Genomic DNA, 57,671 nt, shown 5'->3' with positions numbered 1-57,671 from the left:
CGAGTACGTCTTCGACGGCACGCTGGAGCGGGCCAAGCCCGCCTTGAGCGGCACGAGGTGGATGTCGGCGGCAGCCAGCACCTCGGGCAACCGCTCGCGCGGCTGCATGTCGACGAAGCGCACGTTCGCCATGCCGGCCGCTCGGCGTTCGAGCTCGGGGCGACCCGAACCACCGCCGTTGATCACGAAGACGACGTCCGGATCGTCGGCGAAGCCGGCGGCCGCGTCGATCACCATGTCGAGCGACTGCGACAGGCCGACGTTCCCCGCGTACATCACCACCGTCTTGGCCTCGAGGCCGTACTCGCGCCGGTAGGAGTTCTCGGCGGGGCCTGGCCGGATCCGCTCGGTGTCGACGAAGTTCGGGATCACCCGGACTTTCGAGGCGTCGCCCCGGCGCCGCCCGGCGAGCTTGGCCACCACGTTGTCGCGGAGATCGTCGGACAAGACGGTGACGGCGTCGGCACCCTGGTACGTGAGCCGTTCGAGCGCGCTGGCTGTGGCGATGACCCGCGGGTTGACGATCGCGCCCAGCTCGACGGCGACGTCGGGAAAGACGTCTTGGATGTTGAACACGAACGGCACGCCGAAGCGCTTCGCCGCGCTCCACCCGGCCGCGCCGAGCGTCAGGGGCGGCGACATCGCCAACACGGCGTCGGGGCGTGCCCGGCTGGCGAGCGCCACCAGCTCGCTCAACGCAGTGAACCCGGCGAACGCCGCGGCCCGCGCCGGGATGTTGCGCTTGTCGGTGGGGAACGGGTGGACCCGGGTGACCCGACCCCACGGGTGGTCGTCGTGGCGGACCCAGCGTCCCTCCCACTCGGGCTCCACCCGGTGGTGCTCGTACCAGGGCAGGGCCGTCACCAAGTGCAGCCGGTGCCCTCGATCGACGAGACCGGCCGCGATCGCCGACATGACCTCGCCGGTGGGGGCCAGGTCAGGGGCGAAATGCGGGCAGAGGATCAGCAGGTTCATCGAGCGGCCACAGCCCGGCGGTACGCAGCAGCGAGCTGCTCCGACGCGATCTCGTCGGAGAACGTGGGCGCGGCGGCCCGCTGCACGCCCGCGGCGCGCAGGTCTTGGCGGAGGGCAGGGTCGTGGAGGAGTCGGCGCATGGCCGTGGTCCAAGGCTCGGCGTCGTCGGTCGGGACGAGGATCCCGGCGCCGGCCACCACTTCGGCAACCGCCCCGACATCGGACGCGATCACCGGGCAGCCGGCGATCATCGCTTCGAGTGCCGGCAGGCCGAAACCCTCGTACTGGGACGGAAACGTTAGTGCGGTCGCTTCGGCCAGCAGGACTCCCAGGTCACGCCGGGGGATGCGCCCGACCCGCCGGACCGATGCGCCGATCCCGAGCCGCTCGACGCGGGCGGCGACCGAGTCCTCCTCCCCCGCCGCGGCACCGGTGAGCACGAGCACCGGCGGGGCGGTGATGGCATCGACCGCGCCGCCCTCCTGGTCGACCAGCGCGGCGAAGGCGTCGAGCAACAGAGCATGGTTCTTGTGGGGATACGTGATCGCCGGATACACGAAGAACGGGCCGGGCAGCCGGTACGTGGCTCGAACCCGGGCGCGCTCCGCGTCGCTCGGCGATTCGAGAACCCCCCGCGGCCAGCTGAACCGACTCAGCCACATCCGCTCGTCGGGCACGCCGAGGCGGTCGGCCACCGTGCGACCCGAGGCCTCGGTCGGCGTGAGGACGAGGTCGGCGGCGCGCACCGACCGGGGCAGCATCCACTGGAGGTACCGGCGCTTCACCGGCGCGAAGTACGCGGGGTGCTCGAGCACTTGCACGTCGTGCACGGTCAGGGCCACGCGGGCACCGCCCATCCAACGGCCGCCGACCGGCACGACACCGCCGGCATGGTGCACGACGTCGATGTGGTCGCGGCGCAATCGCATCGGCAGCCACAGCGTCTCGGCCAGGACTCGCATCGGCCGCTGGGCCCCGTCGAGGTCGACCAGGTGGTGCTCGAACTGGCCGAGGAGGTGAGGGTGCGCGGCGGCCAGCCGGGCGAGGCCGTACAGCACCACCTCGATGTCGTCGTGGAACCCGGCGGCCTGCGCGGCCGCGAACGAGTGCAGGAGCGACACAGTGCCCACTTCGGTGCCACCGACCACCCCGGGCACCATCCACAACGCGTTGACGCCGACGCGGATCTTCCCGCTCACCCGGCGGCCTCCCGGTACGCGCCGACGGTGAGCTCGGCCGTGCGCGCCCAGGTGTACGTCGCAGCCCGGGTCCGGGCCCGCGCGCCAAGCTCCGCCGCGCGCTCGCGGTCCTCGAGGAGCTCCACCAGCGCCGCGCCGATCGCGTCGTGGTCGCGGGGATCGACCACGACCCCAGCGTCTGCGGCCACTTCCTCCGTGGCCGTTCCTCGCGAAGTGACGACCGCGGCGCCCTGGGCCATCGCCTCCAGCACCGGCATGCCGAAACCCTCGCGCAGGCTCGGGTAGCAGAAGGCCGCGCAGGCGGCGTACAGCACCGGCAGGTCGCAGGGTGCGACGAACCCGAGCCGATGAACCCGCACATCGGTTCCGTCGAGGCGCCGCAGCTTGCCGTCGAGGTCCTCGTTCCAGCCATCCGGTCCCACGAGCACCAAGTCGACGCCTCGCCCCGCCACCGTCTGCATGGCGTCGATCACCGCCGCCAGGTTCTTGCGCGGCTCGACCGTGCCGACGAACAACACGAACGGCCGGTCGAGGCCCAACGTGGCGCGGGCCCGGTCGACCTGTTCGGCGCTGACCGGCGCGGCCTCGACGCCCCACGGCACGACCCGCAGGCGGTCCGGCTCGAACCCTGCGGCGACGCACTCGTCGTTGGTGGCACGCGACGGCACCAGCACCAGGTGGGCGTGGCGCCGCGCCAGGTCGGTGCCGCGCCGGAAGAACCGGTTGCCGTGGCGGGTCGCGTGGTCGGGCTCGGCAAGGAAAGCCAGATCGTGGACCGTCATCACCAACGGCGCGGCCGTCGGCGGGACCGCGATGGCGGTGCCGTGCACCACGTCGACCGGTCCGGTGGCGCGCTCGACGTGCGGCCGCCGCACGGCGTGCCACCCCTCGTAGAGCGCGAGGGTTGGCAAGGGGAGCTGGTGCACCGGCACCGTCGCCGGCGGCCGAAAGGCCCGCGACGGCGACGTCGCGTGCCGAGCCGACACGCCGACCAGGTCGACGTCGGGGCGGGCAGCCAGCGCGCCGACCAGCCCGAGGATCGACGTGGCCGTGCCGCCGGGCACGCGCTGCCAGCACTGCTCGAGGGTCACGGCGACCCGCAGCGACCGGCCGGCCGTCACCGTCGACGCTGTCACCGTTGCCGCTGCGGCGTCTCCCGGCGCTGCGTCACCCGCGGCGTCTCCCGCGGCGTCACCCGGCGCGGCGTCACCCGGCGGGCGCGACGAGGTCGGTCCGGCGGTCGACATGACGGCACATTCTCGCACGCGACCCCGGTCGCCTCACGGAGCACCCACCCACCAACCCCCGCTGTGAGCACCCAGCCACCACCCAGGCAGCCAAACGCTCACAGCTCGGAGGGGACGGCCACCACCAACCCCCGCTGTGAGCACCCAGCCACCTCCCAGGTAGCCAAACGCTCACAGCTCGGAGGGGGGGACGGGCGATGGCGGGGGACCGGCGTCGCCCGCGGGGCCCGAGGTTGGCTCCGGTAGCATCGGGCGCCATGGCGTTCACCTGGTCGGAACACCGCGTCCTCGTCACCGGAGGGCACGGCTTCCTCGGTGGGGCGCTGCTCGAGCGCCTGCGTCGCCGGGGCGCCAACGAGGTCGTGGCCCCTCGCAGCGCCGAGTTCGACCTGCGCGACCCCGCCGCGGTCGCCGCCATGTTCGAGACGCACCGGCCCGACCTCGTGATCCACCTCGCGGCGCGGGTCGGCGGCATCGGCGCCAACCAGCAGCACCCCTCCGACCTCTACCTCGACAACTTGCTCATGGGCACGTACGTGATCGAGGAAGCGCGGCGGCGACAGACCCCGAAGACGGTGGTGGTCGGCACGATCTGCTCGTATCCCAAGTTCACGCCGGTGCCGTTCCAGGAGACGTCGCTGTGGCAGGGCTACCCCGAGGAGACGAACGCGCCGTACGGGATCGCCAAGCTCGCGCAGCTGGTGCAGCTGCAGGCCAACCGTGCGCAGTACGGCCAAAACGGCATCTACTTGATGCCCACCAACTTGTACGGCCCTGGCGACAAGTTCCACGCGGCCGTGTCGCACGTGATGCCGGCGCTGATCAAGAAGTGCGTCGAGGCCCGCGAGCGGGGCGCTGACCACATCGAAGTGTGGGGCACCGGGTCGGCCAGCCGCGAGTTCCTCTACGTGGACGACGCCGCGGAAGGCATCGCCCTCGCCGCGGAGCGCTACGACGGCGCCGAGCCCGTGAACTTGGGCGCCAACCAGGAGATGCCGATCAAGGATCTCGTCGAGCGGGTCGTCGCGGCCACCGGGTTCACCGGCGAGATCCGGTGGGACACGACGAAACCCGACGGGCAACCCCGCCGCCGGGTCGACGCCAGCCGGGCGCACGAGCTGTTCGGCTTCACGGCCAGCACGCCCTTCGACGACGGACTGCGCCGCACCGTCGAGTGGTACCTCGCCAACCGGGCAGCCGCCGAGTCGCGCGACCACTGAACCCGCCGACCAGCCAGCACGCCCTTCGACGACGGACTGCGCCGCACCGTCGAGTGGTACCTCGCCAACCGGGCGGCCGCCGAGTCGCGCGACCACTGAACCCGCCGACGGGGCAGCCCGCGGGCTGAGGGTCACGCGTCGAGCACGCCCCGGAAGTACTCGATGGTCTTGGTGAGGCCGGGTTCCAGCTCGACCTCGGGCTGCCAGCCGAGCTGCTCGATCGCCCGAGAGATGTCGGGCTGGCGGCGAACCGGGTCGTCGACCGGCAACGGCTCGAACACGATCTCTGACGACGACTCGGTGAGCTGCACCACCTTCTCGGCCAACTCGAGCACCGTGTACTCACGCGGGTTGCCGATGTTGGTGGGGCCGATCAGCGAAGAATCCAACAGGTCGAGGAACCCGCGGACCTCGTCGTCGACGAAACAGAAGCTCCGGGTCTGGTTCCCGTCCCCGTAGACCGTGAGCGGCTTGCCCTGCAACGCCTGGACGATGAAGTTCGACACCACCCGCCCGTCGTCGAGCCGCATCCGAGGGCCGAACGTGTTGAAGATGCGCACGATGCGGACGTCGAGGCCGTGCGCGCGGTGGTACGCCATCGTCATCGCTTCGGCGAACCGCTTGGCTTCGTCGTACACGCCGCGGGGGCCGATCGGGTTGACGTGACCCCAGTACGACTCGGGCTGCGGGTGCACCTGAGGGTCGCCGTAGACCTCGCTGGTGGACGCCAAGAAGAAGCGGGCGCCCTTCGCCTTGGCGAGACCCAGCGCGTTGTGCGTGCCGAGGCTGCCGACCTTCAGGATCTGGATCGGGATGCGCTCGAAGTCGGCCGGCGAGGCCGGACTGGCGAAATGCATCACCACGTCGACGGGCCCCGGCACCCACACGTACATGCTCACGTCGTGCTCCACGAACGTGAAACCGCGACGGCCGAAGAGCCGGTCGATGTTGGCGAGCGAGCCAGTGATCAAGTTGTCGATGCAGACGACCTGGTCGCCCCGATCGAGGAGTCGGTCGCAGAGGTGCGATCCGAGGAAGCCGGCGCCGCCGGTGACGACGACCCTGGCCATCAGTTGCGGCCGATCGCCGCGTACGCGAAGCCGCGGCGGTGCAAGCCCTGGCGGTCGAGCACGTTGCGGGTGTCGACCACCCGCCGCTCCGCCATCAGCTCCGCGACCTTGTCGAAGTCGAGCCACCGGAACTGATCCCACTCGGTGAGCACGACCAGCACTTGCGCCCCTTCGCACGCCGCGTACGGGTCGTCGGCCACCTCGACCTCGGGCAGCTCGGGCACCGGTCCGTGGATCGCCGGGTCGTACGCCCGGATGCGGGCCCCCCGCGAAGCCAGGCGACGCATGATCGCGACCGCCGGCGAGTCACGGGTGTCGTCGGTGCGAGCTTTGAACGTGATGCCCCAGACCGCTATCGGCAGGCCCTCGACCGACCCGCCCGCCTGCTCGAGCACCTTGTCGACCACCCGCACGAACTGCTCTTCGTTCACCGCGATCACACCGCGCAGCAAGTCGAAGTCGTACCCGCCCTCCTCCGCGATGTGGACCAACGCCCGCGTGTCTTTCGGAAAGCAGTTGTGGACCACCAGCCCGTGGGTGGCGACCACCGTGTGGGTGACGGGCACTTCCAGCGAGTACACCGTGCCCTCAAAGTGTCGGCGCTCCGCAGCGGCGACCCGAACCCACGCCGCGTTCTTCGACAGGCGCCGGTACCCGTTCGGCGCGTTTCGCTCCGTGAACCGCAGCGAGTGCGCACGGATCCTGGCCTGCTCCTCCTGGGGCAGCAACCAGCACGCATCGGCCACTTGGTCGGCGCCGCTGATGGTGAGCCGGTACATGTCGACCGTCGACATCGCGGTCTGCCCGACCGTCAGGCGAGCGACCACGCCCAGGTCGCCGAGGAGACGCACCATGCCGTCGGCGAGCTCGCGCGACACCGTCTCGTATTCGAGGACGGCACTGGCGGATCGGTCGACCCGGGACCAGGAGCCGTCACCGTCCCACAGCGCCCGCAGCACGGCCTGCTTGTGCTCGTCGCCCAACCGCCACACGTCGTCGGGCAGCCGTTTCCCGTACGCGTCGCGCCCGGGTCGCAGCCCATCGTCGGAGAACGCCGCCAAGATCCGCTCCACGTCGGCAGGCCCGGCCTCTGCGGATGGCAGCGGGGCGTGCTGTGCCACGGGGAGCCAGTCGACCTCAGAAAGGTCCGAAGCCACCTTGACGGACACTTCGTCAGCGTCGATTCCATCGCCGCAGACGAACGGGTGATCGGCAGTGACCGTGATCCGGCGTCCCATCTCCGTGTGCACATCGACCACGTCACCGACGTACGGACGCGAGGTCAACGCAGCGACCGGCATGAACTCGGGCGTGGGATCGCCCGACTGCCAGGAAAGCGCCTCGAAGCCGGCGAGCCCAACCCGCTCCACTTCGGCAAAGAGCTCGTCGTAACGCATCAACCGGACGTGATCACCGCGGCGGACCAACACGGTCTCGGCACCGACGAAGCAACTTCCGCCCCAGCCGGGGCCGGGGCGCAGGAACTCGTGGCCGATGCGCTTGTCGTAGCCCATGCCGAGCACGACGTCGTTGACGTCGGCGCCGACGCCTTCGCACACGGCCGCGATGGCGTTGACGAACGAGACCTTCGAGGCCAAGAACGCGTTCGACGCGTACTTGATCAGCTCGGCCGAGGCAGGGTCGGTGACCATGATCGGCGCGGTGAGACCCATGTAGAGCGAGGCGACACGGATGGCGGCCCCCTGGTCGTCACAGCCGATGACGACGCGGTCAGGGTGGAGGAAGTCGTTGACGGCCGAGCCTTCGCGGAGGAACTCGGGGTTCGAGACGACGAACACGTCGCCGCGGCCGAGCACCTGTCCGACCACGTTGGTGGACCCGACGGGCACCGTCGACTTGTTGATGACCACGGCTTCGGACCGCAGATGGGGTGAGATCTGGCGCGCGGCGGCTTCGATGTAGCTGAGGTCGGCCGACCCGTCGAGGCCTTGGGGGGTGGGCACGGCCAAGTAGACGAACTCGGCGTCCGCCACCGCAGCGGGAACATCGGTGGTGAAGCGCAGCATCCCCGACTGGAGCCCCTCGGCGACGAGCTCGTCGAGCCCCTGCTCCAGGATCGGCACGTCGCCCTCCGACAACCGGCCCACCCGCTCCGCGTTGATGTCCGCACACACGACCGAGTGCTCCAGATGGGCCAAGCAGGCCGCCGTCGTGAGTCCGACGTAGCCGGCGCCCAGCACCGCGATCTGGCTGCTCATCCGAAAGACCTCTCGACTCGAGTGCGGGCAGACCCTTGCGCCAGCCCGGAATGGTTCGACAACCGCGCAGAGCGCTCCTGTCCGCGCGACAGGGCCAGCCCGCCCGGCTGCACGATCGACCATGGTGCCATCCACGTGGACACCCGTTCACCTGCAGTGAGCATCGGCCGCGCTCAGCTCTCCCGGATGGCGGTCACGAGCGCGGGCAGCCGTTCGATCCACGGTGGGGGCAGCGGCAGTCCCGACGCGCGCAGGGCGGCGGGCTCGAGCACCGAGTTCGCTGGCCGCGGCGCGGGCCGTGGCGGATCCAGCTCGTCGGTGGTGACCGGCCGGACCCGCGCCGGGTCCTCGCCGAGGAGGCGGACGACTTCGGAGGCGAAGCCGTGCCAGGTGGTCGGGCCCTGGTTGGTGACGTGGAACAGACCGGGGCGCCGGTCGATGCCGAGGCCGATCGCCGTCTCCGCGAGATCGCCGGCCATCGTCGGGCAGCCGTGCTGGTCGACCACGAACGAGAGCACCCGCTGCGGATCTTCCGCAAGCGCGGCGGCCATGGCGACCAGTGTGCGCACGATGTTGTGCCCGACCTGTCCGCACACCCAAGACGTGCGGACCACCGTCGCGCCGAGCCCCATCGCCATCGCCTCGACTTCGCCCGCCAGCTTCGACCGGCCGTAGACCGACAACGGGTTCGTGCTGTCCCACTCCACGTACGGCCCGGTCTTGGTGCCGTCGAACACGTAATCGGTGGAGAAGTGCACCAAGTGGGCGCCGGTTTCGTGGCACGCCTCCGCGACGTGTCGGACCCCGAGGGCGTTGACGGCGAAGGCTTGCGCCGCGCTGGTCTCGCAGTCATCCACCTTGGTGTACGCAGCGGCGTTGAAGACCACCGTCGGTCGCACCGTGTGCACCAGGGCGCGGACCTCGTCGCGCGATACGAGGTCGAGGCTGGCGTGGTCGGCGGCCACCGCCTCCCAACCGCGGCCCGCCAGCACCCGTTGGAGCTCGTGGCCGACTTGGCCACCGGCGCCGGTGACCAAGGCGACCTCGCGGCGGTTCGGTGTGGGTGGACGGCTCACTGCTCGGGGCCGGTCGCCGGCTCCCACGCGTCCTCCACCACCGGCGCGCGGCCCAACAACGGCTCCCACCAGGCGCGGTGATCCACGTACCACTGCACGGTGTCGACCAGGCCCTGCTCGAACGAGACGGCCGGCTCCCACCCCAGCTCTCGACGGATCTTGGAGCTGTCGAGCCGGTACCGCCGGTCGTGTCCGGGGCGGTCCGGCACGATCTTCTTGAGGGACTCGGGCTTGCCGAGCGCGTCGAGCACGGCGTCGGCGATCTGGGCGATAGACCGCTCGACCCCGGTGCCGACGTGGTACGTCTCGCCGACCTTGCCCCGGGCGAGCACCGCGTCGATCGCCGTGCAGTGGTCGAGCGCGTGGATCCACTCGCGCCGGTTGGCGGTGGACTCGTACAAGGGCAGGTCGTGATCGTCGATCGCCCGCGTGGTGAACAGCGGGATGACCTTCTCCGGGAACTGGTACGGGCCGTAGTTGTTCGCGCAGTTGGTGATCGAGATCGGCAGGCCGTACGTCTCGAAGTACGCCCGCACCGCGTGGTCACCGGCCGCCTTCGAGGCGTTGTACGGGGTGCGCGGCCGGTACGGCGACTCCTCGGTGAACGCTTCGTCCGCGTCGAGCGCCAAGTCGCCGTACACCTCGCAGGTGGAGATGTGGTGGAAGCGCGCCACGCCCACGCGGCGGGCTGCTTCCAGCGCCGTCTGGGTGCCCAGCGCGTTGGTGCGGAAGAAGCGGCCGGGGTCGAGCACGGCCAAGCTGTTGTGGGACTCGGCGGCGAAGTTCACCACCACGTCGATGCGGTGCTCGCGCAGCGCTTGTTGCATAGCGTCGAGGTCGCCGATGTCGGCGTGCACGAACCCGACGCGGGGCTCGAGATCGGCCAGCGACTCGCGGCATCCGGCGTACGTCAGCGCGTCGAGCGCCACGACGTCGTCGTCAGGGTGGTGCCCGGTCCAGTACCGCACGAAGTTCGAGCCGATGAACCCGGCGCCGCCGGTGACCAGCAGGCGGGTCACGTCCGCAGCCCCTGGTAGGGCCGTCGGCCCTCTGGGAGGTCGACCCGACGCGGGTTGGCCTGGTCACGCTCGGACAGGATCGGTTCGGCCACGCCCCAGTCGGCGCCGATCTCGGGATCGTCCCACGCCACGCCGAGCTCGTCGGCCGGGTTGTAGTAGCCGTCGACCAGGTACGTGATCGTCATGTCGGTGAGGGCAGCGAAGCCGTGGGCCACACCGGGCGGGATGAACACGCCGCGGTGGTCGTGCTCGGCAGCCGCGGTGCCGGGCGGCGAACCGAGGTCGATCACCTGGGTGGCGCCGTCGGTGGGCGACTGATCGCGCAGGTCGTGCAGCACCACTCTCGCGACGCCCGTCGGCACGTTCCAGTAGTCGGCCTGGTGCAGGTGGTAGTGCAACCCGACGACGGTCCCTTGGCAGCGGTCGCCGCGGTTGGCCTGCACCATCTCGCGCCCCGACGGGATCCACTCGCGGCGGTACGTCTCCACGAAGCATCCCCGCGGGTCGGCGAACACCCGGGGGGTCACCACGTACACCCCCGCGATCAGGTCGCTCTCGGTCACAGACGCCATCGACATCAGTCCCTCAACGCGGTAGGTCGACTCGGGAGTGGTCGCCCAGCATCAAGCGCGTGGCCGACGGTCGGCGATCGGACGACGTGATCGTCACTGCACGACCGACGAGCGAGTCGGCGAGGCGGGACACGCCGCTGATCCGGCAGTCGGCCAGCACGATGGAGTGCTCGATCTCGGACCCCACGATCTCACAATCGTGGTCGATCGACGTGAACGGGCCGACGTAGCTGTCGACCACTCTCGTGTTGGCGCCGATCACCGCCGGGCCCCGCACCACCGAGTTCTTGATCTCGGCGCCTTCGCCGATCTGCACCCGGCCTTCCACGGTGGAGGCGTCGTCGACCGAGCCCGCCGACCACGACTCGATGCTCTCCAGCACCAGCCGGTTGCCTTCGAGCAGCGGTTCGAGCTTGCCGGTGTCCTTCCACCAACCCTCGAGTACCTGGTGGGTGACGCGAAGGCCGGCGTCGATCAGCCATTGGATGGCCTCGGTGATCTCGAGCTCACCCCGTGCCGACGGCTTGATCGCCCGCACGGCTTCGTGGATGTGCACATCGAACAGGTAGACGCCGACGAGCGCGAGGTCCGATGGCGGCACCTCAGGCTTTTCGACGAGCCCCACGACCTCACCGCGGTCATCGAGGACGGCGACACCGAACCGCTGCGGATCCGGCACCCGGGCGAGCAGCACCTGCGCCGCCGGCGGCCGCGAGTCGTGGTCGCCGAGGCGCGGGTTGCGGGCCGCCTGACGCTCGGCCTCGAACGCCGTGACGCACGCGGCGACCCCGCCGCGCAGGAGGTTGTCGCCGAGGTACATCACGAAGTCGTCGTCGCCCAGGTAGTCGCGGGCGATCAGCACGCAGTGGGCCAGCCCCCGCGGCGCGTCCTGCGGGAGGTACGTGACGTCGAGGCCGAACGCTGATCCGTCGCCCACGGCCGCCCGGATCTCGTCCGCCGTGTCGCCGACGATGACACCCACCTCGCGGACGCCCGCCGCGGCGAGGTCTTCGAGCCCGTAGAACAGGATCGGCTTGTTCGCGACGGGAACCAGCTGCTTGGCACCCGTGTGGGTGATCGGGCGGAGGCGGGTGCCGGCACCGCCGGCGAGCACCAGGCCCTTCACAGGCGGCACCGGTCGCAGGACATGGCCACCAGTCTGGCCGATCCGCCCGGCGTCAGGCGCACATCGAAGCGCGCACCGACCCGCTCCCCGACCGCGGACCGGTCAGCCGCACGTCACGCCGGGCGGTGGCTGGTTCGGCACGAAACCGATGGTCGACGGCGTCGAGGAAGTGGTGGCGCCCGGCACGGTCGTGGTGGTGGTCGTCGTGGGCGCCGGGACCTGGGGCGCGGAGCCGGGCGATGTCCTCGTTCCCTGCAAGGTCGAGCTCGTGACGACGACGACGGAGTTGTTGCCGACCACGGTGCTCAACTCGTACTGGACGGGTCCGTTCAGGTAGCTGGCCACGAGCTGCGCAGCTGCTTGCCCCCCTGACCCGTAGCGGATCGTCGTCACGGACCCGCCTTGGCCTGCGGCGTCACCCGCCGTGCCGGTGGCGAACCCGACCGATGACAAGCCGCGGGTGATCGTGCCGGCTTGGCCGGACTGCCCGGACCCGTTGAGCACCTGCACTTTGACGTCGGCCGGCGCCAGCGAACCGCTCGACGAGCCCGAGGACTGGTTCTGGAACATGGCGAGGATCGCCGGGGCCCTGGTCGCGTCGACCAGCACGCTCGAGTTGTCGCCTGCACCGACCACGGGCAGCTCGATGGTGCGCAGGCGGTTGGCGTCGAAAGTCCGGAACTTGCGGCCGAGGGCGAAGATGTCGCCGGTCGTCAGCTTGTCGTCGACAGTGACCGCCTTGATGCCGGAGTTGATGAGCGAGTTGAGCTTCAGCGGGTCGTGGACGGCCTGGGTCAGGGCCCGCTTGAGGGCCGTGCGCACGAAGTCCTGCTGGCGGCTGATGCGCCCGAGGTCGCCGTTCTCGTCGGCCTTCCAGCGGCCGTTGACCTTGTACTGGAAGTACCGGGAGCGGGCATATGCCAGCGCTTCGTCGGGGTTGAGCGTGACGCAGCCGGGGTTCTCGACGTCGAGGATCGAGTGGCGGATGGTGCCGTCGGACCCGCACCCCCGCTCGCCGCGGTAACACCACTCGGCGTCCCGCACCGGCACGTTGAAGTAGATCGGCACGCCACCCACCGCGGAGACGAGGTCCTTGAACCCCTGGAAGTTGATCTCGACGTAGTGGTTGATCGGCACGTTCAGCGTCTGCTCGATCGTCTGGATCAGCAGCTTCGGGCCGCCGATCTCGATGGCCGCGTTGATCTTCTGCTTCCCGTTGGTGCCCGGGATCTTGACCCACAAGTCACGCGGCACCGACAGCAGGAGGGCCTGCGACGACTTGGGGTCGATGTGCAGCAACATCATCGTGTCGGAGCGCTGGCCCGTGACGTCGCCGCGGCCTTGCACCGCCGGGTCGGACGAGCTCAGGCCGGCGTCCGAATCGGTGCCGACGAGCAAGTAGTTCTGCGGAGTGCTCGGGCCGCCACCGGGGTCGGTGAGGACGTCGCCCACGGCCACCCGCTGCAACTTGCCGAGCTTCATGTTGAGGTAGCCGAGCCCGGCTGCGCACACGAGCGCGCCGACGATCACCGTGAGGTTGAACGTGATGAGCAGGCGCTGCGGCCAGGAGCGGCGCGCCGAGGCCGGTGCGGTCACCCGTGCCACGCTACTGCCGCCCCGCCCGCCCTTCGGTGCACCCCCACCCTCACCCGCCATCGCCGTCCAACCCTCCCTGCTGTGAGCACGCAACCACCTCCCAGGTGGTCAGGTGCTCACAGCAGCGGTCGGGTTCATGCACCTACAACCGATCTTCTCGATCGTCGAGCTGCGAGGAGCTGCGATACCCGTTGCGGTTACACGGGAGTCAGGCGACGGGGAGGCCGAGATCGCGGCTGATCACCAAGCGCTGGACTTCGCTCGTGCCCTCGCCGATCTCGAGGATCTTGGCGTCGCGGTACTGGCGGGCGACCAGCGTCTCGTCCATGAACCCGTAGCCGCCGAACACTTGGGTGGCTTCGCGGGTGGCGGTGACGGCAGCTTCGGTCGCGTACAGCTTGGCGACCGCCGCCTCGCGCTTGTACGGCTTGCCCTGATCGCGCAGCCGGGCCGCGTGGTACGTGAGGTGGCGGGCCGCATCGACCATGACTTGGAGGTCGGCGCACTTGAACGCCACCGCTTGGTTGCGGCCGATCGGCTGACCGAACGCGTTGCGTTGCTTGGCGTACGCCACCGACTCGTCGAGACAGCACTGGATCACGCCGACCGCGAGGGCGGCGATGGCGACGCGGCCTTCGTCGAGGATGGCGAGGAACTGGGCGAACCCGCGACCCCGATCGCCCAGCAAGTTCGCCTCTGGCACCCGGCAGTCATCGAAATGCAGGCCGTGGGTGTCCGACGCGTGCCAGCCCATCTTCCGGTACGGCGGAGCGACCGTGAACCCCGCTGCGCCGGCCGGGACGATGATCGCCGAGATCTCCGGTTTCGATGACGGGTTGTCCGGCGGGTCCGTCCGAGCGGTGACGGTGACCAGCGACGTCATCGCCGTGCCCGAGTTGGTGATGAACGCCTTCTCGCCGTTGACGACCCACTCCCCCGCCGCGGCGTCGAACACGGCTCGGGTGCGCGTGCCCCCGGCATCGCTGCCCGCCTCCGGTTCGGTGAGGCCGAAGCCGCCGATCGCACGCCCCGCGCACAGATCGGGCAACCACTCCTGGCGTTGCGCTTCGCTCCCGAACCGGAAGATCGGGTTGGCGCCGAGCCCGACGCCGGCCTCCAGCGTGATGGCCATCGACTGGTCGACCCGGCCGAGCTCCTCGATGGCGATGCACAACGTGGTGAGGTCCGCGCCACCGCCTCCGTACTCCTCGGGGAACGGCAACCCGAACAAGCCCAGCTCGCCCATCGCACGGACCGTGTCGACGGGGAAGAAATGGTCGCGGTCCCACTGCTCGGCGTGCGGTGCCATCTCGGCTGCGGCGAAGTCGCGCACGACGTTGCGGAGCGCGTCCTGCTCCTCGGTGAACTCCAACGACATCGCGCCGATCGTACGCGGGCGCACACCGGGGGGCGTCCGCCACGCCACCCGCACCCGGCCACCCTGACGAGATCGACGCCTACGCTGCGCGGATGGCTGGATCCCCCTGCCCGGCGTTCGCGATCTTCGGCGCCCGACCGGCTGGCGGCCAGCGGCCCACCGGCGACCACACCGACCGCGCGGCGGCGCCCACGGCGCCGCTCGTCGCGACGGGCCTGGTGGACGTGACCGACGATCTCGCCGCGCTGGACCACCACGGGCGATGGGTCGTGGTCATCGATTTCGAGGGCCGCGCCGTGTGCGCACGCTTCGAGACCTGGACGCCGCTCACCCCGGCCACGTGGTCGGCAACGTGGGCCAGGCTCGCTCCCGACCCCTGGCGGGGGATCGACCCCCACTCGTGGACCTCGAGCCTCGACCGCCAGTCATTCGGTGACGGGGTTCGGGCGATCCGCGACGCCATCGCGGCCGGCGACGTCTACCAGGTCAACCTCACCCGTCGGCTGTCCGCGCCGCTCGAGCATCCATGGGCGAGCGCGGTCGCGTCGCTCGGACGCGAGCTCGCCGACCGGCACCCCGCGCCTCACGCCGCGACGGTCGTGCTCCCCGAACACGGCGTGGCGGTGGCGTCGGCGTCGCCCGAGCGGTTCCTCACCCGCGACGGCGACCGGATCTGGTCATCGCCGATCAAGGGCACGGCCGTCGACCCGTCCGGGCTCACTGCGAAGGACCGCGCCGAGAACGTGATGATCGTCGACCTGGTCCGCAACGACCTGGGCCGGGTGTGCGAGTACGGCTCGGTGCGCGTCCCGTCGCTGCTGGCGGTGGAGTCGCACCCGGGTCTCGTACACCTCGTGAGCACCGTCGAAGGCAAGCTGCGCGGGGCCATGACGTGGCCCCAGGTGCTCGCCGCCACGTTCGCGCCGGGGTCGGTGACCGGCGCCCCCAAGTTGGCGGCGATCGACCGCATCGACACGCTCGAGCCGCTGCCGAGAGGCACGTATTGCGGCACCGTCGGCTGGGTCGACGCCGACCGCCGGCAGGCAGACCTCAACGTGGCCATCCGCACGTTCTGGGCCGAGGGCGGCATGCTGCACCTGGGCACCGGCGGCGCCATCACGTACGACTCGACTCCGGAGGACGAATGGAACGAGACCGAGCTGAAAGCCCATCGGCTGCTGGCCGTGGCGGCGACGCCGACCACCCCCAACCGGTCCTCGCCGGACAGGTCTGGCTCGACGGCGAGCTGGTCGCCCCCGAAGCGGCCACCGTCGCCATCACCGACCACGGTCTGACCGTCGGTGACGGCGTGTTCGAGACCCTGAAGGTCGTCGACGGGGTCCCGTTCGCCCTCACGCGCCACTTGGCGCGCCTGCGCCGGTCGCTCGAACTGCTCGGCTTGGCGCTCGACGAGCCCGACGCCGACCTCGCGGCGGCAGCCCGCAAAGTGTGCGAGTCCGGCTCCCGCGAGGCGCCGGTCGGGTCGCTCCGCATCACGGTCACGTCCGGGGACGGGCCGATGGGATCCGGCCGGGGCCGCAACCGGCCCACGGTCGCCGTGTTCGGCGGACCCGGGTCGCGGTGGGACCGGACCACCGGCGTGGCGATCGTGCCGTGGCGGCGCAACGAGCACTCCGCCGTGGCCGGCGCCAAGACCACCAGCTACGCGGAGAACGTCCGTGCCCTCGCCGCCGCCAAGGCCGCCGGCGGCACCGAGGCGATCTTCGCCAACACGGCCGGCGCACTGTGCGAAGGCACCGGCTCGAACGTGTTCGTCGCCGTCGACGGCTCGCTGTACACGCCGTCGCTGTCCACGGGTTGCCTCGCCGGCATCACGCGCGCGCTGGTGCTCGAGTCCGGGCACGGCACCGAGCGTGACGATCTCACGCTCGACGACCTCCGCAACGCCGACGAGGCGTTCCTCACCTCGTCGACCCGCGACGTGCAACCCATCGCCACCGTCGACGGCGCTGCGCTCCGCGCCGCGCCGGGACCCCTCACCGCAGCGGCCCGCGACGCGTTCGCTGCTCTGCAGGCGAACGACCTCGATCCCTGACCCGTCTCCGACAGTGGAGGGCGTCATGGCCCCCGAGACGCTCCGAAGTTCGCTCACGCGGGGCGGAGGTGGACGACATCGCCGACGGCGATGGTCCGTCGATCGCCCTCGACCGTCTCGACCACGAGGTGGCCCTCGCCCGTGACGTCGATCGCCGTGCCGACCACGTCGTCGGCGCCGAGCTCGATGCGCACCGTCCGGCCGAGCGTGGCAGCGTGCGCGCGCCACGCCGCCAGCAGCCGCTCGGACCCGGCGGTCACCAGCTCGCGGTAGCGGACGTCGAGCCGGTGCAGCACGGCCACGAGCAGCCCCACGCGGTCGACCACCTCCTCGCCGGTCAGCTGGTTGACCGCAACGGCGGTCTCGGCCAACTCGGCGAGCTCGGGCGGCTCGCCACCGCCGGACGGATCGGGCCAGTTCACGTTGAGCCCCATCCCGACCACCAGGGCCACCCGTTCGCTCGCCGAGGGCGTGCGCCAACCATCCGCCACCCCCGACCCCGCAGGCCAGTCCGCCTCGGCGAGGATCCCCGCGAGCTTGCGTTCGTGCGAGGAGCCGCCGCCGACCACGACCAGGTCATTGGGCCACTTCAGCTGCACGCCGGGAACCCCCCACGCGTCGAGCGCCTCCACCGCGGCGACCCCGACGGCCATGGTCACCAGGCCGGCGACCGCTGCCGGCGGCCGCAACAACACCGAGCACAACAGCGACCCGCCCGGCGGCGCGGTCCACGTGCGCCCGCGCCGGCCCCTACCGGCGCGCTGATGGTCGGCCACGACCACGATGCCTTCGGGTTCGCCCTGGCGCGCGAGCGCCAGCACGTCGGCATTGGTCGAGCCGGTTGACGCAACCCACCTCACGTCGCCGAACTTGGTGCCCCGCAGCGCACCGGCGGCACGGAGGGCGGAAGCTTCCGGCCGCTCACCCGACGATCGACCGGGCCCGCCGGGTGCATTGGCGTCACCCCCCGACATACCGGTAACCATATGACGTGTTTTCCAAGGTCTTGATCGCCAATCGAGGCGAGATCGCTGTCCGGGTCATCCGCGCCTGCCAGGAGATGGGGATCGCCACCGTGGCGGTCTATTCCGAGCTCGACCGCGACGCGCTCCATGCGCGCCTGGCCGACGAGGCGTACGCGCTCGGTGGCACCACGGCCGCGGAGAGCTACCTGAACACGGACGCCATCCTCGACGCCATCGAGCGCTCGGGGGCCGAGGCCGTACACCCGGGCTACGGCTTCTTCTCCGAGAACACCGACTTCGCGCGCGCCATCACCGAGCGGGGCGTGGTGTTCATCGGCCCGCCCCCCGAAGCCATCGAGGTGATGGGCGACAAGGTCTCGAGCCGCAAGGCCGCCGAAGCCGCCGGCGTCGAGGGCGTCCCGGGCATCACCGAGTTCCTCACGTCGGCCGACGAGGTGGTGACGTTCGGCGAGACGCACGGTTGGCCGGTTGCGATCAAGGCCGCGTTCGGCGGTGGTGGCCGCGGCATGCGGGTCGTCAACTCCGCCGACGAGGCCGCCGGCGCGCTCGAGTCGGCTCAATCCGAGGCGCTGAAGGGCTTCGGGCGCGACGAGTGCTACGTGGAGCGCTACCTCACCTGGCCGCGCCACGTCGAGATGCAGATCATCGGCGACCACCACGGGAACTGTGTGTGGGTCGGCGAGCGCGACTGCTCCGCCCAGCGCCGCCACCAGAAGCTGGTGGAGGAATCGCCCGCCCCCGCGTTCCCCGAAGAGGTCCGCCAGGCCATGGGTGCCGCCGCGGTGAAGGTGGCCAAGGCGTGCGGCTACACCAACGCCGGCACCGTCGAGTTCCTGTTCCAGGACGGCGCGTTCTACTTCCTCGAGATGAACACCCGTCTCCAGGTCGAGCACCCGGTCACCGAGCTCGTCACCCAGATCGACCTGGTGCGCGAGCAGCTGCGCGTGGCGGCCGGTGAGCCCCTCAGCTTCGGCCAAGACGACGTGCTGCGCCGCGGCCACGCCATCGAGGTCCGCATCAACGCCGAGAACCCAGCCGGCGGGAAGTTCCTCCCGTCGCCCGGCCCGATCACCGAGCTGGTCCCGCCGCAGGGCTTCGGTGTCCGTTGGGACGGCGGCTACGAATCGGGCGACGAGGTCAGCCAGTACTACGACAACCTCATCGGCAAGCTGATCGTGTGGGGACTCGACCGCGACACCGCGATCGCGCGGATGCGCCGGGCGCTGCACGAGTTCCGCATCGACGGCGTCGCCACGACGATCCCCGCCGATCTGGCCATCCTCGAACACCCCGACTTCGCCGCCGCGAAGCACTCCACCAAGTGGGTCGAAGATGTCCTCGACCTCACCGGGGTCGACGCCACTCCGACAGTGAGCACGGCCGATGACGACACGCCGAAGGTCCGCAAAGACGTTGCCGTCGAGGTCAACGGCAAGCGCTACGCGGTGTCGATGTGGGTGCCCGACCAGCCGGTCGCGGTGGTCGCCGGCGGGGCTGGTGCCACCGCGGCGCCCCGACCGCGTCGCAGCGCGGCGAGCGGTGGCGCAGGTGCGGCGGCCGGTGCCGGCACCGTCACGGTGCCGATGCAGGGCACGATCGTGAAAGTGCTCGTGAAGCCCGGCGACACCGTCGAGATCGGCGCGCCGATCTGCGTGCTGGAGGCCATGAAGATGGAGAACAACATCACGGCCGAGAAGGCGGGCACCGTCACCGAGGTCAAGGTCGAATCCGGCCAAGCGGTCGGTGCGGGCGACGTCGTCGCCCACATCGAGTAGCCGCGCGCTCAGGCAGGAAACAGCCGACGTCGCGGATCGACGCCGAGCCCCGGCGCAGCCGCTCGGTTCGTCTGGGGCAGCGCCCCCAGACGGAGGCCGGACGGTGGCCTTGTCACCCCGGAGGCCATGGGCCGCCGATGGCGGAGCCGTCACCGTCGCCCGGAAAGGTTCCCATTCCGGGCGGAGCTCACCACAATCGTTCCCGCAGCTCGGTCATGGAGACCTTGGCGCAACGGGTTGGTGAGCGCGAGCAGGAACACGATCAGCGTGAGCAGACCCGGCAGGAACGGCACCACCGACGCCACCATCGGCACCAACGCCCGGAGCGCGGCCTGGTGCCAGCCCGGCAGGCTGCCATCGCCGAGCTCGACTTTCGTGCCGGCGACCCACTTGCCGATCGTGCGACCCCATCGCACGTAGCAGCAGCACTCGTAGACCGCTTCGGCCACCACCGGCAGGACCGGAGCCCACTGCGGCAAGTGGGTCAAGTCGACCTTGTCGCCGACCGTGATCCAACCCTGCGCGATCGCGAGGAACAAGAACGGCACGCCGAACAAGACGTTGTCGATGATGCGTCCCGCTGCGCGCTTGCCGATCGACGCGAGCGCACCCTCACCCCACAGCGGCAGGCCGTCGGGCCCGACCGGCGCCGGTCCGACACCCCACACCTGACCTGGGACGGGAGGAGGTGGCGGTGGCGCGCCGACGGGACTCTGCGGCGGCTCGCGATCCCGTCCCCCCGGCTCTTGGCCGGCGGGCTCGTCGCTCACTCAGCGGCCTCGGCCAGCGCTTCGGCCAAGGCAGGGTGGACGAACAGCGAGTCGACGATGTCGGCCACCCGCAAGCCCGCGGTGACGGCGAGCGCCACCACCGAGATCAGTTCAGCTGCGTGGCGCCCGACGATCGACCCGCCGAGCACGACACCAGTGGCCGGGTCCGAGACGATCTTGATGAAGCCACGCGAGTCGTCGTTGATCAGCGCCTTGGCCGATGCGGACCACGGCACCTTGGTGACGCGGATCTTGCGACCCGACGCGAACGCCTCGGCTTCGCCGAGGCCGACGTCGGCGATCTCCGGTTCGGTGAAGATGGCCGACGCCGCCTTCTCGTAGTCGAGGTGCCGGTGCGGTCGCGAGTGCAGGCCCATCGCGTGCTCGGCGATCTTGCGGCCCTGCATCGATGCCACCGACGACAGCGGCAGCTTGCCGGACAGGTCGCCCGCTGCGTAGATGTGCGGGACGCTCGACCGGCAGTTGTGATCGACCACCACATAGCCGTTGTCGTCGACCTCGACGCCCGCGGCTTCGAGCCCGAGCGAGGCGCCGTTGGGGATCGAACCGATGGCGAGCAACGCATGCGAGCCAGCGGCGCGGCGGCCGTCGTCGCACACCACGACCACACCGTCGTCGGTCACCTCGATGGCTTCGGCCCGGGCGCCTTTGAGCAGCTTGACGCCACGTGACAAGAAGTCGGCCTCCAGCGCAGCGGCGACCTCGGGGTCCTTGTTGGGCAGCACTTGTTGGCGGCTGACGATCAACGTGACCTCGGCGCCCAACGAGCGGAACATGTGGACGAACTCGACACCCGTCACGCCGGAGCCGATCACCACGAGGTGGTCGGGGATCTCGGGGGGCGGGTAGGCGTCGCGGGTGATCAGCACGCGGCGGCCGTCGGGCTCGACCCAGTCGGGGATGCGCGGCCGGCTGCCCGTCGACAGCAGCACGAAGTCGGCGTACAGCTCTTCGGCGCCGACCTCGGTGGTCACCCGCACGGTGTTCGGGCCGGTCAGCGTGCCGGTGCCCTGGATGATCTTGACACCTTGGCTCTCCAACAGGTCGAGCGCGTTGCGCTCGAGCCGGTACTCGATGTCCTTGATCCGCTCACGCAGCGCGTCGATGTCGATGCCGGTCTTGACCTCGCTGAGACCCATGCCGTGCGCCCGCTTGAAGAACGCGATCGCGCCGCCGGTGGCGATCATCGCCTTGGACGGGATGCAGTCCCACAAGTTGGCCGCACCGCCGATGACGTCGCGCTCGACGATCGTGACGTCGGCCCCCAGCCGGGCCGCGTGGGTCGCGGCCTGGGTGCCCGCTGGGCCTCCTCCGATGATCACGAACCGCGGCGCCATGACCGCAAGGCTACCGGTGGCCCGCGACCCCTTGGGTCCTCTGGCTGCGTTGGGAGGCTCGGCCGGCCCACCCGTACGATGGCGGCCGTGGCAGCCGACGACGAAACCCACGAGCCGACCATCGATGAGTGGCGTGCAGCCGCCGCAAAGGACCTGAAGGGCGCGGACCCCGACACCCTCATCTGGCACACGCCCGAAGGCATCGACGTCAAGCCGCTGTACACGTCGGCCGACCTCGATGGCCTGCCGGTCGACACGTTGCCCGGCCTCGAGCCGTTCCTGCGCGGCCCGCGCGCCACGATGTACGCCAACCGACCCTGGACCATCCGCCAGTACGCCGGCTTCTCGACCGCTGAGGAGTCCAACGCCTTCTACCGGCGCAACTTGGCCGCCGGCCAGATGGGGCTGTCGGTGGCGTTCGACCTGGCCACCCACCGGGGCTACGACAGCGACCACCCCCGCGTGGTGGGCGACGTCGGCAAAGCCGGTGTGGCCATCGACTCCGTCGAGGACATGAAGATCCTCTTCGACGGCATCCCGCTCGACAAGATGTCCGTGTCGATGACGATGAACGGGGCCGTGCTGCCCACCCTCGCCTGCTACATCGTGGCGGGCGAGGAGCAAGGCGTCGCCCACGCTGACCTGTCCGGCACCATCCAGAACGACATCCTCAAAGAGTTCATGGTGCGCAACACCTACATCTATCCGCCTGAGCCCAGCATGCGGATCGTCGCCGACATCATCGGCTACACGGCCACCGAGATGCCCCGGTTCAACTCGATCTCGATCTCCGGGTACCACATGCAAGAAGCCGGCGCGACGGCCGACTTGGAGCTGGCGTTCACCATCGCCGACGGCCTCGAGTACGTCCGGGCCGCGCTCGCCCAAGGCCTCGACGTCGACAAGTTCGCGCCGCGCCTCAGCTTCTTCTTCGCGATCGGCATGAACTTCTTCATGGAGGTCGCCAAGCTGCGGGCCGCCCGGCTGCTGTGGTCGCGGGTGATGAAGCAGTTCGAGCCGCGAGACGCCCGCTCGCTCACGCTGCGCACGCACTGCCAGACCTCGGGCGTGTCGCTCACCGAGCAGGACCCTTACAACAACGTCGTCCGCACTGCGGTGGAGGCCATGGCCGCCGTGCTCGGTGGCACCCAGAGCCTGCACACCAACAGCTTCGACGAGGCATTGGGGCTGCCCACCGACTTCTCGGCGCGCATCGCCCGCAACACCCAGCTGATCCTCGCCGAGGAGACCGGCATCCCGCACGTGATCGACCCGCTGGCCGGATCGTTCTACGTGGAGAAGCTCACCAACGACCTGGCCGACAAGGCCTGGTCGATCATCGAGGAGGTGGAGTCGCTCGGCGGCATGACCAGAGCCATCGTCGACGGCATGCCGAAGCTCCGGATCGAGGAGGCCGCCGCCCGACGTCAGGCCCGTGTGGACCGCGGCGAGGAAGTGGTCGTCGGCGTCAACAAGTACCGCGTCGACGATCCCGATGTCGTCGACGTGTTGGCCATCGACAACACCGCAGTGCGCGAGTCACAAGTCGAGCGGCTCCACAAAGTGCGGGCCGAGCGCGATGATGCGGCCTGCAAAGCCGCCCTGGAGGCCCTGACCGAAGGCGCCAAAGGCAACGCCAACCTGCTGGAGCTCTCGGTGGCCGCCGCGCGGGCCCGCGCCACCGTCGGCGAGATCAGCGACGCGATGGAAGCCGTGTTCGGCCGCCACCGCGCCGAGGTCCGTACCATCTCCGGTGTGTACGGATCCGCGTACGAAGGCGACGAGGGTTACGCCAAGATCCAGGCCGACGCCGAGGCGTTCGCCGCCGAGGAAGGCCGGCGCCCGCGCATCTTGGTGGTCAAGATGGGCCAAGACGGCCACGACCGCGGCGCCAAGGTCATCGCCACGGCCTTCGCCGACCTCGGCTTCGACGTCGACGTCGGCCCGCTGTTCCAGACGCCAGCCGAAGCGGCCCGCGACGCGCTCGAAAACGACGTGCACGTGGTGGGGGTGTCGAGTCAGGCCGCCGGTCACCGCACCCTCGTGCCGGCCCTGATCGACGAGCTCCGAAAGGCCGGCGCCGACGACGTGGTCGTCGTGTGCGGCGGGGTGATCCCACCTCAGGACTACGAGTTCCTCACCGACGCCGGCGTGGCCGCGATCTTCGGCCCCGGCACCAACATCCCCGAGGCCGCCGCCAAGGTCCTCGCCCTGGTTCGTGCCAACCGCGGCGCCTGACCACCCGGCGCCCCGACAGAACCCCGGACCGGGCGGGGATCTCGTCGCCCTCACCACCACATCGCCACCCGCTACGACCGGGGCCGGCGGTGAGGGCTGACCGCCGCGGCGCATACTTGAGCGATGGCTGACCGACAACCCGCGTCGCGCGCCTCGGTGCGGCGCGAGCAGATCGTCGACGCGGCGATCGACTTGTTCGGCCAGCGGGGCTTCCGGGGCACGAGCGTGGCGGCCGTCGCCCAGCACGTGGGCGTCACCGACGCCGGGGTGCTGTACCACTTCCGTACCAAAGACGACCTGCTCGTGGCGGTGGTCGAACGCCTCTCCCACGCCCACTGGGACGCCATGCAGGCCGGCCTGTCCGCGGGTGGGCTCGGCTCGATCCGGGCGCTCGGCGCCTGGGGTGCGTGGATGGAGGCCAACCGCGAGTACCAGGCGCTGATGGTGGTGCTGTCGGCCGAGCACCTGAACGACGACTCGGTGGTGAACCGCTACTTCACCAAGCGCTACGGCGCCCTGCTCAGCGGCATCACCGAGGCGTTCCGGCGTGCGGTCGCCGACGGTGACCTGCGCGCCGGGACCGACCCGCAACTCGAGGCGTCGCAGTTCGTGGCGCTGCTCGACGGCATACGCCTGCAGTGGTTCCTGCTCGGTGAGGCCGTGTCGATGGCCGAAGCCGTGGAGCGCTACATCGATGCAACCATCACCCGACTCACCGACCCGGAGGCTTGACGCGCGCACCACACTTAGTGAACACTAAGTGCCTCGATGACCGCCTCACCGCGCCACCTGGGGGACGCCATGCGCCGTGCGCCACTGAGCCTCGTCAGCCTGCTCACCGCCGTGCTGCTCGCCACAGTGCTCGCCGCGCCCGCGGGTGCCGACGCGAGCGTCGCCGCCGCCGCGCCGCCCGCCACCAACACCGGCTGGACTGCGGCCCCACAGCTCGGGCCCGACGACCTCACCCTCACCAACACCCAACACCTCAGCGACCGCCTCACCCAGCTCACCTTCACCACACCCGCGCTGTCGAGCGCCACCCGCGTGCGGGTGCTGGTGCCCAAGGGCTACGACACGTCCGGCACCACGCGGTACCCCGTGCTGTACCTCCTGCACGGCGGCGGCGGGTCGTACCTCGACTGGACCGACAAGGGCGCCGCCGCAGCCATCACGGCCGACTACCCCGTGATCGTGGTGATGCCCGACACCGGGCCCGGCAACGGCTACATGAACTGGTACAACAACGGCGCGTTCGGGCCCCCGATGTGGGAGACCTACCACATCGACCAACTGCTCCCCTGGATCGACGGGCACTACCGCACCATCGCCACCCGCGCCGAGCGGGCGATCGCCGGCCTCTCGATGGGCGGCGGCGGCGCCGTGGGCTACGCAGCCCGCCACCCCGACCTGTTCAGCTCCACCGCCGGCTTCTCCGGCGCCGTCGACACCAACGTGCCGCTCGTGTGGCCCCTCGCCGACCAACCCGACGCCAACGGCCACATCAACTACGGCATGGGCCTGCGCCTCACCGACGAGATCCGCTGGCGCGACCACAACCCGTGGGACATCGCCGAGAACCTGCGCGGCACCTCGATCACGTTGAAATCGGGCAACGGGCTGCCCGGCGGCCCCGACGGTGGCCTCGGCGACCCGATCGAGGCCGGCGTGCACATGATGAACGTGAACCTCGACCACAAGCTCACCGCGCTCGGCATCGCACACGTGTGGGACGACTACGGGCCCGGCGGCCACAACTGGTACTACTGGCAGCGCGACCTCCGCCAGCTGCTCCCGCCGCTGATGGAGCTCTTCGCCAACCCGACCCCCGCGCCCAGCGCGTACACGTACCGCACCGCGGATCCCACCTACTCGCTGTGGGGATGGAACGTGCACGTGGCCCGCACCCACCTCGAGTTCAGCGAGCTGCGCGACGCCAACCGCGACGGCTTCACCCTCACCGGCAGCGGCCGAGGCGAGGTGACCACGGCCGGCTACTACCAGCCCGGCCAGCGGCTCACCGTGACCACGATCGACCGCACCGGCACCCACCGCACCACCGCGCAGGCCGACGCGCAGGGCCGTCTCCACACCAGCGTCGATCTCGGCCCCGCGAACCCGTACCAGGAGTACTCGGCGCAAGGCCGCCTGTGGGTGCTGCTGCAGACCGCCGGAGGCCTCCCCGGCACCGTGTTCAGCAACCCCCAGTGGCCCTCGCAGACCGCCACCGTGCGCATCACCCCGGTGGCACCCTGACCACATCGGGCCCGGGAGCGCCTCGGCCTGACTGCTCGCACCCCTGACCCGTCTCGGCGTGGCCTGCTTCGACCCGTGGGAGGAGAACCAGTGACAACAAGGCCGCTGCCGTAGGCGAGTCGTCGCGTACGCCGCTCTCCGTTCCCGGGGTCGCACCGCGGGTGCTCCGCCGCGTCGCCCGCCACGGCTCCTGACCACCTCAGCGGGCTACGTTCGTCCGGATGCGGCGCCTCTAGCCCGAGCAGGTGTCACCGAGGCGCCGACACGCAGCGCTGCTACCTTCGCCGCGTGCCCGGCCCGAACGTGTTGTTCATCACCGTCGACCAGTGGCGCGGCGACTGCCTCTCCGCGCTGGGACATCCGGTCGTCGAGACCCCGAACCTCGACCGGCTCGCGGCACGGGGCGTGCTGTTCGCGAACCACTGGGCATCGACGGCCCCGTGCGGTCCCAGCCGGGCCTCGCTCCACACCGGCATGTACCTGATGAACCACCGGTCGGTGAACAACGGCACCCCGCTCGACGCCCGATTCACCAACGTCGCCCTCGAAGCCGCCAAGGTCGGCTATGACCCCGTGCTGTTCGGCTACACGGATACATCGGTCGACCCGCGCACCGTCACCGACCCGACCGACCCCCGACTGTTCGACTACGAGTCGGTGCTGCCGGGCTTCACCGAGGTGGTCCGCCTCCGGGGCGACACGCGTGACACCTGGGCGGCCTGGCTCGGCGAACACGGCGTCGACGTCTCCGACGACCCGATGGAACTGTACGAGCCGATACCCGACTACCCCGGCGCCAGCGAGCACGCCACCTCATGGGCGCCGGCGCGCTTCCCGGCCGAGCTGAGCGAGTCCGCCTTCCTCACCGACTCGATCATCGAGTGGATCGACCGCCACCGCGCGGATCGGGGCGAGGCGCCGTGGTTCGTGCACGGCGCGTACTTGCGGCCGCACCCGCCCCATCGTGCGGCGGAGGGCTACCACGACCGCTACGACCCCGCCGACGGCCCCGCCTTCCGTCGCCATCCCGACCGCGACGCCGAACTGGCGGCGCACCCGGTGCTCGGCCTCGCCGCCCAGTTGTTCGGCGCGCCCGACGAGCGCGAGCTGCGCCAGCTACGCGCCACGTACTGGGGCACCATGACCGAGGTCGACCACCACCTCGGTCGCCTCTTCGACCACCTCGACGCCATCGGCGCGGCCGACGACACCGTGGTGGTGCTCACGTCGGACCACGGTGACCAGCTCGGCGACCACTGGTTCACCGAGAAGCTCGGCTGGTTCGACGAGAGCTACCACGTGCCGATGCTCGTGGCCGACCCCCGGCCCGCCGCCGACACGGCGCGCGGCACCCGGATCGACGCGTTCACCGAGGCTGTCGACGTGATGCCGACGATCCTGACGGCGATGGGTGCCGACGTCCCGTTGCAGTGCGACGGGCACCCGCTCCAACCGTTCCTGCACGGCGAGTCCCCCCACCTCGCCGGGGGGTGGCGCGACGCAGCCCATGTGCAGTGGGACTTCCGTGAAGGTCTCGCCATGCTGTTGGCCGGCCGCCCGGGGCTCACGCAGGAGGACTGCAACCTCGACGTGCTGCGTACACGCCGCCACAAGTACGTCCACGTCGCCGACGGCACGTCGGTGCTGTACGACCTCGACACCGATCCCGACCAGCTCAACGACGTGTCCGCGGACCCGGCGTACGCGCCCGTCCTGGCCGACCTGCGAGGCCAGTTGCTCGAGTGGCACATGCGCCACGCCGAACGAACCCTCACCGGCGAGGCCATCACCCCCATGGGCGTCGTCACCCGCCGAGAACCCCGCCGCTGACGCCCACTTCGGCCACCCCCGACAGCACCGAACAGGGGGAGAACCGGCTGACCCGGCGACCAGATCCCCACTCAGTTCTGAGGAAGGGACGGGGAAGGGACGGGGCCGACCGGGCCCGGATGGCCGCCCGCATACACTCGCCGTCCATGGCTGCACCTGACGTCGACGCCCTCGCCAAGGGGGTTGTCGCAGGCGACCGGCGGGCGCTGGCACGGGCCATCACCCTGGTCGAGTCACGCCGTCCCGACCACCGCAGGGATGCCAACGATCTCATGAGCCGGGTGATCGCCGGCACCGGCAAGGCCGTGCGCGTGGGCATCTCGGGCGCGCCCGGCGTCGGCAAGTCGACGTTCATCGAGGCCTTCGGCACCCACCTCACCGCGGCGGGACACCAGGTGGCCGTGCTGGCCGTCGACCCGTCGAGCCAGCGCTCGGGCGGTTCGATCCTGGGTGACAAGACCCGCATGGGACGGCTGGCGCGCGACCCGCGGGCTTTCATCCGGCCCTCGCCCGCGGGCCGGACTCTCGGCGGGGTGGCCCGACGCACCCGCGAAGCCATGCTGCTGTGCGAAGCAGCCGGGTTCGACGTCGTGCTGGTCGAGACGGTCGGGGTCGGCCAGAGCGAGCTGGCCGTGGCCGACCTCGTCGACCTGTTCGTGCTGCTGGTCTCGCCCGGCGGCGGCGACGAGCTGCAAGGCATCAAGCGCGGGATCATGGAGCTCGCCGACCTGGTGTTGGTCACCAAAGCCGACGGCGACCTCGCTGCCGCAGCGCGCCACGCATGTGCCGACCACAACAAGGCGCTTCAACTCTTGCGCCCGCACCGCCGCTCGATCTCGCCCACGGCGCTGCTCGTGTCGTCGACCGAGGAGACCGGCATCGACGAGGTGTGGGACACCCTCGCCGCGTCGCACGCCGAACTGCAATCGAGCGGCGAGCTCGACGAGGTGCGGGCCCATCAGGGCCGGGCCTGGCTGTGGAGCGAGGTCACCGAGGCGTTGACCGACCGCTTCCGCGCCGACCCCGATGTCGCGGCGGCGCTGGCCGGCGCGGAGACAGCAGTCGAGACCGGATCCGAGTCGCCCGTCGCCGCGGCGGAGCGACTGCTCGACCTGTTCCATCGCCCGTAGCGAAGCTCCCGCCGCGGCTGGCCGCCGGCAACTGGCGTCGTGCCAGACACACCACTCGCTGTGACGAGCGGGGACGTTGCCCGGCGCGGGATGGAATTGGGTGATCCGCCGGTGAGGTGAGCCTCCGGGTGAGGCTGTGGGTCTTCGACAACTCACCCCCCACCATCAACAAGCTCGGAGCGACCCCGCCGAGCGCAACTAGCCGCTCGATGGGGGTTTCGGCGGTGGCGGTGGCGGGTGGAAGAAGTACGTGGTCGACACGTGCGACTCGTACAGCAACAACCGTTGGGCCGGGCTCGTCCGGTAGATCTTGTAGAGGTCGTCGTGCGGCGAGTACAGCTGCGGCCACAGCAACACGATCGGCAACACGAGCCCGAGCAACCCCGCCCACGCAAGACGGGCTGCGCGGATGCCCGAACCGACGGCCACCGCGATCACGACGGGACTGATCTGGAGGAAGTACCGATTGCCGATGGCCTGCCCGCCGCCGTACGTGTTGCGGGGGAACAGCAACACGTAGAACAACACGTACAAGCCGAGACCGATCAACGCGGTGCGGCTGAACCAGTTCGATCTTCGCAAGTCGAACAGCGCGAGCAGCACGATGAACAGCGCGATCGGCATGTACACCAGCAGGCCGGTGTGCTCCCCGATGACGTAGTAGAGGATCGCCCAGCCCTTGTCCTGCGGGCGTTGCGTCAACGACTTGGTGGAGTAGTGCACCGACACGACCTCGTCGGACTTGGCGCGCAGGTAGACCGATCCGGGCTCGAACGGCATCCGGCCGTTGAGGGCGTAGTACCGCTCGCCGCCGTACGGCGTGAAGCTCTTGCCCTCGCTGTAGTGCCAGTACGGGAAGACGGCGCCGGCGAACACGACCGCACCGAGCACCACCACGGCGGCGCGTGGGCCCCAACCACGGAGGCGTACGAGCACGTACACGAGCGCCGGCACGAGGATCAGCGCGATCGACGCCTTCTCGGACACGAGCACGCTGGCGATCACGACGGCGACCAGCGCCGGCCACAGCGACTGTCGTTCGATCGCGTACCACGCGACCACGAAGAACAGCGCGGTCAGGCACAGGTAGAACAGCTCGGGCCCGACCGGGAACAGGTACAGCATTGCGTTCGTGACCAGCAAGAACGCCCCGGCGACAAGCGGCACCGCGGGCCCGTCGTAGCGGCGCCGCAACAGCCAGATCAGGGCGGCCGCCGTCAAGACGAACAAGGTGAGGTTGGCGATGGCCACACCGCGCGCCGGGCCGAACACCCGCATGAACGGCGCCAACCAGACCGAGTAGCCGTACGGCTTCGCATACGCCCAGCCGTCGTGGAAGCGCTGGAAGTACAGCCCGTTCATGCCGTTGTGGGCCCAATCGAGCTGCACCCAGCGGTTGACGTCGACCTGCGTGATCGACAAGTCGCGGTCGTACGCGATGCTCAGCGCCTGCGCCACGAACGACGCCTGGTCGGCGACGAGGCGCTCCTTGCGGAAGTCGTGACCCAACGACACCCACATGGCGCGCACGAGACCGGCCGCGAACACGACCCACGATCCGAGGGTCAGCCACCCCCGCAAGTCGGCCGGGGGGTGCAGGTCCGGGGCGCCGCGGCGAGCCCGACCGCCCATCCCATCGGCCGCAGCTGCGGGCTCGAGACTCGACGCGGAGGGACGCGCAGTGTCAGGGCTTCCGGGCACCCGACGAGGGTACGCGAGCGCCGGCGCCCGGCAGTGCATCCAGCAGCGGCACGACCACCATGGCGGGCGCGAAGCGGGCCGCGGCGGCGTCTGCGGCCGCGCGGCGTCGTCGGCTCACCTCGCCGCGATCCGCGGCGAGGTCGGCGAGCACCCGACCCAGCTCACGGTGGTCGCCCGCGGGCACGTAGAGCGCCGCGTCGCCGAACGCACGGCGCTGGGGTGCGGTGTCCGACGTGACCACCACACAGCCGGCCGCCGCGCCCTGGTACACCTTGTTCGGCACCACCCGCTGGGCTTTCGGCCCGGTGTCGAACACGCCGAGGCACACGTCGTGGGCGGCGACGACCGCGGGAAGCTCGTCGGCCTCGACCCAGTCGATCCACTCGACCCGCTGGTCGCCGGTGAGCAGCCGCTCGGCCTCCGGCCGGTCCTGGCCCGACCCGACCATCGTGACGCGCAAGTCGGCGCCCGATGCGCGGCGGATGCCCTGTGCGATCACCGGTGCGCCTTGGAGCGGCGTGTACAGCCCAAAGAAGATCACACGCAGCGGGTTGGGGTCGGGAGCTGCCCCCGGGGCCGCCGCGCCGGCGTCGAACCACATCTTCGACGCGCCGACGGGGACGACCACCGCTTTCGAGCGGTGCCGGGCAGGGACGAAATCGCGGTGCTCGGCCGTGTCGACGATCGCGACGTCGGCCGCCGCCAGGGCCGCGCCGTCGAGTCGGGACAACGCCCACAGCTTCACGCCGCCGGTCGCGCCACGGTCGCGGGCCGTGTCGCTCGCGCTGACGAGGTGGTCGAGCACCACCACCGAGCGACGGAAGAGAGCGCGCGCGAGGTGGACGTCGAAGTGCGCGAGATACGGCACGATGACCAGGTCGGGCCGCCCGAGCGCCCGACGGCGGCGCGCCAGGCGCAGCCATGCCCGGGCGATCAGCCAGGCGAGCAGGGGCAACCGCCACGGCTGTTGCAGCATCGCGACCCGCCCGGCGGTGTCGATGCCGAGCGGCTCGTTGCACTCGGTCACGTCGATGCCGTGCGCCCGCAGCCCCTCGGCCAGCACCGCGACCCGGGGATGGGTGGCGGCCTGGTAAGTGCCGAACAGGACGGCTCGCATGGCGGCGGAACCTACTATTGCCGCGTGGCCGACCAGCTCCCGACGGGGGCTTCGCCGCGCCCTGCCGGCGAGCCGGATGTGCGCGTCGACGCCACCGCCACCGAACCGAGCGCGATGACCGAACCCGCCCCGACGTCTGCCCCACCGGCGCCGACCGGTCGGCTCGACCGCGCCAAGGCGAAGCTGTTGCGGCTCGAAGACGCGCTCAATCGGCACACCTCGTCGCCCAGCGCCAGACGCTGGCTGCTCATCGGCGCGCTGGTCCTGTTCGTGGTGATCTCCGCGGTGTCGTTCGAGTCCCTGAAAGGGGGCGTCCACTTCCACCTCTGGGCGTTCCTCGTGCTCGCCTTGGTGGCCACGCCGCTGACCGTCGCCGTCAACGCGGCCGAATACCGCGCTGCCGCCGCGGTCGCCGGGCACCAGGTCGGGTGGCCGGCCGCGCTGCGCCTCACCGTGCTGTCGATAGCGGCGAACTTGCTCCCGCTCCCCGGAGGCGTGGCGATCCGCACCCAGGCGATGCGCCAGCTCGGCAGCACGTACAAGCGCGCGCTGTTCGCCAACGCGGCCGCCGGCCTGGCCTGGGTCGGCGTCGGTTGCCTCGCCATCGGTGCGTTGTTGGCGGCCACCGACGAGCGCCTCGTGGCCGGCATCGTGCTGCTGGTGATCGGGCTCGCCACGCTGCTCGCGCTGTGGCGGAGCCTCCTTCGCAACGACGCCAGGGAAGCGTCTCGCCACCTCGGACGCCTCGTGTGGGTCGAGCTGCTGACGGTGGGCGTCAGCGCCGGCAGCATCGCACTCGGCTTCGCGATGCTGGGCTTCCACGTGAGCGCGGCGCAGGCCGTCGCGTTGGCCGGCTCGGTGATCCTCTCCACCGCCATCGGGATCTTCCCGGCGGGACTCGGCATCCGCGAGCTGCTGGCCGGCGCAATCGGCGCCGTCGTCGATCTCCGTGCGGTCACCGCGGTGGCCGCGGTGGCGGCCGAGCGGGTGGCGATCCTGATCGGTATGGCCATCACTTCCGTGGTCGTGCTGACCGGCCTTCGTGGCGACGACACCGACGGCCCGCTCGGCGAGGCGGTCGACCCCGGCCGCGACGAGCCGGACGACATACCTGCGAGCGAGTGAGCACCCGCGCGGCGCGCCCGCGCACGATCGGCGTCGAGCGACCGGCAGGGGGCGGCGCGGGGCGCCGCGACATCAGCGCCTGCGGGTAGCTCAGTCCAATCTCCGGGCCAGCGCGACGATGCCCGTGCCGCGCGACGGCGCCAACCGTTGCAGGCCGATGAAGGGCCGCACAGCGAGGCCGGTGAGCGTCGCCCGCACGCGGCTGCGCGGTTGATGGAGCCGCCCCGAGCGGGCGGTGCGCGCAGCGGTCTCCTCGGGCTCGGGCTCGGTGCCGCGGAACATGCGGTTCTGCGTCGCTTCGAGCAGGTTGCCGAGCGGCCAGCCGTACAGCGCGCTCGACACCGGCTCCAGGCCGGCGCTGCGCAGGACCTCGGCGAGCCCGTCGGGGCGGTAGCGCCGGAAGTGGCCGACCGCGACATCGGTGGGGCCGAACCGCTCGGGCCAGGCCGGCACCGACACGAGCAGGTGCCCGCCCGGCACGACCAGCTCCACCCACTCGGCGACGGCCGCACGGTCGTCGTCGATGTGCTCGAGGACCTCGAACGCGCACACCAAGTCGTACCGGGACCCGGCGGGCACGAGTTCGGTCGAGCCGTGCAGCACTTGCCCACCAACGGCGCCCAGGCGCGCGGCAGCCACCTCGTGAGACTGCTGGTCCGGCTCGACCGCCAGGTACGAGCGCGTCAAACGAGCGAGACGCGTGCCCATCGCGCCTTGTCCGCAGCCGATCTCCAGGCACGTGGCCGGCGCGCACGTCTCGATGGCGCGGCGGATCAGCGGCCAGCGCAACGAAGCCCGGAGCGAGAGCGGCGCGTCGCCCGAAGGCTCAGCCATTGACGTCGACGACGGCGTCGACCGAGCGCCGCCGGCCGAGGTGCACCATCAGCTCCGCCAAGAGCCCGAACGACAGGAACTGAACCGACACGATCACCAACAGCACCCCGGTGACGAGCGCCGGGCGCGTGCCGATGGCGTGACCCAGCACTTTCTCGACCAGCATCCACACCAGCAGCCCGCTCCCGACGACGCCGAACAGCGCGCCCACGCCGCCGAAGAAGTGGAACGGCCGGGCGTTGTACGTCGTGAGGAACTTCACGGTGATGAGATCGAGGAAGCCCCGCCAGAACCGGGCGCCGCCGAACTTGGTGGTGCCATGGCGCCGCTCGTGATGGGCGACCGGCACCTCCCCCACCCGGAACCCGCCCCAGGCCGCCAGCACGGGGATGTAGCGGTGGAGCTCGCCGTAGAGGTCGAGGGAGCCCATGACCTCACGTCGCATGGCTTTGAGGCCGCTGTTGAAGTCGCGGCCCTCGACGCCGCTGACCTTCGACGTCGTCCAGTTGTAGATCTTCGACGTGTTGCGCTTGATGAATCGATCCTGGCGGTGACCCGCGCGCGAACCGGTGACCAGATCGAGGCCGCCATCGAGCGCTTCGAGCAGCCTCGGGATCTCATGGGGGTCGTCCTGGCCGTCGGCGTCCATCAAGATCACGAAGTCGCCGTCGGCGCGCTCGAACCCCACGCTCAGGGCGGCCGACTTCCCGGCGTTGGCCCGCAGCCGCACGTATCCCACCTGGCTGCTGCGGAGGCCGGCCATGATCTCTCGCGTGCCGTCGGTGCTGCCGTCGTCGACCACCAGCACCTGGTAGGGCTTGCCCATCTGGTCGAGCACGTCGGTGATCTCCGGGATCACCTCGACGAGGTTCTCGGCCTCGTTGTACGCGGGCAAGACCACCGAGATGTGGGTGGGCATCGGTGCTGGATCCTGGGGTCGTGGGCGGTGCCGAGACGCTCGGGACGGCGAGGCCGTGACCACAGCGGAGCTGCCGAGCAATCGGTCGCCGAGCCTACTGCCCCCGCGATCGGACCACGGCGACCAGGGCGACCAGGGCGACCGACGTCAGCGGCGCGGGGCGACCACGGCGACCAGGACGACCGCGGCGACCGACGTCAGTGGGGCGGGGTCAGTCGCTCGGATGCGCGGCCAAGCCCCGTCTCGCGGTTGGCCTTCCCGTGACGGCTGGCAAGCGGCAGCCAGGCGTGGCCGCGGTCAACCCGCCGGCGGCGGCGAGAGGGGCAGCGGGGAGCACAGCCCTTCGAGATCGGCGACCTGGATGCGGTCGCGGTTCTCGTACGTGATCTCGTTGGCCGGGTCGCGCTGCACCTTGTACTCGCGGAACGTCTGCTCCAGCGCGTCGTACGCGAGCAGGCGGCCAACCAGCGGGTCGCCGATGTCGAGCAGCAGCTTGACGGTCTCGATGGTCTGCAGCGTCCCGACCAGGCCCGGCAGGGCACCGAGGACCCCGGCTTCGGCGCACGAAGGCGCCATCTCCGCCGGCGGCGGCTCGGGCACCATGTCGCGGTACGTCGGGCCACGCTTGGGGTCGAACACCGTGACCATGCCTTCGAAGCGGAAGATCGACCCGTGCACCACCGGGATGCCGAGCTTCACCGAGGCGTCGTTGACGAGGAAGCGCGCCGGGAAGTTGTCGAACCCGTCGACGATCACGTCGTAGTCGCGGATCACGTCGAGCACGTTCGACGCGTCGAGGCGCTGGTCGATCGGCACCACGTTGACGTCGGGGTTCAACGCCACGATGGCGGCCTTGGCGGAGTCGACCTTGCGCTGGCCGACACGGTCGAGGTTGTGGAGGATCTGGCGTTGGAGGTTCGACTCGTCGACCACGTCCATGTCGATGACGCCGATCGTGCCGACGCCCGCTGCCGCCAAGTACAGGGCCGCCGGCGAGCCGAGGCCGCCTGCACCGAGCAGGAGGACCTTCGAGTCGAGCAGCTTCAGCTGGCCCTCGAGGCCGATCTCGTTGACCAGCAGGTGGCGCTGGTAACGATTGCGCTGCTCAGCCGTGAGGGTCCGCGGCGTGCTCCAGTCGCGGCCCTCGTCCTTCCACTGGTTGAAGCCGCCGGCCATCGACGCGACGTCGGTGTAGCCGAGGGTGGCGAGGGTGCTCGCCGCGAACGCGGACCGGATGCCCGACGCGCAGTGGATGATGATCGGCGTGGCCTTGTCGGTCACGCGGTTCTCGATGTTGCTCTCGAGGGTGCCGCGCGGGATGTGGATCGCACCAGGGATGGCGCCCTGCTCGAACTCGTCGGGCTCGCGCACGTCGAGGATGACCGCGCCGGAGCGACGGGCGGCGTCGGTCTCCTCGGTGGTCACCTCGCGGATCTGTCCCTTGGTGGCTGCCAAGAGCTCTCGGAAGTTCGCCATGACCAAAAGCCTACCGGCTCGGTCGGGATTTGATCCACCCGCGCAACCACTTACGTACGATTCGTGCACTTGTGGCTGCTATTCCGCCACTTCTGCACGAATCCACTTCTGCACGAATCGCAGGATCTTGGCGGTTTGGCGGGTGGTGGGATGGCGGGGATGCTCCTATGGATGTCAAGGGGCGATTTGGGGGTTGAGGTCGGCTTGGATGGCGGCGTAGACCTCGCGGGTGATGTAGCGCTTGAGGCAGCGGATGATGTGCTGGTTTGACTTGCCCTCCTTGGTGCGCCGGGCGACGTAGACGCGGGTGCGTTCGTCGTAGCGGAGCCGACTCATGACGATCCGGTAGATCGCGGCGTTCGCGGCTCGATCTCCGCCACGGTTGAGCCGGAAGTTGTTCTGGTTCTTGCCTGGGCTCGACGGGATCGGCGCGACGCCGCAGAGGTGCGCGAACGCAGCTTCGCTGCCGACGCGGTCGGGGTTGTCGCCGGCGGTGACGAGGAGCTGACCAGCGACGTCGTAGCCGACACCGAATAGCTCCAGCAGGGTCGGCGCGAGCGGCTTGAGGAGCGCTTCGAGGTCGTCGTCGAGCTCGGCGATCTCGATGTCGAGCTGCTGGACCCGCTGCGCGATCGACGCCAGGGCGCGCTTGGTCGCCGCGGCCGGGTCGACTAGGCGGCCGGGTCGCGGCGGCCGCTTCGCGAACCGCGACGGTGTCGGGGCGTCGCCGCGGGTCGCCCGGAGCCGGGCACAGGTGGTGACGAGCTTGGCCCCGTCGAGCCCGTCGAGCTGGGCCCGCAGGGCATCGGGAGCGGTCACGATCAGCGACTTGAGCTGGGTCAACGCCTTCGCCCGGGCCCGAACGGCGCCGGTGCGGGCCACGCGCAGCACCCGGATGGCTTCGACGTCACCGGTGCGGGCCTTCGGGGTGCCCGATGCCCGACCCGACGCCGCAGCTCGAGCTGCTGCGTAGGCGTCGATCGGGTCGGACTTGCCCTGGTCCCGGCGGGTCTTGCGGTCCGGGCGATCGACCTCGACCACCATGATGTTCTCGGCGCTTAGGAACCGGGCGAGGCCCGCGCCGTAGGCGCCGGTGCCTTCCACCCCGGCGAGAGTGATCCGCCCGATGTTGTTGGCCCACGCCAACGGCCTTGAACCCGACGATGGTGGTGTCGAACGAAGCGTGGCCGAGGTGACGGCCAAGCGGGTCGATCACCGCGGCGACGTGGAAGTCAGCATGGGTGTCGACCCCGAGGGTCACGCCGAGCACGTCGACGCGTGCGGGCAGGCAGGTATCTGCGACGATGGTCATCGCTGTCCTCTCGTTGGCACTGAACGGGCGGGCAGCACGCGCCAGCAACCGGTGGACAAGACAGTGATGGGCGCCTGTGAGCGCAGGCTCCTATGAGGTCACGTCGATCGCGAGCAGGTGCAACGGGGCCAGCGCCCTACCGGCCCACGAATCCCGTTGAAGACACCGAGTCAGTCAGGCGGTGAGTCAGACCGGCGGTGCGCTGGCCCCACTCACCATTCTCACTGTCAGGTGGGGCGCGGGGGAGGGTGGCGACGAGGGCGGGCAGGAGGTCGCTGATCCGGCCGCGCAGGACGGCGTCCGCCTGGGTGTCGAAATCGGTCGGCTCGCCGTTCAACGTGACCACCCTCGCGCCGGCGCGCTGCGCGACCACGGGCAGGGCGGCGATGGGATACACGGTCAGCGTGGTGCCGACGGCGACCAGCAGATCGGATGCGGTGGCGGCGGCCTCGGCCCGCCGGAGGTCGGCCTCGACCAGCGACTGGCCGAACGAGATCGTGGCCGATTTCAAGATCCCTCCGCACCGTCGACACGCCGGGTCTTCCTCGCCGGCCGCAACCCGGTCGAGCACCTCTGCCATGGGGAGCCGATCGGCACACATGAGGCAGACGGCCTCGACCGTGTTGCCGTGGATCTCCACCACGAGGTCGGGCGACGTGCCGGCGCGCTGGTGCAGGCCGTCGATGTTCTGCGTGACGAGCGTGTGCAGCCGGCCCGACGCCTCGAGGTCGACCAAGGCGCGATGGCCCGCGTTCGGCTCGATGTCCCGGTCACGGTTGGCCACCCGGCTCTGCCACGCGGCCCGTCGCACGTCGGGATCGGCCAGGTAGTACCGGATGTCGGACGCCTTCTCGGCGGCCGGGTTCTTGGTCCACAGGCCGTTCGGTCCACGGAAGTCGGGGATCCCCGAATCGGTCGAGATCCCCGCGCCGGTGAGCACCACGACCCGCTCGGCATCGGCGATCCACCTCCGGACCGTGTCGAGGTCGCGAACGGCGCTCAACGGCGGGTGAACGTGAGATGGGTGACCTTGCTCGGCATCGTCACGACATCGACGTCGAACCGCTCGTGCAACGCCTCGAGCCCGTCCCAGACCCGCACACCCCGACCCACGACCACCGGCACGAGCGCGATGTGGAAGTGGTCGACCAAGTCGGCTTCGAGGAACGATCGGACGGTCGACGGCCCACCCCCGATCCGCACGTCGAGACCCCCGGCCGCGGCTCGCGCCTCGGCCAGGGCCTCGGCCGGGCTGGCGTCGATGAAGTGGAACGTCGTACCGCCGTCGAGCTCGATGGGCGGCCGGGGGTGGTGCGTGAGCACGAACACCGGCGTGTGGAACGGGGGGTCGTCGCCCCACCAACCCTTCCAGCCGTCGTCGGGCCAGGTTCCCCGCTGCGGCCCGAACTTGTTGCGCCCCATGATCTCGGCGCCGATCCCCTGGCTCCACGCGGTCGACAGGACCCGCTCCGCGGTGGCGGGTTGCGTCGGTTCCTTGTCGATGCCGTACAGCACCCGGCCGTCGAACCACTCGAGCAGCGTGTGGCCCACGTGGCCGAACGGCGCTTCGAGGCTCTGACCTTCGCCGGTGGCGAAACCGTCGAGTGAGACAGCGAAGTTGTGGACACGAGTGCGGGCCATCACGGGAGCCTATGACCGCTTGACGGCCGTCGCCCTCGGTGTCAAAGTGCGGAAAGTCATGAAACATCATGAAAACCGCTTCCCCGCCTGCTCGTCACCACGGCCACGGAGAAGCCCGATGACCACTCCACTGCTCGACCTGCCCACCGACACCCTTGCGATCCGCCCTTGGTCCGACCCGGTCATCGACCGGGTGGGCCACGACCCGAGGTCGGCGTACGTCGAGAAGTTCTGGCTCGGGATCCTCGGCCCGAGCACCACCTGGCTGCTCCGCCACCTCGCCGGCGAGCTCGACCTGCATCCCGATGGCTTCGTGCTCTCGCTCCCCGAGTGCGCCACCGCGCTGGGGCTCGGATCGAAGAACGGCCGCCACTCGCCGTTCGCCCGGGCGCTGATCCGCTGCGTGCAGTTCGGCATGGCCCGGACCGACCACGAGCACGAGCTGTCGGTCCGTCGCAAGCTGCCGCCGCTGACCCGCCGCCAGGCCGAGTCGCTTCCCGAGCCGCGGCGCACCGCCCACGCACGCTGGCTCGAAGCGGAGCTCGCGGTGCCCCGTGCGCAGCGCGAGCAACGCCGTGTCCGGCAACTCGCGCTCAGCTTGTTGGAGCTCGGCGAGGACATCGAGACCACGCAGCACACCTTGAGCCGCTGGCGCTACCACCCAGCCATGGCCCGCGAGGCCACCGAGTGGGCGGCCAATCGTCACCGCCAAGCGCTCCACGCGGGCGGCCACCCCGCCGGCACGGCGAGCTGAGCGGGGCCCCTGGCACCGCGGCCCCGAGGCCGACCCGAGACCGCTGCCTCCAGGCCAGCGGGCCGCACCCACCTCGCGCACCCACCTGGCCGGGCCGCACCCACCGCTCGCGACGGCCGAGTCAGCCGCCGCGCGCGGTCAACGACCCGGCATCGGGGCCACCCACCGCTTCTTGCCAGCGGGCCAACGTCCAGCACAAGTCGCTGAGCCGGTTCAGGTACCGCACGGCCTCGGAACCGTCGACCGCAGCCGCGAGGGTGGCCCGCTCGGCTCGGCGCACCACGGTACGGGCCACGTCGAGCAAGGCGGCCACCCGGTTCTGGCCTGGCACCACGAACTCCTTGGGCGGCTCGAACTTGGTGTCGACATCGTCGATGCGCCCTTCGAGCGCGTCGACCATCTCGGCCGTGACCAGGTTCTGGCCGGCCGTGAGCTTGTGACGGTTCGACGGGTCGGTGGCCAGCTCGGCCATCAGCACCCACAAGTCACGCTCGAGCCCGATCAGGATCTCGTCGAGCTCGCCGCCCCGCTCCGCCTCCGCCCTCGCGGCACCGAGCGCAGCTTGCGCCTCGTCGACCGTGCCGTAGGCCACCGGCAGCGGCGAGTCCTTGGCGACCCGCCCGCCGTACAGGAGCCCAGTCGTGCCGTCGTCGCCCTTGCGCGTGTAGATCTTCATCTGCCCATCGAACCAGCTTCTGAAGGCGAGGTCCTACACGGTAGAGTTGCGCCGAGGGCTTCGTACGCCAACGAGCGGGGCGAAGCAGGAGGGTGCCACTGCGCCGGAGGTCCAGAAGGACCGCGACGGGAACCAGGCACTCATGGCCGTCGAAGGTTGGCGTTTTGCATGAGTGATTTTCTCGATCTCGTTTCGCGCAAGGTGGTCGTGTACGACGGTGCCACCGGCACCTGGCTCCAGACGCAACACCTGACCGCCGACGACTTCGGCGGGCCCGACCTCGAGGGATGCAACGAGTACCTCGCGATCACCCGGCCCGATGTCGTGGCGGGGCTGCACACGGCGTACTTCGAGGCGGGCGCCGACGTGGTGGAGACCAACACGTTCGGATCGTTCGCCATCCCACTCGGCGAGTACGGGTTGGCCGACCGTGTGCACGAGATCACCCTCGCGAACGCCCGTATCGCCCGCGAGGTGGCCGATCGCTTCTCGACGCCGGATCGCCCTCGCTTCGTGGCCGGCTCGATCGGCCCCGGCACGAAGTTCGCGTCGTTGGGCCAGATCCCGTTCGCCGACCTTCGCGACGCCTACGAGGCAGAAGCCGCCGCGCTGCTCGAAGGCGGCGTCGACCTCTTCATCATCGAGACCCAGTTCGACTTGCTCGGCCTGAAAGCCGCGGTCATCGCGTGCCGCAAGGCCATGGCAGCGGCCGGACGCGACGTGCCGATCCAGGGGCAGGTCACCATCGAGCTCACCGGCCGCATGCTGCCGGGCACCGAGATCGGCGCCGCGCTCGCCGCCATCGAGCCGCTCAAGATCGACATCATCGGCATCAACTGCGCCACCGGCCCGTCCGAGATGAGCGAGCACTTGCGCCACCTCAGCGCGCACAGCCGCATGCCGATCTCGTGCCTGCCCAACGCCGGGCTCCCTTCGGTGGTCGACGGCGAGATGCACTACGACCTCACCGCCGACCAGTTCGTCGAGTACCAGACCCGGTTCGTGACCGAGCTCGGCGTCAACATCGTGGGCGGCTGCTGCGGCACCACCCCCGAGTTCATCTCCAAGCTGGTCGACGCGGTCGGGCACCTGACGCCGCTGCAGCGCGAGCCCGTCTACGAACCTTCGGTCACGTCGATCTACTCGGCCGTCGCGCTGCGCCAAGACACGTCGTTCCTGATGATCGGCGAGCGCACCAACGCCAACGGCTCCAAGAAGTTCCGCGAAGCGATGCTCGCCGGCGACTGGGACAGCTGTTCGAAGATGGCCACCGAGCAGGTCAAGTCGGGCGCGCACGTGCTCGACGTGTGCGTCGACTACGTGGGCCGCGACGGCACGGTCGACATGAACGAGATCGCGTCGCGCTTCGCCACGCAGGCCAACGCGCCGCTGATGATCGACTCCACCGAGGCGCCGGTCGTCGAGACCGCGCTGCAGTGGATCGGCGGCCGGCCGATCCTGAACTCGGTGAACCTCGAGGACGGCGACGAGCCGGGTACCCGCCTCGACCGCTTCCTCACGCTCGCCGCCACGTACGGCGCGGCCGTGGTCTGCACGTGCATCGACACCGAGGGCCAGGCCCGCACGCCCGAGTGGAAGTTGCGAGCCGCCAAGGCGATCCACGACTTGGCCATCGAGCGCTACGGCCTCGAGCCGAGTGACCTGATCTTCGACCCGTTGGCCCTCACGCTCGGCACCGGCATGGAGGAGAGCCGCCGCGACGGCATCGCCACCATCGAAGGCATCCGGCTCATCAAGCAGGAGCTGCCCGGCGTCCACACCACGCTCGGCCTGTCCAACATCAGTTTCGGGCTCAAGCCAGCCGCCCGTCACGCCGTGAACTCCGTGTTCTTGCACGAGTGCGTGCAGGCCGGGCTCGACTCGGCCATCGTGCACGCCAGCAAGATCTTGCCGCTCAACCGGATCCCCGACGAGCAGCGCGACGTGTGCATGGACCTCATCTACGACCGGCGCGGCGCCGAAGGCGCGCTATCGGGCGGCGACCCCCACTACGACCCCCTGACCAAGCTGCTCGAGATCTTCGCCGACGTCGACGTGGTCGTCGCCGAGAAGGAGGACCACTCCGACTGGCCGGTCGAGGACCGTCTCAAGCAACGCATCATCGACGGCGACCGCGACGGGCTCACCGACGAGCTCGACGAAGCCATGGCCGCCGGGCACTCTGCGCTCGACATCATCAACGAGTTCCTGCTCGCCGGCATGAAGGTCGTCGGCGACTTGTTCGGCTCCGGCGAGATGCAGCTTCCGTTCGTGCTGCAGTCCGCCGAGACCATGAAGGCCGCGGTCGCGCACCTCGAACCGCACATGGAAAAGGCCGAAGGCGACGTCGGCAAGGGCCGGATCGTGCTCGCCACGGTGAAGGGCGACGTGCACGACATCGGCAAGAACCTCGTCGACATCATCCTCACCAACAACGGCTACGAGGTGCACAACCTCGGCATCAAGGTCGCGATCAGCGAGATGGTCGACAAGGCCCTCGAGGTCGAGGCCGACGCCATCGGCATGAGCGGGCTGCTCGTGAAGAGCACCCTGATCATGCGCGAGAACCTCGAGGAACTGAACCAGCGCAACTTGGAGCGCATCCCGGTCGTGCTCGGCGGCGCCGCGCTCACCCGCAGCTACGTCGAGCGTGACCTCCGGGAGATCTACAACGGACGGCTGTTCTACGGGCAGGACGCGTTCGAGGGCCTGCGCGTGATGGACCGACTCGGCGAGGTCCGGCGCGACCCGTCGCTCGACGACCCCGACTGGGGACGCGTGCCGTCGGAGTCGAAAGTGCGGTCGCGTCTCGAGGCTCAGCGGGCAGCCGTCGACCCCGCCAGCCTCCCTGCGCGCTCGCCGGAGGTCGACCCCGACAACAAGGTGTTCGTCCCGCCGTTCATCGGCTCGAAGGTCGTCAAAGGCATCCCGCTCGACGACATCGCGGCGTACCTCAACGAGACGGCGCTGTTCCGCAACCAGTGGCAGTTCCGACCCGAAGGCGCCCGCCGCCGCGGCAAGGCCGCCCAAGCGGCCGGCGACGTGCAAGCCCCCACCGAGCGCGACGAGGACTTCAAAGCGCGCATCCGGCCGTTGCTGCGCGAGCAACTCGACCGGGCCCGCGCCGAGCAACTGCTCGTCCCCCAGGTCGTCTACGGCTTCTGGCCGTGCAACAAGGACGGCAACGACGTCGTGGTCTGGTCCGACGAGGAGCGCACCAGCGAGGTCACCCGTTTCGCCTACCCGCGCCAGACCGAGGATCCCTACCTCTGCATCGCCGACTTCTTCCGCCCGCTCACCGACGAGAACGGCGCACGCGGCGAAGTCGACTACGTGGCGTTCATGTTGGTGTCGATGGGTGCCCGCGCCTCGGAGCGCACTGCCGAGCTGTTCGCGAACAACGAGTACCAGGACTACTTGTTCCTCCACGGCCTCAGCGTCGAGATGACCGAAGCGCTTGCCGAGTACTGGCATCGTCGGGTACGTGAGGAGTGGGGCTTCGCCGACGAGGACGGGCCGACGCTCCAGGGCTTGTTCCGCCAGCAGTACCGCTCCGGCCGCTACTCCTGGGGCTACCCCGCATGCCCCGACCTCGCCGACAACGAGCGCGTCGCACATCTGCTCGGCGCCGAGCGGCTCGGCATCGAGGTCAACGAGGAGACCGGTTTCCAGTTCCAGCCGGAGCAGACCACCGCGGCGATCATCTGCCACCACCCGCGCGCGAAGTACTTCGTCGCCCGCTGACTCGTCCGGCTCTCGCCTGCTCACCGTCCCATTGCGACCACTTGGGGCCGCTCCGGGACCTCAAGTGCTCACAGTTCGCCGGTGTCGGACAACACGACGTCGATCTGTGCTCGGTCGTCGGCGGTGAGCGACCAGCCGATGGCGGTCACGTTCGCCTGCACCTGCTCGGGCGTGGTGGCGCCCACCAGCACGGTCGACGCGCCCGGCTGGCCCGCCACCCACGACATGGCCAACTCCAAGAGCGAGTGGCCGCGCTCGCGGGCAAACGCGTCGAGGCGAGCCACCGTCGCCCAGTCGGCTTCTCCGTAGCCCGCCGCCAAGCGCGGCACGGCTGCGAACCGGGTGCCTTCGGGGGGTGCCTCGCCCGCGCGGTACTTGCCGGTGAGCAGCCCCGACGCCAGCGGGAAGTACGGCACCACTCCGATGCCGTAGTGGCGACACGCCGGCACGATCTCTCGCTCGACGTCGCGCCGCAGCAAGCTCCATTGCGCCTGCGTGGCGATGAACCGCCCGGTGCCCGCGCCCCGGGCCGTGTGCTCGGCTTCCGCGATCTGCCACGCCGCCATGTTGGAGCCCGCCACGTAGCGAACCTTGCCCGCGCGCACGAGGTCGTCGAGCGCGCGCAACGTCTCGTCGATCGGCGTGGTGGGGTCGGCGTAGTGCAGGTAGTACAAGTCGATCCAGTCGGTGCCCAAGCGGCGCAGGCTGGCTTCGCACTCGGCGATCAGGTGCCGGCGCGACCCGCCGACGGGGTAGCCGCGCTCCATCGTCCGTGACCCGAACTTGGTGGCCACGATCACGTCGTCGCGCCGGCCCTGCAGCGCGGCGCCCAAGTACTCTTCGGAATGCCCGCCGCCGTAGCTCGCCGAAGTGTCGAACATGGTGATGCCCGCGTCGAGCGCGGCGTCGACCACGACCTTCGCCGCCACGGCGTCGATCTTCATCCCGAAGTTGTTGCATCCCAGGCTCACCGCCGAGATGCGCAGGCCCGAGTCACCAACCCGCCGCAGTTCCATCCGCTGTCGCTCCTCGCTCGCCGGTTCGGCTCGCACCGCTTCGCTGCTCACGGTACGGGCCAGGCGGGCCCGCGCCGAAAAGGGCCACGCCACGCGATCCGTCAGGTGTCCGGCACGTTGGGCAGGTGCTGCTGCACGGTGAGCACATCGGCAAACAGGTCACCCAGCTCGTCGACGCGTGCCAGCACGTCGGCCACGTCGAAACGCAACGGCGCGCCGTCGGCCGCCGCTTCGACTTCGTCCCACGTCACGGGCGTCGACACGGTGGGCTCGGCACGCGCCCGCAGGGAGTACACGCACACCGTCGTCTTGTGCCGGCTGTTCTGACTCCAGTCGATCAGCACTTTGCCCTTGCGCAAGCTCTTGTCCTGGCGCGAGACGACGTCGTCGGGGCGCTGCTGCTCGAAGATGGTGGCGACGGCGTGCGCGAGGCCCGATGCGTGGTCGTGGTCGGTCGGCGTGTTGAGCGGCACGTACAGCTGCAAGCCCTTCGAGCCCGACGTCTTGGCCCAACAGCGCAACGACAGCTGGCCGAGCAACTCGCGGATGGCGACCGCCAGCGCGGCGCACTCGGGGATCGCGGTGCCCGGGCCGGGGTCGAGGTCGAACACGACCATGGTGGGCGTGTCGAGGTCGGAGGCCAGCGACATCGGCGTGTGCAACTCGAGCGCCGCGAGGTTCGCCGCCCAGACGAGCGCCGGCCGGTCCTCGAGCAGGCAGTAGTCGATGTTGTCGCCGCCGTCGCCGGGACCGGGTGCGACGCCCACCCACTCCGGCCGGTGCTTCGGGCAGCGCTTCTCGAAGAACGTCTGGCCGTCGACGCCGTTCGGGAAGCGCCGGAACGTGACGCACCGACCCGCCAGGTGCGGCACCATCACCGGCGCGATGCGGGCGTAGTAGTCGATCACCTCGCCCTTGGTGAACCCGACCGCCGGATACAGGACCTTGTCGAGGTTGGAGACCGACAACGTCCGGTCGTCGATGTGGACGGTGGTCCGCTCCTCGGCCATCACGATCCTGCCGTGCAGGTCACGAGGCCTTGCGGGCCTTCTTGGCTTCCTTGACGCTCTGCTCCAGCGCGGCCATGAGGTCGACGACCTTCTCCGGGCTCGGTCCGCCCGAAACGGCCTCGAGGACTTCGGTGGCGCCGCCGGCCTTGGCCTCGATCAGCTCCAGCACCTTCTCCCGGTACTCGTCGCGGTAGGCCTCGGGTTCGAACGGCGCGTCGAGCGTGGAGATGAGCTGGCGGGCCATGGCCAGCTCGCTGTCGCTCACCTCGACCGAGTCGATCGACTCCAGCTCCTCGACCGTGGCCGGGTCGTTGATCTCGTCGGCGTACACCATCGTCGACAGCACCAGCCGGCCGTCGGCGGGGCGCAGCGCGCCGACGTACTGCTTGGTGCGCATCACGAAGCGGGCGATGGCCACCTTCTGCGCTTCCTCCATGGCGTGCAGCAACAGCGCGTACGGCTTGATGGCCGCGTGATCGGGAGCGATCGTGTACGCGGTGTCGTAGAAGATCGGGTCGATCTCCGACAAGTCGCAGAACTGTTGGATGTCGATGGTGCGCGATGCCGCGGGATCGAGCGCAGCGAGCTCCTCGTCGCTGACGATCACGTAACGGCCGTCGGCCAGCTCGTAGCCGCGGGCGATGGCCTCGGCGGGCACCTCACTGCCGTCGGCGGCTGACGTCTTCTTCAAGCGAACCCGTGACTCGGTGCGGGTGTCGATCTGGTTGAAGTGCACGGTCTTGCGGGACACGGCGGGGAACAGCCGGCTCGGGATGTTGACCAACCCGAAGCTGATGGCACCGGTCCAGATGGCGCGTGGCATCCATCCATTGTTCCTGATGACCAGCCGCGATGCACCCGGCGGGTCGTCGCGTCACACCAGACGACGGTCGTTTGCCCAGGTCGTGAGCTCGTGACGGCTCGACAGCTGGAGCTTGCGAAGCACGGCCGACACGTGGGTCTCGACCGTCTTGGGCGAGATCGTGAGGCGACGGGCGATCTCCTTGTACGTGTAGCCCCGGGCGATCAGCCGCAGGACCTCACGCTCGCGCGCGGTGAGCTGGTCGAGCTCGGGATCGGCCGCGGTGGAGGGGAGCTCGGTGGCGAAGGCATCGAGCACGAAACCCGCCAGCCGGGGTGAAAAGACCGCATCACCCCCGCGCACGCGCTCGATCGCGTCGACCAACGAGTCCGGGCCGATCGTCTTGGTGACGTAACCGCGCGCACCGGCGCGGATCACGCGGATCACGTCGTCGGCGGCGTCGGACACCGACAGCGCCAAGAACGTCGTGGTCACCCCGCGGGCCTTGACCGCCTCGATCACCGCTGCGCCGCCACCTCCGGGGAAGTGGACGTCGAGCAGGACGACATCGGGCTCGGAGCCGGCGATGCCGGAAACCGCGGCCTCGACGTCACCTGCCTCGCCCACCACCTCGACACGGTCGCCAAGCTCGGCTCTGACACCCGCCAGGAACAGGCGGTGGTCGTCGACCAGGAACACGCGGGGCCGGCCGCTCTGCGCGCTCGTCGGCGAGGAACCGTGAGCCTCCGCCGCCGAGGCTGCTTCGGCCGTCGCCAGATCGGGATCGGACGACCCCGCCGCCTCGGGCGTCGACCGCCCGGCCTCGTCGTCGCGGCTCATCGCGGCAGCTCCAACACGATCTCCGTCCCTTCACCTGGGGCCGAGTGGACCTCGGCCGTACCGCCGTGGCGGGCCATGCGGCCCACGATCGACTCACGCACGCCTCGGCGATCCTCGTCGATCGCCGAGGGGTCGAAGCCCTTGCCACGGTCACGAACGAACAAGTCGACGCGGCGGTCCGACGCCTCGGCGTACACGGAGAGGTCGGTCACGCCCGCATGGACCGCCGCGTTGGACGCTGCTTCGCGAGCGGCACGCACCAGGCCGCCGACCCGGCCGTCGACCGTCGTGTCACCCACCATCACCAAGTGCACGCGCACCCCGTACAGATCCTCGACCTCGGCCATGGCCGCGGTGAGGGCCGTGCCGAACGACTCGGGCGGCCGGTCGCGCTCGGGAAACAGCCAAGCGCGCAGATCGCGCTCTTGGCGCCGGGCGAGCGCGGCCACCTCTCGCGGCGTGCCCGGGTTGCGCTGCACCATCGCGAGCGTCTGCAGCACCGAATCGTGGAGGTGTGCGGCCACTTCGGCCCGCTCCTCGGAACGGACACGCGCACGGCGCTCCTCGCTGAGCGCGCGCCACAGCCGCCGGACCCACGGCCCGACGACCACCGCGATGCCAAGCAGCGTGACCACCATGGCGCCCAACATCTGGCTGAACGAGCCGAACCCGCTGGTCCGCGTGAGCAACACGGCGAGCCCGACGACCATCAGCGCCGCGCCGCAACCGATCCGCACCACGACACCCCAACCACCTTGCAGGGTGTCGAGCGGCCGGCCCGGGATCTGGGCGGCGCGCGCCCGCCAGCGGTCGCGGTCGCCTTCCGACGACCCGGACCAGACCACGACCAGCCCGCCGGCCACCACCGCGACGGGCCACAGGAACCCGACGCCGAACCAGTGCAACTGCGCGGCGCTCAACACGATGCCGGCCACGATGCACGCCAGGCCGATGGCCCGTTGCCGGCGGGCCACCGCCGCCAGGCCCCGCTCCAGGGTGGGCGACGCGCCAGCGTCGCCGGGTGCAGGCGGGATGAAGACGATGCCGAGCGCGTACAGCACCACGCCTGCGCCGTTCAGGGCCAACACGATGAACGCGATCCGGACCACGGCCGGCGGGAGCCCGAACGCCTCCGCCACGCCACCGGCCACGCCGAACGCCATCCGGTCCGAGGAGCTGCGGTGCATCCGGCGCAGCCGCGGGCCCAGATCGCGCGAGCGGCGCCAGCGATCACGAGCTGCGGTCGACGCGGACATGCGTCCATGGTCGCACGCAGGGAGGACGGCGGCGATGGGGGATGACCCCGACCGATCCCCGGGATCTCAGGGAAACCGCAGGGGCATCCCCGATACCGTTTCGGCACCGCTCACCGCACCATGAGCTCATGACCCCCGCTGAACAGACCATGGACCCCGGCCCCCCTCCGCCTCCTCCTCCACCGCCGGGTCGCCGCCGGATGGAGCGCCCGAGGCGCCATGTCGTGGCCGGCGTGTCGGGCGCGGTGTCGAGGGAGCTCGGCATCGACGTGCGCTGGGTCCGGGCGGCGTTCGTGGTGCTGACGCTCCTCGGCGGGGCCGGCGTTGCCCTGTACGGCCTCGGCATCTTCCTTCTCCCGCTCGAGGGCGAAGCGCGTTCGTTCGCCCAGCGCTGGCTCGACAGCGATGACCGCATCCGCGTGGCGGGTGGCGTCGTCGTGCTGCTGCTGGCGTTCGGATTCCTGTCCGGTTGGGGCGGTTGGTGGCGCCACGGCCTGTTCCCCGGCGGCTGGGTGCTGATCGTGGTCGGGCTCTTGTTGCTGTTCGGCCCACGAGTCGACCGGGAGCACCACGCCGGCCCACCGCCCGCACCGCCGGCGCCGTACGGGCCAGGGGCCAGCCCACCGTCCGCACCGTACGGGCCAGGGGCCGGACCTGCCGGTGTGCCCCACGCCGCACCCGCTCGCGACTCGGAAGGCGGATCGGGCAGGGCGGACCGGGTCGACCCGACAGCCGCCGACCCCACCGCGGTGAGCCTCCTCGCCGGCCCGGCCGGGGTCGACCCCACCGCTGCGGAGGCGCCAGGCAGCTCGCCCGCCGGGGACCCGACCGCGGTGGTCACCGGCAACATGGCAGGCGGACCTCCCGACCGCGACGACCCGACCCTCATCTCGTCAGGCCCGAGGCCTGCAGCACCACGCCGGCGCCGGCGCCGGTGGCGCATCTTCGGCGCCACCTTGGCCAGCCTCATGGTGCTGGCCTTCGTCGCATTGCTGGTCGCCGTGACCACCGACGCGCTGCCACTCGGATGGGGTTGGGGCGACCACACCCAACGGCCCACCAGCGTGCAGGAGCTCGAGCACTACCGGCTGTTCGCAGGCACCCAACACCTCGACCTCACCGAGCTGCCTGTCGCCAAAGGCCACACCGTGACGGTCAAGGTCGATCAGCGGTTCGGCAACGTCCTCATCGACGTGCCGGAGGGCACCCGGGTGCGGCTCGACGCCCATGTGCGCGCCGGCAACATCGAGGCGTTCGGCGTGAAGTCGAACGGGTGGGACGTCGATCAACCGGTGAAGATCACCACGCCGACGGGATGGTCCCGCGGCCCCACCATCGTGCTCCGGGTTCGACTCACCGCCGGCGACCTGCACATCGAGCGCGGCGTGCGATGAGCGGCACGCTGGCACCGCCGACGTTGTCCCATCGCCCCGGAAGCGGCCCGTCGCCGCCGGCGCCGAGCGGCTCAGCCCGACAGCAGCGCGCGGGCGACGAGGTCGGTGCCGAAGGCCGTGAGGATCGCCAGGTACAGGAGACCGGTCGCGGCCATCACAGCCGAGTAGTACCGCTCCCGGAGGGCGGCGCGGGTGACCAGCACGAGACCGATCGTGGTGACCGCGCACGTGACCCACATCCAGCCCAACATCCCGCCGTAGCCGTCGTCGATGTGGCCGTTGAGCACCGAGACCATGCCGGTCGGCACGAGCAGGAGCAGCACCTCGACCGGCCACACGAGCCCCGTCCACTTGACCAGCTCGCGTAGCGGTCCCCTCGTCAGCCCGGGCTGCACGAGATACCAGTGCCCGAGCAGCATGGCGTCGGAGATCGACCCGAGGAACGCGGCGCCGGCGATCGTGCGCGCCACCGCCAGCACGGCCGGGTGACCCGCGTGCACGCCCGCGAACACCAGACCGATCACCCCGATCGCCGGGGCCAGCAGATCGAGCGCAGGCGGGAACTCCGCCACGTCAGGATCCGGCTCGGCCGCGTGGCGATCGATGCCGGTCATGGCGGCGACGCGGGCGCGCCGGCGATCGCGCAGCTCGCGCTGACCGCTCACACCCGCCTTGCGCCGCACGACCGACACCGCCAGCGCCGCCCCCGTCGCCACGATCACCCCGACCGTGGCGACCTCCCGTCCCCACACCCGATCGGTGATGCCCGACACGGCGAGCGCGGCCACGGCCATTGCGCCGTACGTGAGGCGCAATAACCAGCCGTAGCCGATCCCGACCTCGCGGCGCCGGCCGGTCACCCAGAGGAACGCAAGCCCACCGACGGACCACTGCAACAGCACGGTGGCCGCGTCGAGGTGGATGGTGCGCACGAGGCGTAGAGGCTACGACCGCGACCCGCACCCCCACCAAACCCCCACCGCGACCCCACCCAGGCCGCGCGAGGACCCCACCGGGAGCCCGCCAAGACCCCGTTTCTGGGCACCAGAACGAAGCAGGGTGTGGTGCGGGGCGGGGCGGGGCGGGATCAGCAGTCGACGACGACGAGGTCGTGGTCGGCGGTGTTGAGCGCCTCGGGGCCGGCTTCGGTGGCCACGACGATGTCCTCGAGGCGGGCACCCCAACGACCGTCGACGTAGATGCCCGGCTCGACCGAGAACGCGTGCCCGGGCACGAGGCGCGTGTCGTTGCCCTCGACGATGTAGGGGTCCTCGTGCTCCTCGATGCCGATGCCGTGGCCGGTGCGGTGGATGAACTCCGCGCCGCGACCGGCGGCCGCGATCACCGAGCGGGCGGCGGCGTCGACCGCCTCACAGGTCGTGCCGACGGTGGCCGCCGCGACCCCGGCCGCCTGGGCCTCGTGCAGCACCGCGTACAGCTCTGCGAACTCGGCGGCCGGCGCCTTGCCACCCGTCCACACGCAGCGCGTGATGTCGGAGCAGTAACCGGCACCGTCGGGGCCGAGCAGCGTGCCACCGAAGTCGCACAACACGACTTCGCCGGCGGCGACCACCCGGTCGCTCGGTTCGTGGTGCGGACTGGCCGCGTTGGCACCCGCGGCGACGATCGCGAAGTTGACCCGGTGGTGGCCCTCCGCCAGCAGTCGGGCGCCGATGTCCGCGGAGATCGCAGCCTCGGTGCGACCCACCAGCGGGATCTCGCCGTCCTGCAGCTGCGCCGCGACCCGGTCGGCGGCCGACGCCGCCGCCCGCAGCTGTTGGATCTCGGCGAAGTCCTTTACCGCGCGCAGCGGCCCCGTCACCAGCGAGCCCTTGCGCCAGTGGCGCCGCGGCAAGACGTGTTGGAGGTCGATCACGAACCGGGCCCACGTCCGGTCGCCAACCGCCACGCAATCCGCCGCGCCGACCAAGCGTGCCACGATGTCGACCGGGTCCTCGGCTTCGTCCCACGGGCGGATCGTGAACACGTCGGGACGGTCGACCACGCGAGGCGCCTCGATCCGTGGCACGACCAACGTGGGCTGGTCACCCGCGGGCACCACGAGCATCGTCAGCCGTTCGAGGGGCATCGCCTCGTACCCGGTGAGCCACGGCAGGTCGGGGCCTACCGACACCAACAGCGAGTCGACGTGGTGCTCGACCATGGCCGCTCGGACCCGGGCGAGGCGGTCGACGTGGACGTCGGCGCTCACGACGCCGGCTCCTTGGCCAGCTCGCCCGGCGTAGCGGCCAGCGCCGCCGCGGCTTGACGGGCGTGATAGCTCGACCGCGTGAGCGGGCTCGCCTCCACATGCCCGATCCCCATGGCCTCACCGGCCTCGGCGAACGCGTCGAACTGCTCGGGCGTCACCCAGCGGGTGACCGGCAGGTGATGGCTGGTCGGCCGCAGGTACTGGCCGATCGTCACGATGTCGACGCCCACGCCGCGCAAGTCGGCCAGGGTGGCCAGCACTTCGTCGTCGGTCTCGCCGATGCCCACCATCAGCGACGACTTGGTGGTGAGCCCGGCGGCCTTGGCGCGCGCGAGCACCGCCAAGCTCCGGGCGTACGACGCCGACGGCCGAACGGCACGCTGCAGCCGTGCCACGGTCTCGACGTTGTGGTTCAGCACGTCGGGCCCGGCGTCGAACACGATGCGCAGCGAATCAGGATCGCCCTTGCAGTCGGAGATCAACGTCTCGATCCGGGCCGCCGGGTTGCGGCTGCGGATCGCGGCGATGGTGGCGGCGAACTGACCGGCACCGCCGTCGGGCAGGTCGTCGCGCGCGACGCAGGTGAGAACCGCGTAGCCAAGGCCCATGCGCGCCACGGCTTCGGCGACGTGGACGGGTTCGGCGGGATCGGGCGGCAGTGGCTTGCGGGTGTCGACCAGGCAGAACCCACACGCGCGGGTGCAGCGATCGCCGTTCAACATGAACGTGGCGGTACCGTCGGCCCAGCACTCGAAGATGTTGGGGCAGCCGGCCTCTTCGCACACCGTGACGAGGTCGAGGTCGCGCATGGTGCGCTTCAAACGGCCGTACTCCGGCGTGATCTTGACCTTCGCCTTGGCGTACGAGGGCTTGCGCGCCGAGATGGTGAGCCCTTCGGTGACGCCGGCTTCGGTGAGCCGGTTGCGGGCGTGGGTCGACGTGCCGCGGGCGGCGTCGGAGAGCGGCACGACCTCGGCCTGATCGAGGGCGCCGGGGCCTTCGCCGCGCGAGAACGGGGCCAGGTCGCTGGCATGGTGCCGCCACACGACATCGTGCCGTTCGACTGGCCGGCCGAGCGCCCAGCGCGCCGCGGCGCGCGCCACGAACGCATCGACCACCGTCCGCAGGTCGACCTCGACGCCCTCCGCCACGATCGACGTCACTGCTTTGTCGGGGATCCCGCACGGCACGATGTGGTCGAACATCGACAGGTCGGGGTCGACGTTGAGCGCGAAGCCGTGCAGCGTGCGCCCGCGGCTGATGCGCACGCCGATCGCACAGATCTTCCGCGGGTCGCTTCCCCCGCTGTCGACCCACACGCCCGGGTAGCCGTCGAGCCGACCGGCTCCCGGCAGCCCGACGTCGGCCAGCGTGTCGATCACGACCTGCTCGAGCCCGTGCACGTACGCGGCGGAGTCGGGTTTCGAGCCGCCTCCCTTGCCGGGCAGCGTCAGGATCGGGTAGCCGACGAGCTGGCCGGGGCCGTGGTACGTGATGTCGCCCCCACGGTCGGCCTTCGCGAGCTCGGCGCCCACGTCGGTCGGCGGCACCAGCAGATGCGCGAGGTCGGCCCGCACCCCGAGCGTGTAGACGTGCGGGTGCTCGAGCAGGAGCAGGTGGTCGTCGGCGCCGTGACGGTGCAGGCCGTGCTGGAGCGCGAGCGCATCGCGATACCGCACCCCGCCCAGCCACCTCACGTGGAGGGGTCGGCCGTCAGCCATCGACTCCTCGATCCGTGCCGGCAGCCGCGCTCAAAGCTCGGCTTCCCAGTCGCGGGTCTCGATGATCTCTTGGACCTTGCGCAGGAACGCCGACGCGTACGCGCCGTCGAAGGCCCGGTGGTCCCAGGCCAGCGCCAAGTTGCCGACGGAGTGGATGGCGATGGCCTCGGAGCCGTCGTCGGCCTCGACCACCACGGGTCGCCGCTTCACGCCGTCGGTCGACAAGATCGCGACTTGCGGCTGGTTGATGATCGGCAACGTGATGAGCGTGCCGAACGGGCCTGGGTTGGTGATCGTGAACGTGCCGCCCTGGATGTCGTCGGCACCGAGCTTCTTGGTGCGCGCCCGAGCTGCGAGATCGCTGACTTCCCGGGCGATGCCGCGCATGCGGATGGCGTCGGCGCCATGGATCACCGGCACGATGAGCCCCTTGAAGTCGAGATCGACCGCGATGCCGATGTTGATCGCGCCGTGCACGACGAGCGCGTTGTCGCCGACCGACGCGTTGACCTCGGGGAACTCACGGATGGCGTCGACCACCGCGCGGGTGACGAACGGCAGGTACGTCAGGCTGAAGCCCTCCTCGGCCTTGAACGCCTGACCGTGCGAACGCCGGAGGCGGTCGACGCCCTCGAAGTCGACTTCGATCGAGGCGTACACATGGGCCGAGGTCTGCTTCGAGCCGATCATGTGCTCCGCGGTGCGACGCCGGATGTTGGTGAACGGCACCACTTGATCGCCCGCGCCCGGCGCGGCCGGGATCTGTGCCACCGCGACGGGTGGCGTCGACTCCGCGGTCGGCCCGGCCGCTGCAGGTGCCGGCGCGGCTGGTGCGCTCGGCCCGGCGGCCGCCGCCGGAGCGGTGGCGCTGCGACCGTTGCCGTTGCGCGCGTCGATCAGCTTCTGCACGTCGTTGCGGGTGATGCGGCCGCCCACCCCGGTGCCGACGATCGACTCGGCATCGAGGCCGTGCTCTGCGATCAACCGGCGCACCACGGGTGACAACAGCTTGGTGCCGCCACTTCCGGCCGCAGACGCCGCAGGCGCGGCCGGCACCGCGGCCGACGCGACGGACGGAGTGGGCGCCGCGGGAGCGGGCGCCGGCGCTGGCGCGGGGGGCGCTGGCGCGGGGGGCGGCGCGGCCGGTTCGGGGGCCGGCGGAGCGGCAGCCGGCTCGGGCTCGGGCGCCGCGGCGGACGCCGCGGGTGTCGACGCAGCACCACCGGCTGCGTCGCCCACCACCGCGAGCTTCGTGCCGACGTCGACCGTCTCACCTTCTTGCACGAGGATCTCGGACAGCACGCCGGCGGCCGACGACGGGACCTCGGAGTCGACCTTGTCGGTGGACACCTCGAACAGCGGCTCATCGATCTCGACCTGGTCGCCGACCTTCTTCAGCCATTGTGTGATCGTGCCCTCGGTGACGGTCTCACCCAGTTGGGGCATCTCGATGTCGGCCATGGCGGCGTCTACCTCTCTCGCTGTGCGACGGTGAACAGGTCGGTGGACGTGGATTCAGTTGTGGCGCCGGCCCGGGCGACCGGTGGCGCGGGCCTCAGCTGTGGAGGCCTCGCCCGCTGAGGGTCAACATGGTCTCGCCGAAGTTCTCCGACAAGGTCGGGTGCGGCTGGATGAAGTGGGACACCTCGTCGACGGTGGCCTCCCAGTTCACCGCGAGATAGCCCTGCCCGAGTTGCTCGGTGACCCACGGCCCCGCCATGTGCACGCCGAGCACGCGCCCGGCCCTGCCGTCGGGACCCTTCTCGGCGATGACCTTCACGAGGCCCTCGGTCTCGCCCAAGATGCCCGCCCGGCCGTTGCCGAGCCACTGGTGGCTGCTGGCGACGACCTCGAACCCGGCATCGATCGCTCCCTGCTCGGTGTAGCCGCAGTACGCGATCTCCGGGTGGCAGTACACGCAGTTCGGCACGCGGCCGTACTCGATCGGCGTGGCCGGCTCACCGAGGATCTGCTTGATGACCAGCATCGCCTCGGCGAACCCGATGTGCGCCAGGCCCGGCGTGGCGATCACGTCGCCCACCGCCCACACGCCATCGGCTCCCGTGCGGCACCACTCATCGGCCTGGACGAAGCCGCGATCGTCGAGCTGCACGCCCGTGCCGTCAGCCAGTAGCCCGTCGGTGACGGGATGACGACCGACGGCCACCACGATCGCGTCGACCTCGACATCGTCACCACCCTCGACGTGCACCGCGGTGCCGCTCGACGACGGGGTGTGGCCGGTGATCCTCACGCCGGTGCGAACCCCGAGCTTGCGCTTGCGGAACGACCGGAGCACCTGCTTGACGACGTCGGCGTCGACGCCGCCGAGGATCGACGGCAGCCCCTCGAGCACCGTGACCTCGGTGCCGAGGTCGGAGAACATCGACGCGAACTCGATACCCACCACGCCGCCGCCGATGACAGCCACGCGCTTTGGCATCTCGGTCATCTGGAAGACTTCGTCAGAGGTCAGCACCACCTTGCCGTCGACCTCGAACCCGGGCAGCAACTTGGGCGCGGAGCCGGTGGCGATGATCACGTTGGTGCCGGTGAGCTCGGTGACGCTGCCGTCGGCCGCGGTGACGCTGACCTGGCGACCTGGCCCCAGCGAGCCCTGCCCGGTCAGCACCTCGACCTTGCGACCCTTCAGCAGCCCCGACAGGCCCTTCACCTGGCGGTCGACCACTTGTTGCTTGCGGGCCATCATGGCGCCGGCGTCGAGCGTCGGCTGCTCGGCTTGCACGCCGAACTCCTTGGCGCTCGCGACCGCCCGGAAGATCGACGCCGTCTCCAGCAGCTCCTTGGCCGGGATGCAACCGCGGTTGAGGCAGGTGCCGCCCACCGCGTCGCGCTCGACCATCGCGATGCGTAGTCCCGCCGCGGCGCCGTACAGGGCCGACGCGTAACCGCCAGGACCACCACCGATGATCACCACATCGAATTGCTCGGGCGTCGAGACCACCTCCTCGGTCCTCGGTGGACTCTATCGACCGATGGAACGGTCGGGCGCGCCCCGGCAGGGCGC

45 protein-coding genes and 1 pseudogene (1 of these 46 running past the window's edge) are annotated in these 57,671 nt (G+C 70.5%); 13 read left to right on the top strand and 33 right to left on the bottom strand.

Features of this window, described 5'->3' with window-relative positions; genetic code table 11:
• The 3 genes in view from VHA73_14670 to VHA73_14660 are tightly spaced (each overlapping or abutting the next) and all read right to left on the bottom strand, a layout consistent with a single transcriptional unit that may run on beyond the window.
• Positions 1–975, bottom strand: partial view of a glycosyltransferase family 4 protein gene (locus VHA73_14670; GenBank protein HVX19270.1) — the 5' portion only. 381 nt of this gene lie to the left of the window's left edge; only the first 975 of its 1,356 coding nucleotides appear in the window; its start codon is at positions 973–975; its stop codon lies beyond the left edge, outside the window.
• Entirely contained in the window at positions 972–2,174 is a 1,203-nt protein-coding gene (locus VHA73_14665) for a glycosyltransferase family 1 protein (protein HVX19269.1), read from the bottom strand. The genes VHA73_14670 and VHA73_14665 overlap by 4 nt, the downstream gene beginning before the upstream one ends.
• Positions 2,171–3,421 (bottom strand): glycosyltransferase family 1 protein, encoded by a 1,251-nt coding sequence (locus VHA73_14660; protein ID HVX19268.1) that lies wholly within the window; start codon positions 3,419–3,421, stop codon positions 2,171–2,173. Before VHA73_14660 ends, VHA73_14665 begins: the two co-directional genes overlap by 4 nt.
• A 257-nt stretch (positions 3,422–3,678) precedes the next feature.
• On the opposite strand from VHA73_14660, the gene VHA73_14655 reads away from it, so the two are divergent.
• Positions 3,679–4,641: a GDP-L-fucose synthase gene (locus VHA73_14655; protein ID HVX19267.1), complete on the top strand. Its 963-nt coding sequence runs from the start codon at positions 3,679–3,681 to the stop codon at positions 4,639–4,641.
• Positions 4,642–4,772: 131 nt separating this feature from the next.
• Here the strand turns inward: VHA73_14655 and VHA73_14650 are convergent, their stop codons facing one another.
• From VHA73_14650 to VHA73_14615, 8 genes are all read right to left on the bottom strand, one after another.
• Positions 4,773–5,711, bottom strand: a complete 939-nt coding sequence (locus tag VHA73_14650) for a UDP-glucuronic acid decarboxylase family protein (protein ID HVX19266.1) — start codon at positions 5,709–5,711, stop codon at positions 4,773–4,775.
• Positions 5,711–7,930 (bottom strand): nucleotide sugar dehydrogenase, encoded by a 2,220-nt coding sequence (locus tag VHA73_14645; protein HVX19265.1) that lies wholly within the window; start codon positions 7,928–7,930, stop codon positions 5,711–5,713. The genes VHA73_14650 and VHA73_14645 overlap by 1 nt, the downstream gene beginning before the upstream one ends.
• 173 nt (positions 7,931–8,103) lie before the next feature.
• Positions 8,104–9,033 (bottom strand): dTDP-4-dehydrorhamnose reductase, encoded by a 930-nt coding sequence (gene rfbD / locus VHA73_14640; GenBank protein HVX19264.1) that lies wholly within the window; start codon positions 9,031–9,033, stop codon positions 8,104–8,106.
• Positions 9,003–10,025: a dTDP-glucose 4,6-dehydratase gene (rfbB, locus tag VHA73_14635; GenBank protein HVX19263.1), complete on the bottom strand. Its 1,023-nt coding sequence runs from the start codon at positions 10,023–10,025 to the stop codon at positions 9,003–9,005. The genes rfbD and rfbB overlap by 31 nt, the downstream gene beginning before the upstream one ends.
• The gene (rfbC, locus tag VHA73_14630) at positions 10,022–10,597 is read right to left on the bottom strand and encodes a dTDP-4-dehydrorhamnose 3,5-epimerase (protein ID HVX19262.1); all 576 of its coding nucleotides are present in this window, start codon (positions 10,595–10,597) and stop codon (positions 10,022–10,024) included. Before rfbC ends, rfbB begins: the two co-directional genes overlap by 4 nt.
• Positions 10,598–10,610: 13 nt before the next feature.
• Complete coding sequence (locus tag VHA73_14625; protein HVX19261.1) at positions 10,611–11,732, bottom strand: glucose-1-phosphate thymidylyltransferase; 1,122 nt, start codon at positions 11,730–11,732, stop codon at positions 10,611–10,613.
• A 93-nt stretch (positions 11,733–11,825) separates the two neighbouring features.
• A complete protein-coding gene (locus VHA73_14620) occupies positions 11,826–13,319 on the bottom strand; it encodes an LCP family protein (protein HVX19260.1) in 1,494 nt (497 codons plus the stop codon).
• 208 nt (positions 13,320–13,527) lie between these two features.
• Positions 13,528–14,697, bottom strand: a complete 1,170-nt coding sequence (locus VHA73_14615) for an acyl-CoA dehydrogenase family protein (protein ID HVX19259.1) — start codon at positions 14,695–14,697, stop codon at positions 13,528–13,530.
• A gap of 92 nt (positions 14,698–14,789) precedes the next feature.
• Between VHA73_14615 and VHA73_14610 the strand changes: the two genes are divergently transcribed.
• Both VHA73_14610 and VHA73_14605 read left to right on the top strand, forming a co-directional pair.
• The gene (locus VHA73_14610; protein ID HVX19258.1) at positions 14,790–15,992 is read left to right on the top strand and encodes an anthranilate synthase component I family protein; all 1,203 of its coding nucleotides are present in this window, start codon (positions 14,790–14,792) and stop codon (positions 15,990–15,992) included.
• A 14-nt stretch (positions 15,993–16,006) separates the two neighbouring features.
• Positions 16,007–16,753 (top strand): aminotransferase class IV, encoded by a 747-nt coding sequence (locus VHA73_14605; GenBank protein ID HVX19257.1) that lies wholly within the window; start codon positions 16,007–16,009, stop codon positions 16,751–16,753.
• Positions 16,754–16,806: 53 nt separating this feature from the next.
• Here VHA73_14605 and VHA73_14600 read toward each other — a convergent pair whose 3' ends face one another.
• A complete protein-coding gene (locus VHA73_14600; GenBank protein ID HVX19256.1) occupies positions 16,807–17,727 on the bottom strand; it encodes a biotin--[acetyl-CoA-carboxylase] ligase in 921 nt (306 codons plus the stop codon).
• Between the two features lie 17 nt (positions 17,728–17,744).
• Between VHA73_14600 and VHA73_14595 the strand changes: the two genes are divergently transcribed.
• On the top strand, positions 17,745–19,514 hold the full coding sequence (locus VHA73_14595; GenBank protein ID HVX19255.1) for an acetyl-CoA carboxylase biotin carboxylase subunit: 1,770 nt from the start codon (positions 17,745–17,747) through the stop codon (positions 19,512–19,514).
• A gap of 149 nt (positions 19,515–19,663) precedes the next feature.
• Here VHA73_14595 and VHA73_14590 read toward each other — a convergent pair whose 3' ends face one another.
• Both VHA73_14590 and VHA73_14585 read right to left on the bottom strand, forming a co-directional pair.
• Entirely contained in the window at positions 19,664–20,284 is a 621-nt protein-coding gene (locus VHA73_14590) for an RDD family protein (GenBank protein ID HVX19254.1), read from the bottom strand.
• The gene (locus VHA73_14585; GenBank protein HVX19253.1) at positions 20,281–21,753 is read right to left on the bottom strand and encodes an FAD-dependent oxidoreductase; all 1,473 of its coding nucleotides are present in this window, start codon (positions 21,751–21,753) and stop codon (positions 20,281–20,283) included. Before VHA73_14585 ends, VHA73_14590 begins: the two co-directional genes overlap by 4 nt.
• Between VHA73_14585 and scpA the strand changes: the two genes are divergently transcribed.
• The 5 genes from scpA (at position 21,730) to meaB (ending at position 29,093) form a co-directional block, all read left to right on the top strand.
• Positions 21,730–23,880, top strand: a complete 2,151-nt coding sequence (scpA, locus tag VHA73_14580) for a methylmalonyl-CoA mutase (protein ID HVX19252.1) — start codon at positions 21,730–21,732, stop codon at positions 23,878–23,880. The genes VHA73_14585 and scpA overlap by 24 nt on opposite strands.
• Before the next feature lie 123 nt (positions 23,881–24,003).
• Positions 24,004–24,612 carry a TetR/AcrR family transcriptional regulator gene (locus VHA73_14575; GenBank protein HVX19251.1) on the top strand — a complete coding sequence of 203 codons (609 nt, stop codon included), beginning with the start codon at positions 24,004–24,006 and terminating at the stop codon, positions 24,610–24,612.
• Between the two features lie 36 nt (positions 24,613–24,648).
• Positions 24,649–26,133, top strand: coding sequence for an alpha/beta hydrolase family protein (locus VHA73_14570; GenBank protein HVX19250.1), 1,485 nt, complete (start codon positions 24,649–24,651; stop codon positions 26,131–26,133).
• Between the two features lie 288 nt (positions 26,134–26,421).
• Entirely contained in the window at positions 26,422–27,963 is a 1,542-nt protein-coding gene (locus tag VHA73_14565) for an alkaline phosphatase family protein (GenBank protein ID HVX19249.1), read from the top strand.
• 146 nt (positions 27,964–28,109) lie between these two features.
• Positions 28,110–29,093, top strand: a complete 984-nt coding sequence (gene meaB / locus VHA73_14560; GenBank protein HVX19248.1) for a methylmalonyl Co-A mutase-associated GTPase MeaB — start codon at positions 28,110–28,112, stop codon at positions 29,091–29,093.
• Between the two features lie 198 nt (positions 29,094–29,291).
• Here the strand turns inward: meaB and VHA73_14555 are convergent, their stop codons facing one another.
• Positions 29,292–30,794 carry a hypothetical protein gene (locus VHA73_14555; GenBank protein ID HVX19247.1) on the bottom strand — a complete coding sequence of 501 codons (1,503 nt, stop codon included), beginning with the start codon at positions 30,792–30,794 and terminating at the stop codon, positions 29,292–29,294.
• Entirely contained in the window at positions 30,778–31,911 is a 1,134-nt protein-coding gene (locus VHA73_14550) for a glycosyltransferase (protein HVX19246.1), read from the bottom strand. Before VHA73_14550 ends, VHA73_14555 begins: the two co-directional genes overlap by 17 nt.
• Positions 31,912–31,935: 24 nt before the next feature.
• Between VHA73_14550 and VHA73_14545 the strand changes: the two genes are divergently transcribed.
• Entirely contained in the window at positions 31,936–33,036 is a 1,101-nt protein-coding gene (locus VHA73_14545; GenBank protein ID HVX19245.1) for a hypothetical protein, read from the top strand.
• 90 nt (positions 33,037–33,126) lie between these two features.
• Here the strand turns inward: VHA73_14545 and VHA73_14540 are convergent, their stop codons facing one another.
• The 6 genes and pseudogenes from VHA73_14540 to VHA73_14515 form a co-directional block, all read right to left on the bottom strand.
• Positions 33,127–33,870, bottom strand: a complete 744-nt coding sequence (locus tag VHA73_14540; protein ID HVX19244.1) for a class I SAM-dependent methyltransferase — start codon at positions 33,868–33,870, stop codon at positions 33,127–33,129.
• Entirely contained in the window at positions 33,863–34,789 is a 927-nt protein-coding gene (locus tag VHA73_14535) for a glycosyltransferase family 2 protein (protein ID HVX19243.1), read from the bottom strand. Before VHA73_14535 ends, VHA73_14540 begins: the two co-directional genes overlap by 8 nt.
• Before the next feature lie 297 nt (positions 34,790–35,086).
• Positions 35,087–36,265, bottom strand: a complete 1,179-nt coding sequence (moeB, locus tag VHA73_14530) for a molybdopterin-synthase adenylyltransferase MoeB (GenBank protein HVX19242.1) — start codon at positions 36,263–36,265, stop codon at positions 35,087–35,089.
• A gap of 174 nt (positions 36,266–36,439) precedes the next feature.
• Positions 36,440–37,577: pseudogene (locus VHA73_14525) on the bottom strand (IS110 family transposase).
• Positions 37,578–37,713: 136 nt separating this feature from the next.
• Positions 37,714–38,580 carry a Sir2 family NAD-dependent protein deacetylase gene (locus VHA73_14520; GenBank protein HVX19241.1) on the bottom strand — a complete coding sequence of 289 codons (867 nt, stop codon included), beginning with the start codon at positions 38,578–38,580 and terminating at the stop codon, positions 37,714–37,716.
• Positions 38,577–39,218 (bottom strand): dihydrofolate reductase family protein, encoded by a 642-nt coding sequence (locus VHA73_14515; GenBank protein ID HVX19240.1) that lies wholly within the window; start codon positions 39,216–39,218, stop codon positions 38,577–38,579. The genes VHA73_14520 and VHA73_14515 overlap by 4 nt, the downstream gene beginning before the upstream one ends.
• A 118-nt stretch (positions 39,219–39,336) precedes the next feature.
• Here VHA73_14515 and VHA73_14510 point away from each other — a divergent pair, with 118 nt between their 5' ends.
• Entirely contained in the window at positions 39,337–39,972 is a 636-nt protein-coding gene (locus VHA73_14510; GenBank protein ID HVX19239.1) for a hypothetical protein, read from the top strand.
• Between the two features lie 121 nt (positions 39,973–40,093).
• Here the strand turns inward: VHA73_14510 and VHA73_14505 are convergent, their stop codons facing one another.
• Positions 40,094–40,648 carry a cob(I)yrinic acid a,c-diamide adenosyltransferase gene (locus VHA73_14505; protein ID HVX19238.1) on the bottom strand — a complete coding sequence of 185 codons (555 nt, stop codon included), beginning with the start codon at positions 40,646–40,648 and terminating at the stop codon, positions 40,094–40,096.
• Between the two features lie 168 nt (positions 40,649–40,816).
• On the opposite strand from VHA73_14505, the gene metH reads away from it, so the two are divergent.
• A complete protein-coding gene (gene metH, locus VHA73_14500) occupies positions 40,817–44,392 on the top strand; it encodes a methionine synthase (protein ID HVX19237.1) in 3,576 nt (1,191 codons plus the stop codon).
• 68 nt (positions 44,393–44,460) lie between these two features.
• Here the strand turns inward: metH and VHA73_14495 are convergent, their stop codons facing one another.
• The 5 genes from VHA73_14495 to VHA73_14475 all read right to left on the bottom strand — a co-directional run bounded on the left by VHA73_14495 (position 44,461) and on the right by VHA73_14475 (position 49,316).
• Entirely contained in the window at positions 44,461–45,408 is a 948-nt protein-coding gene (locus tag VHA73_14495) for an aldo/keto reductase (protein HVX19236.1), read from the bottom strand.
• A gap of 101 nt (positions 45,409–45,509) precedes the next feature.
• The gene (gene ligD, locus VHA73_14490) at positions 45,510–46,418 is read right to left on the bottom strand and encodes a non-homologous end-joining DNA ligase (GenBank protein ID HVX19235.1); all 909 of its coding nucleotides are present in this window, start codon (positions 46,416–46,418) and stop codon (positions 45,510–45,512) included.
• A gap of 19 nt (positions 46,419–46,437) precedes the next feature.
• Complete coding sequence (locus VHA73_14485) at positions 46,438–47,241, bottom strand: Ku protein (protein HVX19234.1); 804 nt, start codon at positions 47,239–47,241, stop codon at positions 46,438–46,440.
• Between the two features lie 51 nt (positions 47,242–47,292).
• Complete coding sequence (locus VHA73_14480; GenBank protein ID HVX19233.1) at positions 47,293–48,060, bottom strand: response regulator transcription factor; 768 nt, start codon at positions 48,058–48,060, stop codon at positions 47,293–47,295.
• Positions 48,057–49,316, bottom strand: coding sequence for a PspC domain-containing protein (locus tag VHA73_14475; protein HVX19232.1), 1,260 nt, complete (start codon positions 49,314–49,316; stop codon positions 48,057–48,059). Before VHA73_14475 ends, VHA73_14480 begins: the two co-directional genes overlap by 4 nt.
• 200 nt (positions 49,317–49,516) lie before the next feature.
• Between VHA73_14475 and VHA73_14470 the strand changes: the two genes are divergently transcribed.
• Positions 49,517–50,710, top strand: a complete 1,194-nt coding sequence (locus VHA73_14470) for a LiaF domain-containing protein (GenBank protein HVX19231.1) — start codon at positions 49,517–49,519, stop codon at positions 50,708–50,710.
• Between the two features lie 71 nt (positions 50,711–50,781).
• On the opposite strand, the gene VHA73_14465 is transcribed toward VHA73_14470, so the two are convergent.
• The 5 genes from VHA73_14465 to lpdA form a co-directional block, all read right to left on the bottom strand.
• Positions 50,782–51,642, bottom strand: coding sequence for a hypothetical protein (locus VHA73_14465; protein HVX19230.1), 861 nt, complete (start codon positions 51,640–51,642; stop codon positions 50,782–50,784).
• A 155-nt stretch (positions 51,643–51,797) separates the two neighbouring features.
• Positions 51,798–52,922 carry a Xaa-Pro peptidase family protein gene (locus VHA73_14460; protein ID HVX19229.1) on the bottom strand — a complete coding sequence of 375 codons (1,125 nt, stop codon included), beginning with the start codon at positions 52,920–52,922 and terminating at the stop codon, positions 51,798–51,800.
• The gene (gene lipA, locus VHA73_14455) at positions 52,919–54,643 is read right to left on the bottom strand and encodes a lipoyl synthase (GenBank protein ID HVX19228.1); all 1,725 of its coding nucleotides are present in this window, start codon (positions 54,641–54,643) and stop codon (positions 52,919–52,921) included. Before lipA ends, VHA73_14460 begins: the two co-directional genes overlap by 4 nt.
• Before the next feature lie 30 nt (positions 54,644–54,673).
• On the bottom strand, positions 54,674–56,158 hold the full coding sequence (gene sucB / locus VHA73_14450; GenBank protein ID HVX19227.1) for a 2-oxoglutarate dehydrogenase, E2 component, dihydrolipoamide succinyltransferase: 1,485 nt from the start codon (positions 56,156–56,158) through the stop codon (positions 54,674–54,676).
• 40 nt (positions 56,159–56,198) lie between these two features.
• Positions 56,199–57,608 carry a dihydrolipoyl dehydrogenase gene (lpdA, locus tag VHA73_14445; protein HVX19226.1) on the bottom strand — a complete coding sequence of 470 codons (1,410 nt, stop codon included), beginning with the start codon at positions 57,606–57,608 and terminating at the stop codon, positions 56,199–56,201.
• Between the last annotated feature and the right edge of the window lie 63 nt (positions 57,609–57,671).

The organism is Acidimicrobiales bacterium (assembly GCA_035547835.1).
Classification (GTDB): Bacteria; Actinomycetota; Acidimicrobiia; order Acidimicrobiales; family Iamiaceae; genus DASZTW01.
This window is presented reverse-complemented; position numbering and strand designations above follow the sequence as displayed.

Bases quoted from the DNA above. Each gene is read 5' to 3' on its own strand.
- VHA73_14660 (HVX19268.1), bottom strand. From the start codon at position 3,421: ATGTCGACCGCCGGACCGACCTCGTCGCGCCCGCCGGGTGACGCCGCG.
- VHA73_14655 (HVX19267.1), top strand. From the start codon at position 3,679: ATGGCGTTCACCTGGTCGGAACACCGCGTCCTCGTCACCGGAGGGCAC.
- VHA73_14650 (HVX19266.1), bottom strand. From the start codon at position 5,711: ATGGCCAGGGTCGTCGTCACCGGCGGCGCCGGCTTCCTCGGATCGCAC.
- VHA73_14645 (HVX19265.1), bottom strand. From the start codon at position 7,930: ATGAGCAGCCAGATCGCGGTGCTGGGCGCCGGCTACGTCGGACTCACG.
- rfbC (HVX19262.1), bottom strand. From the start codon at position 10,597: ATGGCGTCTGTGACCGAGAGCGACCTGATCGCGGGGGTGTACGTGGTG.
- VHA73_14615 (HVX19259.1), bottom strand. From the start codon at position 14,697: ATGTCGTTGGAGTTCACCGAGGAGCAGGACGCGCTCCGCAACGTCGTG.
- VHA73_14610 (HVX19258.1), top strand. From the start codon at position 14,790: ATGGCTGGATCCCCCTGCCCGGCGTTCGCGATCTTCGGCGCCCGACCG.
- VHA73_14600 (HVX19256.1), bottom strand. From the start codon at position 17,727: ATGTCGGGGGGTGACGCCAATGCACCCGGCGGGCCCGGTCGATCGTCG.
- VHA73_14575 (HVX19251.1), top strand. From the start codon at position 24,004: ATGGCTGACCGACAACCCGCGTCGCGCGCCTCGGTGCGGCGCGAGCAG.
- VHA73_14570 (HVX19250.1), top strand. From the start codon at position 24,649: ATGACCGCCTCACCGCGCCACCTGGGGGACGCCATGCGCCGTGCGCCA.
- meaB (HVX19248.1), top strand. From the start codon at position 28,110: ATGGCTGCACCTGACGTCGACGCCCTCGCCAAGGGGGTTGTCGCAGGC.
- VHA73_14550 (HVX19246.1), bottom strand. From the start codon at position 31,911: ATGCGAGCCGTCCTGTTCGGCACTTACCAGGCCGCCACCCATCCCCGG.
- VHA73_14540 (HVX19244.1), bottom strand. From the start codon at position 33,870: ATGGCTGAGCCTTCGGGCGACGCGCCGCTCTCGCTCCGGGCTTCGTTG.
- VHA73_14535 (HVX19243.1), bottom strand. From the start codon at position 34,789: ATGCCCACCCACATCTCGGTGGTCTTGCCCGCGTACAACGAGGCCGAG.
- moeB (HVX19242.1), bottom strand. From the start codon at position 36,265: ATGGCGAACTTCCGAGAGCTCTTGGCAGCCACCAAGGGACAGATCCGC.
- VHA73_14515 (HVX19240.1), bottom strand. From the start codon at position 39,218: ATGGCCCGCACTCGTGTCCACAACTTCGCTGTCTCACTCGACGGTTTC.
- VHA73_14510 (HVX19239.1), top strand. From the start codon at position 39,337: ATGACCACTCCACTGCTCGACCTGCCCACCGACACCCTTGCGATCCGC.
- VHA73_14505 (HVX19238.1), bottom strand. From the start codon at position 40,648: ATGAAGATCTACACGCGCAAGGGCGACGACGGCACGACTGGGCTCCTG.
- metH (HVX19237.1), top strand. From the start codon at position 40,817: ATGAGTGATTTTCTCGATCTCGTTTCGCGCAAGGTGGTCGTGTACGAC.
- VHA73_14495 (HVX19236.1), bottom strand. From the start codon at position 45,408: ATGGAACTGCGGCGGGTTGGTGACTCGGGCCTGCGCATCTCGGCGGTG.
- ligD (HVX19235.1), bottom strand. From the start codon at position 46,418: ATGGCCGAGGAGCGGACCACCGTCCACATCGACGACCGGACGTTGTCG.
- VHA73_14485 (HVX19234.1), bottom strand. From the start codon at position 47,241: ATGCCACGCGCCATCTGGACCGGTGCCATCAGCTTCGGGTTGGTCAAC.
- VHA73_14480 (HVX19233.1), bottom strand. From the start codon at position 48,060: ATGAGCCGCGACGACGAGGCCGGGCGGTCGACGCCCGAGGCGGCGGGG.
- VHA73_14475 (HVX19232.1), bottom strand. From the start codon at position 49,316: ATGTCCGCGTCGACCGCAGCTCGTGATCGCTGGCGCCGCTCGCGCGAT.
- VHA73_14470 (HVX19231.1), top strand. From the start codon at position 49,517: ATGGAGCGCCCGAGGCGCCATGTCGTGGCCGGCGTGTCGGGCGCGGTG.
- lipA (HVX19228.1), bottom strand. From the start codon at position 54,643: ATGGCTGACGGCCGACCCCTCCACGTGAGGTGGCTGGGCGGGGTGCGG.